This is a genomic window from Buttiauxella agrestis ATCC 33320, from assembly GCF_000735355.1.
GTDB lineage: Bacteria > Pseudomonadota > Gammaproteobacteria > Enterobacterales > Enterobacteriaceae > Buttiauxella > Buttiauxella agrestis.
This window is the reverse complement of record NZ_JMPI01000013.1, coordinates 1-57671: the sequence shown is the minus strand read 5'-3', so window position 1 is coordinate 57671 and position 57671 is coordinate 1. Positions and strand designations below refer to the sequence as shown.

Annotated in this window: 49 protein-coding genes, 1 tRNA gene and 1 riboswitch (1 of these 51 running past the window's edge); of the genes, 15 read left to right on the top strand and 35 right to left on the bottom strand. The window is 51.2% G+C overall.

Annotation, left to right across the window (positions count from 1 at the left end):
* A protein-coding gene (locus GBAG_RS02600; protein WP_167333323.1) for an autotransporter outer membrane beta-barrel domain-containing protein crosses the window boundary here: on the top strand, positions 1 to 1450 show its 3' portion. Its footprint begins 2357 nt before the window's first position; the window shows 1450 of its 3807 coding nt (coding positions 2358-3807); its start codon lies off the left edge, out of view; its stop codon occupies positions 1448 to 1450.
* A 40-nt stretch (positions 1451 to 1490) separates the two neighbouring features.
* Here the strand turns inward: GBAG_RS02600 and GBAG_RS02595 are convergent, their stop codons facing one another.
* The 11 genes from GBAG_RS02595 to nudF all read right to left on the bottom strand — a co-directional run bounded on the left by GBAG_RS02595 (position 1491) and on the right by nudF (position 11797).
* Positions 1491 to 2384, bottom strand: coding sequence for a dihydrodipicolinate synthase family protein (locus GBAG_RS02595; RefSeq protein ID WP_034493260.1), 894 nt, complete (start codon positions 2382 to 2384; stop codon positions 1491 to 1493).
* 146 nt (positions 2385 to 2530) lie between these two features.
* Positions 2531 to 3412 carry a MurR/RpiR family transcriptional regulator gene (locus GBAG_RS02590; protein WP_034493258.1) on the bottom strand — a complete coding sequence of 294 codons (882 nt, stop codon included), beginning with the start codon at positions 3410 to 3412 and terminating at the stop codon, positions 2531 to 2533.
* A 158-nt stretch (positions 3413 to 3570) separates the two neighbouring features.
* Positions 3571 to 4056 (bottom strand): N-acetylneuraminate anomerase, encoded by a 486-nt coding sequence (nanQ, locus tag GBAG_RS02585; RefSeq protein ID WP_034493256.1) that lies wholly within the window; start codon positions 4054 to 4056, stop codon positions 3571 to 3573.
* A gap of 11 nt (positions 4057 to 4067) precedes the next feature.
* Positions 4068 to 5549, bottom strand: a complete 1482-nt coding sequence (locus GBAG_RS02580) for a sodium:solute symporter family protein (RefSeq protein ID WP_034493253.1) — start codon at positions 5547 to 5549, stop codon at positions 4068 to 4070.
* A gap of 67 nt (positions 5550 to 5616) precedes the next feature.
* Complete coding sequence (gene nanK / locus GBAG_RS02575) at positions 5617 to 6492, bottom strand: N-acetylmannosamine kinase (protein ID WP_034493249.1); 876 nt, start codon at positions 6490 to 6492, stop codon at positions 5617 to 5619.
* A gap of 13 nt (positions 6493 to 6505) precedes the next feature.
* The gene (locus GBAG_RS02570; RefSeq protein ID WP_034493248.1) at positions 6506 to 7186 is read right to left on the bottom strand and encodes an N-acetylmannosamine-6-phosphate 2-epimerase; all 681 of its coding nucleotides are present in this window, start codon (positions 7184 to 7186) and stop codon (positions 6506 to 6508) included.
* A gap of 185 nt (positions 7187 to 7371) precedes the next feature.
* A complete protein-coding gene (gene parE, locus GBAG_RS02565; protein WP_034493246.1) occupies positions 7372 to 9267 on the bottom strand; it encodes a DNA topoisomerase IV subunit B in 1896 nt (631 codons plus the stop codon).
* Between the two features lie 44 nt (positions 9268 to 9311).
* The gene (yqiA, locus tag GBAG_RS02560; protein WP_034493243.1) at positions 9312 to 9887 is read right to left on the bottom strand and encodes an esterase YqiA; all 576 of its coding nucleotides are present in this window, start codon (positions 9885 to 9887) and stop codon (positions 9312 to 9314) included.
* A complete protein-coding gene (gene cpdA, locus GBAG_RS02555; RefSeq protein ID WP_034493240.1) occupies positions 9887 to 10714 on the bottom strand; it encodes a 3',5'-cyclic-AMP phosphodiesterase in 828 nt (275 codons plus the stop codon). Before cpdA ends, yqiA begins: the two co-directional genes overlap by 1 nt.
* Before the next feature lie 25 nt (positions 10715 to 10739).
* Positions 10740 to 11162 carry a DUF1249 family protein gene (locus tag GBAG_RS02550; protein ID WP_034493238.1) on the bottom strand — a complete coding sequence of 141 codons (423 nt, stop codon included), beginning with the start codon at positions 11160 to 11162 and terminating at the stop codon, positions 10740 to 10742.
* A gap of 2 nt (positions 11163 to 11164) precedes the next feature.
* The gene (nudF, locus tag GBAG_RS02545) at positions 11165 to 11797 is read right to left on the bottom strand and encodes an ADP-ribose diphosphatase (RefSeq protein WP_034493236.1); all 633 of its coding nucleotides are present in this window, start codon (positions 11795 to 11797) and stop codon (positions 11165 to 11167) included.
* Positions 11798 to 12003: 206 nt separating this feature from the next.
* Here nudF and tolC point away from each other — a divergent pair, with 206 nt between their 5' ends.
* The 3 genes from tolC to GBAG_RS02530 all read left to right on the top strand — a co-directional run bounded on the left by tolC (position 12004) and on the right by GBAG_RS02530 (position 15504).
* Entirely contained in the window at positions 12004 to 13503 is a 1500-nt protein-coding gene (gene tolC, locus GBAG_RS02540) for an outer membrane channel protein TolC (protein WP_072011132.1), read from the top strand.
* A gap of 159 nt (positions 13504 to 13662) precedes the next feature.
* Positions 13663 to 14337, top strand: a complete 675-nt coding sequence (locus tag GBAG_RS02535) for a DUF1190 family protein (RefSeq protein WP_034493233.1) — start codon at positions 13663 to 13665, stop codon at positions 14335 to 14337.
* 6 nt (positions 14338 to 14343) lie between these two features.
* Complete coding sequence (locus GBAG_RS02530) at positions 14344 to 15504, top strand: glutathionylspermidine synthase family protein (RefSeq protein WP_034493231.1); 1161 nt, start codon at positions 14344 to 14346, stop codon at positions 15502 to 15504.
* A 31-nt stretch (positions 15505 to 15535) separates the two neighbouring features.
* Here the strand turns inward: GBAG_RS02530 and ygiD are convergent, their stop codons facing one another.
* Complete coding sequence (ygiD, locus tag GBAG_RS02525; RefSeq protein WP_034493229.1) at positions 15536 to 16324, bottom strand: 4,5-DOPA-extradiol-dioxygenase; 789 nt, start codon at positions 16322 to 16324, stop codon at positions 15536 to 15538.
* 199 nt (positions 16325 to 16523) lie between these two features.
* Between ygiD and zupT the strand changes: the two genes are divergently transcribed.
* Positions 16524 to 17291 carry a zinc transporter ZupT gene (gene zupT, locus GBAG_RS02520; protein WP_034493227.1) on the top strand — a complete coding sequence of 256 codons (768 nt, stop codon included), beginning with the start codon at positions 16524 to 16526 and terminating at the stop codon, positions 17289 to 17291.
* A gap of 61 nt (positions 17292 to 17352) precedes the next feature.
* On the opposite strand, the gene ribB is transcribed toward zupT, so the two are convergent.
* Complete coding sequence (gene ribB / locus GBAG_RS02515) at positions 17353 to 18006, bottom strand: 3,4-dihydroxy-2-butanone-4-phosphate synthase (RefSeq protein ID WP_034493224.1); 654 nt, start codon at positions 18004 to 18006, stop codon at positions 17353 to 17355.
* A gap of 96 nt (positions 18007 to 18102) precedes the next feature.
* A riboswitch (FMN riboswitch) is annotated at positions 18103 to 18250 on the bottom strand.
* 134 nt (positions 18251 to 18384) lie between these two features.
* Between ribB and ubiK the strand changes: the two genes are divergently transcribed.
* Positions 18385 to 18669 (top strand): ubiquinone biosynthesis accessory factor UbiK, encoded by a 285-nt coding sequence (gene ubiK, locus GBAG_RS02510; protein WP_034493223.1) that lies wholly within the window; start codon positions 18385 to 18387, stop codon positions 18667 to 18669.
* A 55-nt stretch (positions 18670 to 18724) separates the two neighbouring features.
* Here the strand turns inward: ubiK and hldE are convergent, their stop codons facing one another.
* Genes hldE through GBAG_RS02495 form a run of 3 tightly spaced genes read right to left on the bottom strand, consistent with a single transcriptional unit; the run spans position 18725 to position 24389 of the window.
* Positions 18725 to 20155, bottom strand: coding sequence for a bifunctional D-glycero-beta-D-manno-heptose-7-phosphate kinase/D-glycero-beta-D-manno-heptose 1-phosphate adenylyltransferase HldE (gene hldE / locus GBAG_RS02505; RefSeq protein WP_034493221.1), 1431 nt, complete (start codon positions 20153 to 20155; stop codon positions 18725 to 18727).
* A 55-nt stretch (positions 20156 to 20210) separates the two neighbouring features.
* Positions 20211 to 23060: a bifunctional [glutamate--ammonia ligase]-adenylyl-L-tyrosine phosphorylase/[glutamate--ammonia-ligase] adenylyltransferase gene (gene glnE / locus GBAG_RS02500; protein WP_034493278.1), complete on the bottom strand. Its 2850-nt coding sequence runs from the start codon at positions 23058 to 23060 to the stop codon at positions 20211 to 20213.
* Positions 23061 to 23090: 30 nt separating this feature from the next.
* Positions 23091 to 24389: a CYTH domain-containing protein gene (locus GBAG_RS02495; RefSeq protein ID WP_034493220.1), complete on the bottom strand. Its 1299-nt coding sequence runs from the start codon at positions 24387 to 24389 to the stop codon at positions 23091 to 23093.
* A gap of 243 nt (positions 24390 to 24632) precedes the next feature.
* Between GBAG_RS02495 and GBAG_RS02490 the strand changes: the two genes are divergently transcribed.
* Both GBAG_RS02490 and GBAG_RS02485 read left to right on the top strand, forming a co-directional pair.
* Positions 24633 to 25253, top strand: a complete 621-nt coding sequence (locus tag GBAG_RS02490) for a TIGR04211 family SH3 domain-containing protein (protein WP_115630971.1) — start codon at positions 24633 to 24635, stop codon at positions 25251 to 25253.
* Positions 25254 to 25313: 60 nt separating this feature from the next.
* Complete coding sequence (locus GBAG_RS02485; protein WP_034493215.1) at positions 25314 to 26561, top strand: multifunctional CCA addition/repair protein; 1248 nt, start codon at positions 25314 to 25316, stop codon at positions 26559 to 26561.
* Here the strand turns inward: GBAG_RS02485 and GBAG_RS02480 are convergent.
* From GBAG_RS02480 to folB, 8 genes are all read right to left on the bottom strand, one after another.
* Positions 26554 to 27777, bottom strand: coding sequence for an MFS transporter (locus GBAG_RS02480; RefSeq protein ID WP_034493213.1), 1224 nt, complete (start codon positions 27775 to 27777; stop codon positions 26554 to 26556). The genes GBAG_RS02485 and GBAG_RS02480 overlap by 8 nt on opposite strands.
* A gap of 30 nt (positions 27778 to 27807) precedes the next feature.
* Positions 27808 to 30288: a phosphoenolpyruvate--protein phosphotransferase gene (gene ptsP / locus GBAG_RS02475; protein WP_034493211.1), complete on the bottom strand. Its 2481-nt coding sequence runs from the start codon at positions 30286 to 30288 to the stop codon at positions 27808 to 27810.
* A complete protein-coding gene (locus GBAG_RS02470) occupies positions 30282 to 32888 on the bottom strand; it encodes a glycoside hydrolase family 38 N-terminal domain-containing protein (protein WP_034493208.1) in 2607 nt (868 codons plus the stop codon). Before GBAG_RS02470 ends, ptsP begins: the two co-directional genes overlap by 7 nt.
* A gap of 125 nt (positions 32889 to 33013) precedes the next feature.
* Positions 33014 to 34141: a PTS fructose transporter subunit IIC gene (locus tag GBAG_RS02465; protein WP_034493204.1), complete on the bottom strand. Its 1128-nt coding sequence runs from the start codon at positions 34139 to 34141 to the stop codon at positions 33014 to 33016.
* Positions 34134 to 34448, bottom strand: a complete 315-nt coding sequence (locus tag GBAG_RS02460; protein WP_034493201.1) for a PTS fructose transporter subunit IIB — start codon at positions 34446 to 34448, stop codon at positions 34134 to 34136. Before GBAG_RS02460 ends, GBAG_RS02465 begins: the two co-directional genes overlap by 8 nt.
* Positions 34430 to 34930: a hypothetical protein gene (locus GBAG_RS02455; RefSeq protein WP_034493198.1), complete on the bottom strand. Its 501-nt coding sequence runs from the start codon at positions 34928 to 34930 to the stop codon at positions 34430 to 34432. The genes GBAG_RS02460 and GBAG_RS02455 overlap by 19 nt, the downstream gene beginning before the upstream one ends.
* A 147-nt stretch (positions 34931 to 35077) precedes the next feature.
* Positions 35078 to 35896: an undecaprenyl-diphosphate phosphatase gene (gene bacA, locus GBAG_RS02450; protein WP_034493195.1), complete on the bottom strand. Its 819-nt coding sequence runs from the start codon at positions 35894 to 35896 to the stop codon at positions 35078 to 35080.
* A 109-nt stretch (positions 35897 to 36005) separates the two neighbouring features.
* Positions 36006 to 36371 (bottom strand): bifunctional dihydroneopterin aldolase/7,8-dihydroneopterin epimerase, encoded by a 366-nt coding sequence (gene folB, locus GBAG_RS02445; protein ID WP_034493194.1) that lies wholly within the window; start codon positions 36369 to 36371, stop codon positions 36006 to 36008.
* A gap of 107 nt (positions 36372 to 36478) precedes the next feature.
* On the opposite strand from folB, the gene plsY reads away from it, so the two are divergent.
* On the top strand, positions 36479 to 37096 hold the full coding sequence (plsY, locus tag GBAG_RS02440; RefSeq protein WP_034493193.1) for a glycerol-3-phosphate 1-O-acyltransferase PlsY: 618 nt from the start codon (positions 36479 to 36481) through the stop codon (positions 37094 to 37096).
* 35 nt (positions 37097 to 37131) lie between these two features.
* On the opposite strand, the gene tsaD is transcribed toward plsY, so the two are convergent.
* On the bottom strand, positions 37132 to 38145 hold the full coding sequence (gene tsaD, locus GBAG_RS02435; protein WP_034493190.1) for a tRNA (adenosine(37)-N6)-threonylcarbamoyltransferase complex transferase subunit TsaD: 1014 nt from the start codon (positions 38143 to 38145) through the stop codon (positions 37132 to 37134).
* A 247-nt stretch (positions 38146 to 38392) separates the two neighbouring features.
* Between tsaD and rpsU the strand changes: the two genes are divergently transcribed.
* The 3 genes from rpsU (at position 38393) to rpoD (ending at position 42512) form a co-directional block, all read left to right on the top strand.
* Positions 38393 to 38608 (top strand): 30S ribosomal protein S21, encoded by a 216-nt coding sequence (gene rpsU, locus GBAG_RS02430; RefSeq protein ID WP_001144069.1) that lies wholly within the window; start codon positions 38393 to 38395, stop codon positions 38606 to 38608.
* A 166-nt stretch (positions 38609 to 38774) separates the two neighbouring features.
* Positions 38775 to 40520: a DNA primase gene (gene dnaG, locus GBAG_RS02425; RefSeq protein WP_034493188.1), complete on the top strand. Its 1746-nt coding sequence runs from the start codon at positions 38775 to 38777 to the stop codon at positions 40518 to 40520.
* A gap of 153 nt (positions 40521 to 40673) precedes the next feature.
* Entirely contained in the window at positions 40674 to 42512 is a 1839-nt protein-coding gene (gene rpoD, locus GBAG_RS02420; protein ID WP_034493187.1) for an RNA polymerase sigma factor RpoD, read from the top strand.
* 61 nt (positions 42513 to 42573) lie between these two features.
* Here rpoD and mug read toward each other — a convergent pair whose 3' ends face one another.
* Positions 42574 to 43080, bottom strand: a complete 507-nt coding sequence (mug, locus tag GBAG_RS02415; RefSeq protein ID WP_034493185.1) for a G/U mismatch-specific DNA glycosylase — start codon at positions 43078 to 43080, stop codon at positions 42574 to 42576.
* A gap of 126 nt (positions 43081 to 43206) precedes the next feature.
* Here mug and GBAG_RS02410 point away from each other — a divergent pair.
* Positions 43207 to 43282 (top strand) — tRNA-Ile (locus tag GBAG_RS02410).
* Between the two features lie 218 nt (positions 43283 to 43500).
* Here GBAG_RS02410 and GBAG_RS02405 read toward each other — a convergent pair.
* From GBAG_RS02405 to GBAG_RS02390, 4 genes are all read right to left on the bottom strand, one after another.
* A complete protein-coding gene (locus GBAG_RS02405; RefSeq protein WP_034493183.1) occupies positions 43501 to 43797 on the bottom strand; it encodes a hypothetical protein in 297 nt (98 codons plus the stop codon).
* Positions 43798 to 44160: 363 nt separating this feature from the next.
* Positions 44161 to 47409, bottom strand: coding sequence for a type I restriction endonuclease subunit R (locus GBAG_RS02400; RefSeq protein WP_034493181.1), 3249 nt, complete (start codon positions 47407 to 47409; stop codon positions 44161 to 44163).
* Positions 47406 to 48725, bottom strand: a complete 1320-nt coding sequence (locus tag GBAG_RS02395; RefSeq protein WP_034493179.1) for a restriction endonuclease subunit S — start codon at positions 48723 to 48725, stop codon at positions 47406 to 47408. The genes GBAG_RS02400 and GBAG_RS02395 overlap by 4 nt, the downstream gene beginning before the upstream one ends.
* A complete protein-coding gene (locus GBAG_RS02390; RefSeq protein WP_034493177.1) occupies positions 48725 to 51067 on the bottom strand; it encodes a type I restriction-modification system subunit M in 2343 nt (780 codons plus the stop codon). Before GBAG_RS02390 ends, GBAG_RS02395 begins: the two co-directional genes overlap by 1 nt.
* A 296-nt stretch (positions 51068 to 51363) precedes the next feature.
* Here GBAG_RS02390 and GBAG_RS02385 point away from each other — a divergent pair, with 296 nt between their 5' ends.
* Together GBAG_RS02385 and nepI are read left to right on the top strand one after the other, a co-directional pair.
* On the top strand, positions 51364 to 52077 hold the full coding sequence (locus tag GBAG_RS02385) for a DUF2461 domain-containing protein (RefSeq protein ID WP_034493174.1): 714 nt from the start codon (positions 51364 to 51366) through the stop codon (positions 52075 to 52077).
* A 104-nt stretch (positions 52078 to 52181) separates the two neighbouring features.
* Positions 52182 to 53366: a purine ribonucleoside efflux pump NepI gene (nepI, locus tag GBAG_RS02380; RefSeq protein ID WP_034493172.1), complete on the top strand. Its 1185-nt coding sequence runs from the start codon at positions 52182 to 52184 to the stop codon at positions 53364 to 53366.
* A 37-nt stretch (positions 53367 to 53403) separates the two neighbouring features.
* Here the strand turns inward: nepI and tauD are convergent, their stop codons facing one another.
* The 5 genes from tauD to GBAG_RS02355 all read right to left on the bottom strand — a co-directional run bounded on the left by tauD (position 53404) and on the right by GBAG_RS02355 (position 57505).
* On the bottom strand, positions 53404 to 54252 hold the full coding sequence (tauD, locus tag GBAG_RS02375) for a taurine dioxygenase (protein WP_034493169.1): 849 nt from the start codon (positions 54250 to 54252) through the stop codon (positions 53404 to 53406).
* Entirely contained in the window at positions 54249 to 55076 is an 828-nt protein-coding gene (gene tauC, locus GBAG_RS02370; RefSeq protein WP_034493167.1) for a taurine ABC transporter permease TauC, read from the bottom strand. Before tauC ends, tauD begins: the two co-directional genes overlap by 4 nt.
* Complete coding sequence (gene tauB / locus GBAG_RS02365) at positions 55073 to 55840, bottom strand: taurine ABC transporter ATP-binding subunit (protein WP_034493166.1); 768 nt, start codon at positions 55838 to 55840, stop codon at positions 55073 to 55075. Before tauB ends, tauC begins: the two co-directional genes overlap by 4 nt.
* Positions 55841 to 55850: 10 nt before the next feature.
* Entirely contained in the window at positions 55851 to 56825 is a 975-nt protein-coding gene (tauA, locus tag GBAG_RS02360) for a taurine ABC transporter substrate-binding protein (RefSeq protein ID WP_034493165.1), read from the bottom strand.
* Between the two features lie 206 nt (positions 56826 to 57031).
* The gene (locus GBAG_RS02355; RefSeq protein WP_034493164.1) at positions 57032 to 57505 is read right to left on the bottom strand and encodes a VOC family protein; all 474 of its coding nucleotides are present in this window, start codon (positions 57503 to 57505) and stop codon (positions 57032 to 57034) included.
* Positions 57506 to 57671: the final 166 nt, after the last annotated feature.

Here is a 57671-nt window from a genome sequence, read left to right as displayed (position 1 = left end):
CTATCACGGCGATAACGGGACGATTGCGCTAAATACCCATCTGCATGATGACAATTCCCCCTCCGACCAACTGGTGATTAATGGCGGTCATGCCGATGGCGCAACCAACCTTAAAATCACCAACACCGATGGCAGCGGCGCACTGACGCGCGGCAACGGGATTAAAGTGGTCGATGCGATTAGCGGGGCGACCACCGACCCGCAAGCATTCAGCCTGCTCAACAAAGTGAAGGCCGGGCCGTATGAATACTCGTTGTACCGTTCCAGCGTCGATGACAGCAATGAAGAAGCCTGGTATCTGCGTTCGAACAAACAGCCGGAAAGAGTCGTTGAAGACCTGGCTCCCCCTGCGCCACCACCCGCAAAACCCGATCCCGACCCAACGCCTGGTGAGAAGCCCGTTGAAAAGCCTCCGGTGGATAATGTAAAACCGTCCGCACCTGCCGAACCACCGGCTGCTATACCGAATTACCGGGCGGAGACTTCGCTGTATCAGGACATTCCTCAGCTCGCGCTGCTCTATGGCCGGATGCTGGTTGATAGCCTGCACGAACGCACCGGGGAGCAGTTCGCCAGCCCGGAAAAAATCACGCAGGCGACTGAATCGCCGCATATGAGCTGGGGAAGGTTTATCTACAAACAGGGCAAGTCTGATTTTGACGGGCCACAGTCACGCTTTTCGCTCAATGCCATTCAGCTTGGCATTGATTTGTATCGCGAAAGCAAAGATGACGGCAGTTCAAATTTTGCCGGGGTGCTGGGAAACATCGGCAAAATAAACAGTAAGGTCACACATACCGACGGCGAGAATGCCGGGCGCAATACCCTGAAATCATGGGGCGTTGGCGGCTACTGGACGCACTTTACACCTGCGGGAAGTTATCTCGATGTGGTCGCTCAGTACAACCGCTTCTATGTGGAGTCCAGCCCGACCGATCTTAGCCCGATGAAAACCAAAGGTTACGGGTTAAGCGCCTCTGCTGAGACGGGTTATCCGTGGCAGCCTGACGAAGACGTTCAGCGTTTTATTGAGCCGCAGGCGCAGCTGATTTACTCGACGGTGAAACTGGATAACACCCGCGACCGGGCGTCGGGAGTGAAGTTTGATCGGGCCGACTCACTCACCGGACGGGTCAGCGTGCGCCTTCACCAAACCTGGAATCACGAGGATTCGCAAAACAACAAGGCGGATAAAACCCGCACCACTGCCTGGATTCGCCCCGGCATTTTGCATGAATTTAAAGGCGAGTCTAAAACCGAGTTTTCTTCGCAGGACGGTTACATTCCCTTCACTACCAATAGTGGCGGCACATGGGGGCAGTTGAATGCAGGCGTGGACCATCAACTAAATCAGTCAGTGTCACTTACCGGATCGTTGAACGTTGAGAAGTCGTTTGAAGGTAGTAGCGTGAATTACGGCGGGATTGCGGGGATAAAAATTAAGTTCTGACCAAAACGGAAGGCTCTATGGATATAGAGCCTTCTATCCATTACATCAGGAAGTCAGCTTTGCGGAATGCCTGCAATGCGTCTTGTTTTTGTTGCTCAGTCATCGGGCGAAGCGGACGACGCGGATCGCCAACATCAATACCATGAAGTTTCATCGCCACTTTACCCGCAGCCACGCCACCGTACTGAACCAGCACACGAATGATGGCGATGACTTTATCCATGCACGCCGCCACGTCTTGTTGATCGCCGCGATTAAAGCTATCGATCAGGCGGTGATATAACGGCGCTGCGTAGTTGTAGGTGCTGCCCACCGCGCCCACGGCTCCACACGCCAGGCCCGCGGGTAAAAACTCATCGACACCAAATGGGATATCAAACTGACCGTTGTTCACGCGTACGCAGCGCTGATATTCGTACATGTCGCTGGAGTTGAATTTCATTCCGGTCAGGTTGGGAATGCGGTCTGCGGCCACGAGCAAGAATTGCTCCATATCGAGATTCACACCCGACATACCGGAATGATAATAGTAAAAGCCTTTAGACGGTGCGGCAGCGGCGTTGATGCGACAGTATTCCACCAGGTCGTCAATGTTGCCGGGTTTGAAGAAGCATGGGCCAATCACCGAAGTGGCAAAGATATCCAGAGTTTCAGCGTGGCGGCTCAGTTCGAGGGAATCGGCGATACTCAGTGCGCCAGTGTGCAGGGTGATACTCAGTTTGCCGTCGCTGGCACTCACCCAACGTTCGGCAATTTTTTTACGTTCCTCAACCGAGCAATGGATGCCTTCGCCGGTGGTCCCGCAGACATAAGCCCCTTTCACCCCCTGCTGAATCAGATGTGCGGCAATCTGGTCAATAACCGGATAATTGACACTTCCATCAGCGGTAAATGGGGTATGTGGCGCGGCGATTAAGCCCGTTAACTTTTCCATGCAAGCCTCTCTGGAGTTTTACTTCTAATGATTTTTGATAATGAAGTTTAACTCTATATTAAGGCGACAAATGGAGTGATGCAACCATCACCACGGCCGGGAAAGGCTAAATACGTTGAACTGTGATCAATGCCGCTAATACGGCATTATTTTGCGATATTCAGTGCGTCCATAGTGCGCAATTTGCTTTCGCGAGCCTGCTCCGGGGCGGCCTGAACCAACAAGGTATAGAGTAAATCGAGCACAAAGAGCTGCGCCGTTTTGGTGCCAATCGAGTCACCTTGCAGCATTCCCTGGCGGTTGCCGTTAATCAGACTAAAGTCTGCGACATCAATTAATGGAGAGCCAAGATTATGGGTCAGCGCGACCGTGGTGGCTCCCGCCTCTCTGGCGAGTTTGAGCGCGTGGACAGTTTCTGGAGAAGTCCCGGTGTGGCTTATCGCAATCGCGACATCACCGGCTTTTAATAATGTGGCCTGCATATACATGAAGTGGTTATTAGTGACGGCATCGACCCGTAATCCAATGCGCATCAGCTTATGTTTCATGTCTTCTGCGGTGATCCCCGAAGAACCGACGCCGAAGATATATACCGAGTTGCTGGTACGTAGCGCGTTAACGACCTGAATAACCTGGTTCATATCCAGCAGGTTAAGGGTTTCAGATAACACATTGTTTATCGTGCTTTGCAGTTTTAAACCGATGGTATGCGCATCATCAGACTCACTGATTTCGCCATCCAGCAACGGGCTGTTGTTGTCCGGTTCCGTCGTGGCAAGTTCAATGGCCAGGTCCATTTTAAAATCCTGGAACCCCTTATAACCCAGGGTGCGGCAAAAGCGGATGACGGTGGCCTCGCCCGCCTGCGTTTCACGCGAAAGCTCGGCGATAGAAAGCTGAGTGACCTGCTGCGGAGAAGTCAGAATGAACTGCGCGATACGCTGGGAAACGCGCGTCAGGCTATTTTGCATCGCCCCTAATGTGTCGAGGATTTTTCCAGGTTTAAGGCGTAGCGCTTGAGGCTCCATAAATTTCCTGCTCTGTAGGGCGAAAGGTGGCAAAAAGCCTGCAATATCGAATGGGTCAAAGCGTAGCAAGTCTGTGGCGGTAAAAAAAGCGCGATGTCAGCATAGGGGGTATGCCGCATCGCGCCGTCAAAGAAAAACAGGTTTGTTAACTCATTTTATTATGACGTAAAACTTTCGCTCCCTAAGCAACGGTAGCTCACCTTAATCACGACTTTGCTTATCGCTTGTGCCGTTTCGCTGATACAACCCGGCTTGTGTGGCTCGCCCGGCAGAAATATGGCGAACATTCCCGGCTGCAAGTGCAATGTCTGACGCGGCGAAACCGCATCACACAGCAGGTAATCATCGTCTTCATGGTAAATATCGGGCGAGATTGCTGCGCCGAGCGGGCCAAAATCAACCCGTTCCTGGCCGTTGAGTAACACCTGAATATCAAGATATTCGCGATGCTGCTCGTAACGCTTACTCTCCGGTTCGGCTGTCTCAAATGTCATGACATTCATAAAAATATCGTCGCCGTCTATCTCATGACGCCCGGCACTGAGCGTTTCCGGACGCAGTGCCAGCGCCTGTTTGATGATGGCCAGCAGTTGAGGAGCAATCCCGCTCTGCGCGCTGAGTTCTGTCACTTTCCCTAAAATCATGGTTTCACCTTTTACTCACGTGATTCATCAAGCGTCAGTGGCGGCGCTGAAGCAAATAATGGCGCGAAAATAACGCCGCTGATAACTACACTCAGCGAGCCAATCACACCGTAGAAGAAGAAGTTCAGGTCAGTGGCATAGCGCGCGGCTAACACCGCCACAATACTCACCACAATACCGAGTGCCGCACTACCGGCATTGGCACGCTTGCAGAAAATACCCAGCATAAACAGGCCTGTCATTGGGCCGCCCATCAGGCCAATCAGGCTGTTAAACGCATCCCAGATTTCTGATTCATCCGCCATCACCAGCCAGACAGTCGCAGCGCTGCTGAGTATTCCCGCAATCAGGATGACCAGCTTGGCCATGCGCATGCTGTTTTCCGGCGTTCTTTTCTGACGGCTCAGTCGCTGGTAAATATCAGAGTTAAAGCAACTGGAGATACTGTTCAGGCTGCTCGAAATGCTGGACTGCGCGGCGGCAAAAATCGCAGCGATAATCAGACCAGCAATACCCGGTGGCATTTCTGTCACGACGAACAGCGGTAAGATGCCGCCAATGTTAAAGCCCGCCGGTAACAACGTTGGATTTTGCTGGTAGTAAACAAACAGTGCCGAACCAATCGCGAAGAAGAATATAGGAACAACAGCGACCAGTTTGGCGTTGGTGAGCAGCGTCTTTTTGGTTTCTTCAATGGAGTCGGTAACGATATAACGCTGAACCACATCCTGACTGGCGGTAAATTGCTGAATATTGGCAAACAGGAAACCAATCATCAGCACAGGCACTGTGCTTTCAGTCCAGCTCCAGCGGAACTGTGAGGCGGGGAAGAATTTATCGGCATGCTGAGTGACCGTGAAGATTTCACCGACGCCGCCCTGCACTTTGAAGCAAATCACCACGAAAATGAGAACGGCACTGCCTGAGAGCAATAGCCCCTGAATCACATCCGTCCAGATAACGCCTTCGATACCGCCCATCCAGGTATAAATAATGCACATCACGCTAATCAAGAGCACCAGAACGACCGGATCAATGCCGATAAACGGGCGCAGGGCCAGCACGGTTAAGAAGGTAATAATGGCGATGCGGCCAATGTGAAACAGCATAAATGAGACGCTGGCAAACAAGCGGCTGCGCACATCAAAGCGGGCTTCCAGATATTCGTAAGCGGAAGTGACTTTTAACTTACGGAAGAAGGGAATGTAGAAGTAAAACACCAGAGGCAAAATCGCTATCGCCAGATATTGGCCGAGGATAAACGTCCAGTCCGACGTAAAAGCTTTGGCTGGGATCGACATAAACGTAATCGAACTTAGTGTAGTGGCAAACACGCTGACACCCGCAGCCCAGCCGGGGATGCGGCCACCGCCACGGAAATAATCATCTGCCGTTTTCTGGCGCTTTGAGAAGTAAACACCGACTAGCATCATAGCCAGTAAATAGCCGAAAAGAACAAGGTAGTTAAAGATGCCGAAAGAGTGAGTCATGATGGCACTTTCCTGCTTATGGTTATTGTAGGGATGAGGTATCTATCTGAATTTATTAATTTATAAATCTTCAGATGACGAGATGTTCTGACCAGAGTGCGGCCCCCATTAACCCTGCATCGTGTTGATAATGCGCGGAGTAAACGGGAACCTGAAATGCCTGCGGAAGTTGTGCGAGCTGATGTTCAACCTGCTGGCGATAACCCTTCGCCAGACCCACACTTCCGCCGAGCACGATACATTCGGTGTCGAGTAGCGCTTTAATATTGGCGATTAACTGGCAGATGGCCTGCGCCGAGCGCGCGACTCGCTGTTGTGCCTGTAAGTTGCCCGATAGAGCCTGAGCAAAAATTTCGCGGGCATTTTTACCCTCGAGTTCTTGAGTGGCTCCCGCCGCGATGGCACGCCCGGAAGCAATAGCTTCAACACAACCCACGCGCCCGCATCCACAACGTGGGCCATTCGGATCGGCCTGAATGTGGCCGATATGACCTGCAAAGGCATGTGGACCGATTAATAACTCGCCATTGATGACGATGCCGCCACCGACTCCTGTAGAAACGGTGATAAACGTGACGTGTTTGAATTGTGCCGACAAATGACAATATTCAGCCCACGCGGCGGCTTGGGCATCGTTGAGCACAACGCACGGCAGGCCGGTATATTTTTCTACAATGGCCTGCAATGGGAAATGGTTCAGCCCGCCAAGGTTATCTGGGTTCAGCGCAGTGAGAATGCCCTTATCAATGATACCGGTTGATGCCACCGCCACACGCTGCGCTTTCCCTTGATAAGCCTCAACTAATTGCGCTAATGCCTGCTCCAGCGCTTGTGGTTCCGCGTTCGCAGGCGTTGGGATTTCCATGTGCTGCGATATTTCCAGAGCTGAATTAATGATTGCCGCAGCCAGTTTGGTGCCGCCGATATCAATGGCAAGTGTGTTCATTGTTTTCTCCGGTTTAGCGCTTAACGGCATCACTGAACCAATGGCAAATATGTTCAATACGCGTGATGGCAGAACCGACGGTCACAGCCCATGCACCGTGGTCAATAGCCTGGGCGGCCAGTTCGGGGGAGTTGTAGCGTCCTTCTGCAATCACGCGGCAGCCTGCGTTGCTCAGTTCAGACACCATCACCAAATCGGGTTCGTGTGGCGTCACCGCGCTGGTGTAGCCAGACATGGTAGTACCAATGATTTCAACGCCTTGATGCTGGCAATTCAGCCCCTCTTCAACCGTTGAGCTATCTGCCATCGCGAGTAAACCGTGGTGGTGAATACGCGCAATGAGTTCGTCGATAGCCACCGGGCGCGGGCGGAAAGTGGCATCAAACGCAATAATATCCGCCCCCGCTTTCGCTAGAGCATCCACATCCTGCAAGAAAGGCGTGATACGTACAGCAGAGTCCTCCAGGTCGCGTTTGATAATGCCGATGATGGGAACAGCAATCAGCGGGCGCACCGCATTGAGATTTTCGATGCCTTCAATGCGAACGGCGACGGCACCTGCATTCACCGCAGCCTGCGCCATTGCAGCCACAATTTCAGGGCGGTCCATCGGACTGCCTGGAACTGGCTGGCAAGAGACAATAAGTCCGCCACATTCACGCACGCTGTTATCTAATTTTGCTAGTAGTGACATTCTGCTCCGCCTTTCACATCAAAATGAAGTTTAACTCCAAAAAAGAATAACGGATGGAGTATTACTATTTCAAGCGACAATCAGGAAAAATGTGAAGGGAGTCATAACGCGGGGGAGAAAGAACTTCAGGCAAAAAAAAGGATCAACGCTTTGCAGCCGTTGATCCTGATTTCCGAGAGCGATGATTAAACTTCAATATCCGCCATATCGCCTTTATCTTGCAGCCAATTGCGACGATCTTCGGAACGCTTTTTCGCCAACAGCATATCCATGATGGCCATGGTTTTGTCGTTGTCTTCATCATCAATGGTGAGCTGCACCAGGCGACGAGTGTTTGGATCGAGCGTGGTTTCACGTAATTGCAGCGGGTTCATTTCGCCCAGCCCTTTAAAGCGCTGCACGTTTGGCTTCCCTTTTTTACGTTTAAGTTGCTCGAGCACGCCCGCTTTTTCTTCTTCGTCCAGAGCGTAATAAACTTCTTTGCCCAGATCGATACGGTACAAAGGCGGCATCGCAACATAAACGTGTCCACCGCGAACCAGCGATCGGAAGTGGCGCACGAACAGGGCACACAACAGAGTGGCGATGTGCAAACCATCGGAGTCCGCATCCGCAAGGATACAGACTTTGCCGTAGCGCAATTGGCTCAGATCTTCGCTGTCAGGATCGATACCGATCGCCACAGAAATATCGTGTACTTCTTGCGAGGCCAGAACTTCGTCGGAAGAAACTTCCCACGTATTCAGGATCTTACCTTTGAGCGGCATGATCGCCTGATATTCACGGTCGCGGGCCTGTTTCGCGGAACCGCCTGCGGAATCCCCTTCCACGAGGAACAGTTCAGTACGGCTCAAATCTTGCGCCGAGCAATCGGCCAGTTTGCCAGGCAGTGCCGGGCCGCTGGTCAGTTTTTTACGCACCACTTTTTTGGCGGCACGCATGCGGCGCTGGGCGCTGGAAATCGCCAGTTCTGCGAGTTGTTCCGCAATCTGGATATTCTGGTTCAGCCACAGGCTGAAGGCATCTTTGACAACGCCAGAAACGAACGCAGCACACTGGCGCGATGACAGACGCTCTTTGGTTTGCCCGGCAAACTGCGGATCCTGCATTTTCACGGAGAGCACGTAGGCACAGCGTTCCCAGATATCTTCCGCTGAGAGTTTGACGCCACGCGGCAAAATATTGCGGTATTCGCAAAACTCGCGCATCGCATCAAGCAGGCCCTGGCGCAAACCATTGACGTGTGTGCCGCCCTGCATGGTGGGGATCAGGTTGACGTAGCTTTCCGTCAACAGCTCGCCACCTTCTGGCAGCCATAACAGCGCCCAGTCTACTTGCTCAACGTCACCAGCAAAGTTGCCGACAAATGGCTTTTCCGGAAGCGTAGGCAGGCCGTTTACCGCTTCGCACAGATAGTCTTGCAGACCATCCTGATAACACCAGCGTTGCTCGGTGTTGTTCACTTTGTCGGTAAAGGTGATTTCCACACCCGGGCAAAGCACCGCTTTGGCTTTGAGCAGATGGCTTAAACGGGAAACTGAGAAACGTGGGCTGTCGAAGAACGAAGCGTCTGGCCAGAAGTGAACACTAGTACCGGTGTTGCGTTTACCGCAAGTGCCGATGACCGCCAGTTCTTGTACTTTGTCGCCGTTTTCAAACGCGATGCTGTAAACCTGCGCGTCGCGGCGCACGGTGACTTCAACACGTTTGGACAAGGCGTTAACCACAGAGATGCCGACGCCGTGCAAGCCGCCAGAGAACTGATAGTTTTTGTTGGAGAATTTACCGCCCGCATGCAGGCGACAAAGAATAAGCTCGACCGCCGGAACGCCCTCTTCCGGGTGGATATCAACCGGCATACCGCGCCCGTCATCAATGACTTCTAATGACTGATCGGCATGGAGAATAACATCAACACGCTTCGCATGGCCTGCCAGCGCTTCATCCACGCTGTTATCAATGACTTCCTGGCCCAAATGGTTTGGACGGGTGGTGTCGGTGTACATCCCGGGACGGCGGCGAACAGGCTCAAGCCCGGTGAGTACCTCAATGGCATCGGCGTTATAACTGGATTGCGTCATGGTTTATTCGTTCAGATTGCGAAACAAGAATCCGACATCAGGCCTCAGTGCAGGCCAAGGAAGTCGACTATCTGTGTGAAATAATCTTCGAAGCCTACAAAGGCGTGATTGCCACCGGATTCTACCGTCTGGCGACAGGGGGTGTAGTATGCCACCGCCTGGCGATAATCAAGCACTTCGTCACCCGTTTGTTGCAATAACCAGATGAGATCTGGCGCTTCTAACGGGTCCACTTGCATGACTTTAAGATCGTAAATATGGCGTGACTCTAGCACATATTGCTGCCCGGTGTAGGGGTTCTCGTTGGTGCCGAGATAATCGACCAGCAATTCAAAAGGCCGTACTGCCGGGTTGACCACAACCGCTGGCAGCATGAAACATTGCGACAGCCAGGTGGCGTAATAGCCCCCCAAAGAGGAACCGACAACGCCCAGCGGCTCACCGCCGTGTTCCAGCACTAACGACTCCAGCAGTTCTGCTGCATCGGCAGGATACGGCGGGAGTTCCGGTATCACCATGTTGATATGCGGGTGATGGTGCGCAAGCCACGCTTTAAAGCTGGTGGCTTTGGCTGAACGCGGCGAACTGTTGAAGCCGTGGAGATAAAGTAGCGTAGACATCAATACCCTTCTGAAGCGGTATCAGGGTTAAATACCGCTCCTTTCAGGCGGCAAACCTCAGTAGTCACCTCACCGTTTGGATGAAGTTCAAGCCAGCGCCAACCTGGCTCAATGGTGTCGAGGGTGAAGTTCGCGCAATGCGGCTTAAACTGGACGCATGTAGACGGCGTTGCCAGCATCCGGCGGCCATTCCAGTCGAGATCTAACTCCTGGTGAATGTGACCACACACCAACGTTTTCACTTTCGGGAATTTCTGCAGCACGTTATCCAACTCTGCGGCGTTACGCAGGCTGTGTTGATCCAGCCAGCTACAGCCTGCCGGAACCGGGTGGTGATGCAAAAGTAAGAGGGTATGCCGCTCAGGCGATCCGGCGAGCTTACGCTCCAGCCAGTCGAGCTGATAATCGCTCAGTTCACCATGCGGAACCCCAAAGACCTGGCTGTCGAGCATCAGAATCTGCCAGTTATCCCCGAGGAAAACCTGTTTCGCAGGTGAAATTCCCGCTTCCAGCAACGAGCTGAACATCGCGGGTTGGAAATCATGATTGCCCGGCAACCAAACACAGGGCGCAGGAATCTCCGCAATGCCTTCAACAAAATGTTGGTAGGCTTCCGCGCTGTGATCCTGGGCTAAATCCCCAGTGGCAACAATAAGATCATAATGACGCTGCTCGGCGAGGATGGCGTCAATTACCGCCTGATAGCTCATCCAGGTATTGATACCAAGCAGCGTTTCGTCCTTTCCAGAGAACAGGTGGGTATCTGTAATTTGCAAGATCCTGATCTGGCCCCCACCGGCCACAGGAAGATTTAACAGGCTTTCCAAATGGTGTCCTTAGGTTTCACCCTCACTAACAAACCGGAACCGCCATCGCTCCATGCGCTAAACAATACCGCAGCCAATCGGCCAGAAACTGGTTAATTTGATGCTTTTCGTCGCGTTGATGCAACTTTTTATTAGGATAATCATAACGTGCTTTGAAACGAAAGATCTGCTGACTTGAACACACTTCCGCGACCATAGCGTCATGATAAAGCCTGACGGACATTGACGGCAGGCTCCAGTAGCTTATCGCCGGGACGGTTTGTTCAATTTGCACAAGCGTTGTGTAACGAGTCGACTCAAGAATGGTGAGCCGATACTGGGCGCTACTGACCTGATAAGTGACCTTTTCTCCCACCTCGTCAAGACGAGGAAGCAGGCGTCGAAGTTGCGCAAAATTGGTTTCGCACAGGCGCATCATTTCAGGGAAGTCAGGTGTGTAGCGCTTCATGTTTATTTCTTCCACTCTTCTCTTAATTTCTTATGATGCAATTGCAGCCAAAGCAGTGCGATGACTGAAGCCGCGTTGTCGATTTTCCCTTCTTCTACTAACTGATAAGCCTGTTCCCGGCTCACGACATGAACCCGAATATCTTCGTTTTCATCTGCCAGACCATGTATGCCCGTAGCGGTTGTCGAATCGACTTCCCCAACGAGAATAGATAAACGTTCGCTGGTGCCGCCCGGGCTTGCCAGGTAGTTAATAACCGGTTTTGTACGACCAACAGACAGCCCGGCTTCTTCTACGGCCTCACGGCGCGCAACGTCTTCGACGCTTTCACCTTCTTCAATCATTCCGGCCACCAGCTCCAGTAACCATGGGCTTTCGCTGGTGTCATACGCTGCAATCCGAATCTGTTGTATCAATACAACTTCGTCTCGCACAGGGTCATAGGGTAGCAGCACTGCGGCATGACCGCGTTCTAAAATTTCACGTCGGACTTCACCACTCATTTCGCCATTAAACAAGCGATGGCGGAATCGATAAAGATCCAACGAAAAAAAACCGCTATAAAGCGTTTCCCGTGCAATAATTTCAACATCGTTTTTCCCTAACGTGACAAGTTGAGGGTTTTGCTCAGTCATAGTAATTTCCTGATTTTTTATGGTCACGAGTGCGTAATTTCAAGCCAGTTTGACTGCCGTTTCATTTGCTATGTGGTAGATTGATGAAAATTAAGGGCAGATGGCACATTACGCCAAGCAGCCCAGCTGGCAGACTCTGCTAGAATCGGCGATCATTTTCGGCTCTTGTCAGCGCTAACAAACAATATTCTGCTTCACAACAAGGAATGCAAATGAAGAAACTGCTCCCAATTCTTATCGGTCTGAGCCTAACGGGTTTCAGTGCCATGAGCCAGGCAGAAAACCTGATGCAGGTTTATCAGCAGGCACGTGTAAGCAACCCGGACCTACGTAAATCCGCTGCTGACCGTGATGCCGCATTCGAAAAAATTAACGAAGCACGCAGCCCATTACTGCCGCAGCTCGGCCTTGGTGCCGATTATGAATACACCAATGGTTTCAATGATTCGAATGGCATCGACTCCAGCCAAACCAGTGGCTCTTTGCAGTTGACGCAAACCATTTTTGATATGTCGAAATGGCGTGCGCTGACCCTACAAGAAAAATCTGCCGGTATTCAAGACGTCACTTATCAGACCGATCAACAAACGCTGATTCTGAATACTGCGACGGCCTATTTTAATGTGCTGAGCGCCATTGATGCACTGTCCTTCACTGAAGCGCAGAAGCAGGCTATTTACCGCCAGTTAGACCAAACGACTCAACGCTTTAACGTTGGCCTGGTTGCTATTACCGACGTGCAGAACGCCCGTGCGCAATACGATAGCGTATTAGCAGACGAAGTGACTGCGCGTAACAACCTGGATAACTCAGTAGAAACGCTGCGCCAGGTGACGGGTAACTACTATCCGTCTCTGGCTTCGCTCAATGTTGATGGCTTCAAAACCAATAAGCCTGATGCGGTGAATAATCTGCTGAAAGAAGCAGAAAAGCGTAACCTGGCCTTGCTGCAAGCTCGTCTGTCTCAAGACTTAGCTCGCGAGCAAATCCGCTACGCAGAAACCGGCCATATGCCAACCGTGGGTTTAACCGCTTCTACAGGCGTATCTGATACCACTTATAGTGGTTCTAAAACCACCACTAGCAGCCAGGCATATAACGACAGCAACATTGGCCAGAATAAAATCGGCCTGAACTTCTCGCTGCCACTGTATAGCGGCGGTTCGGTGACTTCCCAGGTGAAACAAGCGCAATACAACTTTGTTGGTGCGAGTGAGCAACTGGAAAGCGCACACCGTAGCGTGGTGCAAACGGTTCGTTCTTCGTTTAACAACGTGAACGCGTCTATCAGTACTATCAACGCTTACAAACAAGCGGTTGTCTCTGCACAAAGTTCTTTAGATGCCTCTGAAGCAGGCTATTCCGTGGGTACACGTACCATCGTTGATGTGTTGGATGCGACCACTACGCTGTATAACGCAAAACAGCAGCTCTCCAGCGCTCGTTATAACTACCTGATCAACCAGCTGAACATTAAGGCCGCATTGGGTACGCTTAACGAACAGGACCTTGTTGCGTTGAACGGAACGCTGGGTAAACCAGTGCCAACAACAGCTGAAAGTGTTGCTCCAGAAACACCAGACCAGAATGCGCGCGCTGATGGTTATACTGCTGACACAGCAGCGACCACTGAGACTGCGACGCCTGCAAAAGCGACTCCAGCTTCAGCAACAAGCAAAAAATCAGCTAACCCATTCGCTAACTGATCATAGTTCTCGGGGGCATGACAACATGCCCCCATCACAACTTACGCACTCGAACGTAAGGCAAAGTAAAGATCTCCCTCCAAACGGCCGTCATCGCTTTAATTTCAACCATTCATCCCCTATTCTAAGCACCATAACCACTGGGCTCAGGACAGAATAATGAAACGGACAAAAATCATAAATCACGCATCGTTCCGCAAAAGCTGGAACGCACGCCATTTGACGCCGGTCGCACTGGCAGTTACCGCAGTGTTTATGCTTGCCGGTTGCGAACAAAATGACGAAACAGTCTCCATGTATCAAAATGCGGATGACTGCTCACAAGCCAATCCAGGCAAAAGTGCCGAATGTACAACCGCGTTTAATAACGCAGTGAAAGAAGCAGAACGTACTGCTCCTAAATATGCATCGCGCGAAGAATGTATCGCTGAGTTTGGCGAAGGCCAATGTCAGCAGGCTCCAGCTCAAGCGAGCATGGCGGGTGAGCAAGCTCAGGCACAGCCGCAGCAAAGCGGCAGTTTCTGGATGCCGTTAATGGCAGGTTACATGATGGGTCGCCTGATGGGCGGCGGTGCAGGCTTTGCACAGCAACCTCTGTTCACCTCCAAAAACCCGGCAAGTCCGGCTTACGGCAAATATGCTGATGCCAGCGGCAAGAGCTATGGTGCAGCAACGCCAGGCCGCACCGCGACCGTCCCTAAAACAGCGATGGCACCAAAACCTGCGACCACCAGCACAGTGACTCGTGGCGGTTTTGGTGACTCCGTAGCGAAACAATCGACGATGCAACGCAGCAGCAGCGCAACAGGTTCTTCTCGCTCCATGGGTGGCTAAGAAATTATGGAAAGAATTGCGATTACTGAGCGCCCGGACTGGCGCGAGAAAGCCACAGAATACGGTTTCAACTTCCACACCATGTATGGCGAGCCGTACTGGTGTGAAGACGCTTATTACCAGCTGACGCTTCCACAGGTTGAACGCCTGGAAGAAGTAACTGCTGAACTGCATCAAATGTGTCTGAAGGTTGTCGAAAAAGTCGTGAGTAGTGATGAGCTGCTGGCTAAATTCCGCATCCCTAAACACACCTGGGAGTTTGTGCGCCAGTCATGGCGTACCCAGCAGCCATCACTTTACTCGCGTCTTGATATCGCGTGGGATGGCGTGGGCGAACCTAAACTTCTGGAAAATAACGCCGATACGCCAACCTCTTTGTATGAAGCGGCATTCTTCCAGTGGATCTGGCTTGAAGATCAGGTTCAGGCTGGGAATCTCCCGGCGGGAAGCGATCAGTTCAACAGCCTGCAAGAAAAGCTGATCGAGCGTTTTGCTGAGTTAAAACAACAGCACGGCTTTAATCTGGTGCATTTTGCCTGCTGCCAGGACACCGTAGAAGATCGCGGCACCGTCCAGTATTTGCAAGACTGCGCAGCCGAAGCAGAAGTGGCGAGCGAATTCGTCTACATGGAAGACATCGGTTTAGGCGAGAAAGGCCAGTTCACGGATTTGCAGGATCAGGTTATCAGTAACCTGTTCAAGCTCTATCCGTGGGAATTCATGCTGCGTGAGATGTTCTCCACCAAACTCGAAGATGCTGGTGTTCGCTGGCTGGAACCTGCCTGGAAGAGCATTATCTCCAACAAAGCATTACTGCCAATGCTGTGGGAAATGTTCCCGGACCATCCCAACTTGCTGCCTGCTTATTTCGCCGAAGATAACTATCCGCAGATGGATAAGTATGTCGTGAAGCCTATCTTCTCTCGCGAAGGTGCAAATGTGAAGATCATCGAAAACGGCGAAGAAATTGCCCGTGTCGATGGCCCATACGGCGAAGAAGGCATGATCGTCCAGCAGTTCTATCAGTTGCCTAAATTCGGCGATAGTTATGTGCTGATCGGAAGCTGGCTCATCAACGATCAACCGGCGGGGATCGGCATTCGTGAAGATCGAGAATTAATCACTCAGGATCTATCACGTTTCTATCCGCATGTGTTTGTAGAGTAATAAGTTAAAGGCGCGAAATTCGCGCCTTTAACTACCCTATCTGAACTGAAAGCATACTTAACGATCCCATCTCAATACCGTCTGTCGGCAGCGTAATCGGCTCTTTGCCATCCCACGCCCCCAGGACATACAACAACGGCAAGTAGTGATCGGCTGTTGGGTTTGATAACGAGCCGCCTTCATGCTGGAGATAGTTCACCAACGGGTGTTCAGCGACTGGCCCAAGCCATGTGAGATTATCTTTCACGTACTGGTTAAACGACTCAGCCCAGGGATACGGCGTATTTTCACCGTGCCAGCGTGCAGTGCGCAGGTTATGAACCACGTTGCCACTGGCAATCAGCATAATGCCCTGATCGCGCAGCGTCGCCAGCTTGCGGCCTATTTCAAAATGCCATGCGGCTGGTTTCGTGCTGTCGATACTGAGCTGCACCATGGGAATATCAGCATTCGGGTACATTTTTATCAGCACGCCCCAGGAGCCATGGTCAAATCCCCAGGCTTCTTTATCCTGCATGACCGGAACAGGAGCCAGTAAGTCGACTAACTGCTGGGCAAGCTCAGGCGAACCGGGTGCCGGATAATGAGTATCGTAGAGAGCCTGCGGGAAACCACCGAAATCATGGATGGTTTTTGGCGTTTCCATTGCCGTAACACCCGTGCCTTTAGTGAACCAGTGCGCAGATACCACCACAATTGCTTTCGGGCGCGGTAAGGTCTCTCCCAAATGGCGCCATGCCTGGGTATATTGGTTATCTTCCAGCACGTTCATTGGGCTACCATGTCCGAGGAACAGCGCAGGCATTCGTTGAGTTGTCATGGTGGTGTCCTTTAATCAGGTCATTCAGTTTATGAAAACTACAGTACGCGTTTTTGCGTTATGAAGAACTCAGATAAGCATGATGAAGATCTTCAGGAAATTTGAATGTAAGCGATGTGTAAAGCTTCTCAACTGGCTCTCGATTTTTATCACGTCGCCCATTAATATGAATGAGAATCATTATCAAAAGGAGTGATAAATGTCAGTACCCTTGATCCTGACCCTATTAGCCGGGGGAGCCACTTTCATAGGCGCTTTTCTTGGCGTGCTTGGCCAGAAGCCATCAAACCGTGTGCTGGCATTTTCCCTCGGTTTTGCAGCCGGCATAATGCTGCTTATCTCGCTGATGGAGATGCTGCCTGCCGCGCTTCACACCGAAGGAATGTCGCCTGTGTTGGGCTACGGTATGTTCATGGTGGGCCTGTTGGGCTATTTCGCCCTTGACCGTGCCCTGCCCCATGCACATCCGCAAGATTTAATGGACAGCAAACCGCAGCCTCGCAATTTGCGTCGCACGGCGCTGTTGCTGACACTCGGCATTAGTTTGCATAACTTCCCGGAAGGCGTTGCAACTTTCGTGACGGCCAGCAGCAATCTGGAATTAGGAATGGGGATAGCACTTGCCGTAGCGTTGCATAACATTCCTGAAGGTTTAGCCGTTGCAGGCCCGGTTTACGCGGCTACCGGCTCGAAACGAAAAGCTATTTTTTGGGCGGGGATTTCAGGACTTGCCGAAATCCTGGGTGGTGTGCTGGCCTGGTTGATTTTAGGCCCGATGGTTTCGCCGGTTCTTATGGCTGCCATTATGGCCGCCGTGGCAGGTATTATGGTTGCGCTGTCGGTGGATGAACTGATGCCGCTTGCCAAAGAAATAGACCCGCACAACAACCCGAGTTATGGCGTGCTTTGCGGTATGGCAGTGATGGGGTTTAGCCTGACGTTATTGCAAACCAATGGGATTGGTTGAAAAAAAGCCCGGTGTAGAAACCGGGCTTTTTGCTTTTTAGCTTAACTTTCTTAGATAAATGTTAGCTGGCTTTGCGTTCATGAGCCTGACGGTATTCCACCAGGTCTTCAATCGTCACCACAGCCATGTTGTGCTCACGGGCAAAGGTGATGCACTCAGGTGCACGCGCCATAGTGCCGTCGTCGTTGGTCAGTTCGCACAGCACACCGGCAGGTTTGAAGCCAGCAAGCGTCACTAAATCGATAGTCGCTTCAGTGTGGCCACCGCGAGTTAACACGCCACCAGGCTGAGCACGCAGCGGGAATACGTGTCCCGGGCGGTTCAGGTCGCTTGGTTTTGCGCCATCAGCAATGGCGGCACGAACAGTGGTAATACGGTCTGCGGCAGAAACACCGGTAGTCACACCGGTTGCAGCTTCGATAGTCACAGTAAACCCGGTGCCATAGGCACTGGTGTTGTTCTCAACCATCATTGGCAATTCGAGTTGTTTACGGCGTTCTTCAGTCAGGCACAGGCAAACAATACCGCTACCGTGGCGAATGGTCAGAGCCATTTGCTCAACGGTCATGGTTTCCGCAGGGAAAATCATGTCACCTTCGTTCTCGCGATCTTCATCGTCAAGAACCATAACCCCGCGGCCTTCACGTAGTGCTTCAAGAGCGTGTTCTACGCGCTGTGTAGGGGTGCCAAATGCAGAAAGGAGCGTCTGATTCATGGTAAAAAAACCTCATTAAAATTATGGTTACCAGAATCAGGGCAGTCTTAGGAGCTATAAAAATAACGTGAGCAGGCTTAAAAGCTTGAGCTTAGTCGTTACTCTCTCCCATCCGGACTATAACCGTCGGCTCCGGAATTACACCGGATCTGCTGACCTCCAGATTGCTCTGGAGCGCTCGCGGGCTTTCAGCGTTCGCTGATTTACCGCCGGTGGGGAGTTACACCCCGCCCTGAGAATAAGCAGACTTACTATAACGCCGATGATTTTCTCTGGCAACGCCAAACCTTAGAACATTTCGGGTTTCTAAGGAGGCTCGCAGGCATTACAATTAATGCTAATACCGTAAGACAATCCCGTAAGATTATGGAAGCCGCTATGATTGACCCGAAAAAAATTGAACAGATAGCTCGCCAGGTCCACGAGTCAATGCCGAAAGGGATTCGTGAATTCGGGGATGATGTCGAGAAGAAAGTTCGCCAGGTTTTACAGTCACAGTTAACGCGTCTGGACCTGGTTAGCCGTGAAGAATTTGATGTGCAGACGCAAGTGCTACTGCGCACTCGCGAAAAACTGGCATTACTGGAACAGCGTTTGAGCGAACTGGAAAGCCGTAGCGTTCAGGCTCCGGATGTCGCACCGCCAACAGAACCGCAGATGTAAAAAACGCCCCGGCTGGGGCGTTTTACTTTGCGTGGTAGAGACTCAATTTCGTGGCTTACGCCTCGTGGCTCTGAATCTTTTTAATGATGTTGGTGGTTGAACAACCATCTTCAAAGTTCAGCACCATCACCTCACCACCGTTAGCCCAGACTTCTTTACTCCCGGCGATATCATCCGGTTTGTAATCGCCACCTTTGACCAGCAAATCAGGCAACACTTCGCCGATTAAACGCTGCGGTGTGTCTTCTTCAAACAATACGACCCAATCCACGGCTTCCAACGCACCTAGCACGATCATACGTTGATCCTGCGGATTCACTGGGCGAGTTTCGCCTTTCAGGCGTCGGGTAGAAGCATCGCTGTTGACCGCAACAATCAGTCGGTCGCCAAGCTTGCGAGCATTTGCCAGATAAGAAACGTGACCCGCGTGAAGAATGTCAAACACGCCGTTGGTCATTACGACTTTCTCACCGCGTTTACGTGCATTTGCCACAGCGACTTTCAGCTCTGCTTCGGTCATTACACCAAAACCTGAATCGGCACGCCCACGCACAGCATTTTCCAGCTCAATTGGCGAAACCGTAGAAGTCCCCAGTTTGCCAACGACTACACCTGCTGCCGCATTTGCAAAGAAACACGCTTCTTCGAGCGAATTACCCGCGGCAAGCGTTGCCGCCAACACGCCGATCACGGTATCACCCGCACCGGTCACATCGTAAACTTCCTGGGCCTGAGTCGGCAGATGGAACGGCTTGATACCCGGCTGCAATAACGTCATACCGTGTTCAGAACGCGTGATCAGCAGAGCAGAAAGATCGTACTCAGCAATCAGCTTCATACCACGCTCCACCAGCTCTTCGTCGCTCTTACACTTGCCGACGACCGCTTCAAATTCAGAGAGATTTGGTGTCAGCAGCGTTGCGCCGCGATAACGATTGAAATCAGTTCCTTTCGGGTCAATCAGCACAGGAACGTTTGCCGCACGCGCAAGGCAAATCATTTGCTGCACGCTTGCTAATGCGCCTTTTGCGTAGTCAGAAAGCACCAGCGCACCAATGTGCGGCAGCGCCTGGCTGATACGTTCATGCAGTGGCTCTGGATCAACCCCCTCAAAACCCTCTTCGAAGTCGAGGCGAATCAGTTGCTGATTACGGGAAAGTACACGTAGTTTGGTGATTGTCGGATGAGTCGGCACAGAGACGAAATCGCACTTAACGTTGACACCCGCCAGCGTTTGGCTGAGCGCACGTGCTGCATCGTCGATGCCCGTCAGACCCACCAGGCGCGAATTGGCCCCTAATGAAGCAATGTTCATCGCCACGTTGGCTGCACCACCTGGACGTTCTTCAATGGTATCGACTTTCACGACCGGTACCGGCGCTTCCGGGGAAATGCGGCTTGTAGGGCCATACCAGTAGCGATCCAGCATCACATCACCAACTACCATGACGCCTGCACGGCTGTATTCGGGCAGCGTTACTTTCATTCCTGACTCTCCAGAGAGGGATAAAATTTTGTCGCGGATAATATCACAATTAATCTTATGCGCGTGTTTGCGGCTCACTGAGCCACGTGTGCCAGCTTCTCAGAACCTGTTCGCGTTCCTGAGTGAAAGTCTCCATGGCCACGTTTCCTGGTAGCTCCTGCAACGCAAGGTGGTGAAGCTCATCGCGTAGCGTGACATAAGCATGCGTCAGCGCTTTCGCTTCGTCATCACTCATGATGTCGTTTTGCGCCATTAATTCCAGAATGCGCACATTATCAGACCAGCGTGTCAGTTTTGGGGCCAGTGCCGCATAACGTAACACCAGATATTGGGTGATAAATTCGATATCAGTAATCCCGCCTTCATCGGCTTTAATATCAAAGCGTTCACGGGTTTTCCCGCCCAGATGCGCACGCATTTTTTCGCGCATTTCCCGCACTTCGGTCTGGAGTTTTTCGCCTTCGCGTGGAACACATAAAATCTTGCGGCGAATGGCATCAAATTCCTGTTTCAGTTGCGGATCGCCATACACGATACGCGCCCGCACCAGGGCCTGATGCTCCCAGGTCCAGGCTTCATTTTGTTGGTAATCAGCGAAGGCTTCAGCGGTAGTCACCAGCATGCCCGCCGCACCAGACGGGCGCAAACGCGCGTCGACTTCATACAAAATGCCCGATGAGGTTCGTGTGCTGAACAGGTGCATGATGCGTTGCGCGAGGCGCAAATAGAACTGGCGGCCGTCAATTTCGCGTTCGCCATCTGTCATTACATCTGACGGGCAATCGTGCAGGAATACTAAATCCAGATCGGAACTGTAACCCAGCTCCCAGCCGCCAAGTTTGCCGTAGCCGACAACAGCGAATCCGCGCCCTTCACGGTTCTGTAGATGTTTTGGCTGGCCGTAACGCCCAACCATCTGCACCCACGCTTGTTGCACAACGGCATCAATCATGGCTTCAGCAAGCCAGGTCAAATGGTCGCTGACTTTCATCACTGGCAAGGTGCCGGTGATATCGGCGGCAGCGACGCGCAGCAACTGCGCCTGCTTGAACTGGCGCAAGGCTTCGAGCTGCTGTTCTTCATCGTCATCAGGCACGCGCAGCAAATACTGCCGCAGCTCGTCGCGATAGGCGTCGGTGGCGGTAGGTTGGTACAGCGTGTTCGGGTCGAGCAGTTCGTCGAGCAGCAACGGGTAACGCGCTAACTGACTGGCAATCATCGGCGAGGCGGCGCACAGCGTAATCAGGTGTTTCAGCGCCCCAGGGTATTCCGTCAGCAGCTCAAGATAAGTGGTTCGCGTTACAATGCCGAGCAGCAGCGGCGTTAGGCGTGATAACGGCAATGGAGCATCGCTGCGCGAACAGGCTTCGCAGAGCAGACGCGGCATCAGTTGATCCAGAACCTGGCGGCCACGCGGGCCAATGGTGCGCTTATCGGTATCCTGGCGGAAATCACTCACCAGGCGTAACACTTCGGCACGCGCATCTGGCGTTAAATGCTCAAGTACGGGCGTACTGGCATCTGCATCCAGCGCGTCCTGCCACAGCTCGCGCCACGCTTCAGCGAGTTTATCCTCGCCCGGTTCCGGCTCATCGTCGCCAATCAAGTCGTTAAATACCTGACGCACCGCACTCATGTGGCGTTGCAGTGTTTCTTGCAATTCATCCCAGGTCCGCGCATTCATGCCCCACGCCAGCCGCGCACGGTTCAGCTCATCGCCCGGCAATGTTTGAGTCTGTTCGTCATTGATGCTTTGCAGCAAGTTTTCGAGGCGACGCAGATACAAATACGCCTCTTTCATTTTGGCCGCATCGCCTTCCGGCAACAGGTGCAAGTGTTGGATCGCTTCCAGCGTGGGTAGCAAAGAACGAGATTGCAACGACGGCTCTCGCCCACCGCGAATCAACTGGAATACCTGGACGATAAACTCGGTTTCACGAATGCCGCCCGCGCCAAGTTTGATGTTGTCGGTCAGCCCTCTGCGACGGACTTCGCGGGCAATCATCCCTTTCATATTACGCAGCGACTGAATGACGCTGAAATCGATGTAGCGACGGAAAATAAAAGGCCGCAGCATGTTGCGCAGCTCCTGGCTCCAGACGTCGTCTTTATCGCCCATAATACGGGCTTTGACCATCGCGTAGCGTTCCCAGTCGCGGCCTTGCTCCTGGTAATAATCTTCCAGTGCGGCGTAGCTCACCACCAACGGGCCACTGTCACCAAACGGGCGCAGGCGCATGTCAACGCGATAGACAAAGCCGTCTTGCGTGGGTTGGTCGAGAACTTTAATCAGCCGTTGGCCGAGGCGGGTAAAGAACTGCGCGTTATCGAGTTCACGTCGCCCGCCTTGTGTGGAGCCGTTTTCAGGCCAGGAAAAAATCAGGTCAATATCAGAGGAGAAGTTCAGCTCGCCGCCGCCCAGCTTGCCCATCCCGAGGATCATGAGCGGTTGCGCCACCCCGGCCTGGTTACAAGGCGTGCCAAACTCGCGGCAGCATGCGGCATAAAGCCAGTCACGAGCAGCAATAATCAGCGTTTCCGCTAACACACTCAGTTGCTTCAGCGAGCTTTCTGTCGGGAGTTGTAGCAGAGCCTGTGCCCAGGCAATTCTCACCATCATGCGGCGACGGAACAGGCGCAGTGCGGCCATTAGCGCGGGTTCGCTATCGACCCCCTGTAACTCTTGTTGCAACCAGGCCGCATAGTTCTGCCATTCGTCGGCCAGCGGAGGTGATTGCTCAATCTCCACTATCCATGCGGGGTGAGCCGCCATGCTGTCACAAACAAAGTCACTAAACGCCAGCACAGCCTGAGCTTCAGGGCTGAGTGTCTGGCGGTCAATCTCGTGTGGCAGACGCGCCAGCGCCGCCTGCAAATGCTGCTGTAATAGTGGCGCTTGCGACATCATGGTCGTATCCCTAAGAAACGATGGTGACTATTTACCGCTGTGCAGCCAGAACGGAGCCTGCGAAATAGCTTCATTGCGGTAGTGTTCGATTTCAACTTGTTGGCGAGTGGCAATGGCGTGACGCAGCCCTTGCCAGTTATCAAGCCACGGTTGAGTTTTCGCGTCGTCATAGACGCCCGCCAGCAAGCGGATAGAGCCGGTTTCACGTGCCAGGCGCGGCAACTGATCGGCGTAGCTATCGCCCAACGGACGCTGGAAAGTTTCTTTCAGTTCTGCGGCGTGGCGCGAAAGATGAGTATCCGCAAAACGCTTAAACGAACCAGCCAGTTTAACATTGGCTTTTTCGTCAGTAAATTTCTGCCATTGGCGTCCAACCAGCCATTCGGTCAGAGCCAGTTTGGCCTGGCTACTTTCGGCGCTGAATGCCAGTTCAGGCGCTTTGAGATCGGTCGCCAGCATCGTTTCGTAAGTGGCCGCCAGCTCACGCAATTGTGTGCTCGCCTTGCGCGGTATAACGCCGCCAAACAATGCCAGAGCATGGCGCACAAGGCCAACTGCTTCCAGAACCTGAGCTTTCGCTTTGCCGTTGCCGCGCAACCACAACTCTTCGTGATATTGCCAGTGAGAAAGAACCAGTTCGAGAGAGCCTTCCAGCCCTTGTTCTACCGTCGCTTTTGGTGCAACACGCAGGACGGTTAACGGTTTGATTTCACGCTCGGCATTACCGTGTACCAGGTGATACCCGCGCGCAGCTTTGCTCAGGCTACCCTGGCGCAGACCCGGCTGTGCAACCAGTTGTTTAGCAAAATCCAGAACATCCGCGGTTTCACCTTCCAGCAGCTCAAGCTCCAGCTCACATAAAGGCTCAACCTGTTCACCCGCTTTCACTTCACCTAAATCCAGTGCCAGTTCTATACGGCTTTTACCGTGCGTAACGACCCATTTTTCACGGGCAAAATCAGTGCTGAATAAAGGATTAAGCTGTGACTGTATTTCGTCCGGGGAAATACCTTCCGGCCAGACCTCTGCCGGGAACTGCGCGAGTGCCAGTTCCGGTGATGTCAGCTCAACGTTGTATTCCGGGCGTTGATGCAGCCCGCCAATGACACGGCCAGCAATTTTCATCGTCATTTCATAGCGGCCATTATCTCCGCGAATGCGCAGCCCCATATCGTGACGACGCAGCAGATTGTCCGCCGTTTCATAATAGATGTTGAGCAACTGGCGAGGTTCGCTGTGCTGGCTTTCGAGTGCGTTTAAGGTGTTACGAAGAGAATCCAGGGCAACGGGATTCACAATAAATTTGAGTTCGATTTCTTGGGTCATCGTCTTTTTACTTTTAGTTGGGTCACATCGGGCGAAAGCCCGGAGAACTTAATCGTATGATGGTTGTCAGTAGATAATATTTTTCGCCAAATTACCATGAGTGGCGCGTATTTTGACGGGCCATTTGCCGCGAGTAGTTGGTCAAATTCACACCAGGATGATTCCCATTCAGGTTTACGGATTGCGCCGTCAGACTGATGCCACTACTATCGTTCCACTATTTATGACAATAACGACGAAATCATGCACAAATTCCGCCTAATTTGCCTTACTTTGCTCTCTCTTAGCGTTTCTGTTGTGGCTCATGCCGATGAAAAACGTTACGTATCTGATGAATTAAATACCTGGGTGCGTAGTGGTCCTGGGGATAATTATCGCTTGCTTGGCACCGTCAATGCGGGTGAAGAAGTGACTCTGCTTTCCAGTAATGAAGAAACCAAATACGGCCAGGTTCGCGATGCGAATGGTCGCACTTCCTGGATCCCACTGGCGCAACTTAGCACCACACCAAGCCTGCGCACTCGTGTGCCTGACCTTGAAAACCAGGTCAAAACGCTGACTGACAAACTCACGAATATTGATACCACCTGGAATCAGCGTACTGCGGATATGCAGCAAAAAGTGGCGCAAAGCGACAGCGTGATTGCCGGTCTGAAAGAAGAAAATCAACAGCTTAAGAATCAGTTGATCGTGGCGAAGAAAAAAGTGGATGCCGCCAACGTACAGCTCGATGACAAACAACGCGCCATTATTATGCAATGGTTCATGTACGGCGGCGGTGTCGCTGGTTTCGGTTTACTGCTCGGCCTGCTGTTGCCACACATGATCCCAAGCCGTAAGAAGAAAGACCGCTGGATGAACTAATCTTCAACCCTGTATCCTACACTTAGATATTATCGTAATTGGATGCAGGGGCATTAAAGCGTGAAGATTTATCTGGTCGGTGGTGCAGTGCGTGATGGGTTGTTGAACATACCGGTCAAAGATAAAGATTGGGTCGTGGTAGGAGCAACACCGCAAGAGATGCTGGATGCAGGCTACCAGCAGGTTGGGAAAGATTTCCCGGTGTTTCTGCACCCTCAATCGCGTGAAGAATATGCGTTAGCGCGTACCGAGCGTAAATCAGGCCAGGGATACACAGGTTTTACCTGTTATGCCGCGCCTGATGTCACGCTTGAGCAAGACTTGCTGCGCCGCGATTTGACCATCAACGCGATTGCCCAGGATGAACACGGCGAGTATATCGACCCGTACAACGGGCGAGCAGATATCGAAAAACGCCAGCTGCGTCATGTTTCCCCTGCTTTCAATGAAGATCCGTTGCGCGTGTTACGCGTCGCGCGATTTGCTGCACGTTACGCCCATCTTAATTTCCAGATTGCCCCGGAAACCCAGGCACTGATGTCCTCAATGGCCGCCAATGGCGAACTTGAGCACCTCACACCAGAACGAGTCTGGAAAGAGACGGAAAATGCGCTCACCAGCCGTAACCCTCAGGTTTATTTCGATGTGCTGCGCAAATGTGGCGCACTGAAAGTGTTGTTCCCGGAAATCGACGCGCTGTTTGGCGTACCTGCGCCAGAAAAATGGCATCCGGAAATTGACACGGGCATTCATGTATTGATGACGCTGTCGATTGCCGCGCAGCTTAGCCCGGAAGTTGACGTGCGTTTTGCCACGTTATGCCATGACCTCGGTAAAGGTTTAACGCCCAAAGAGTTCTGGCCGCGCCATCACGGGCATGGTCCAGCGGGTGTGAAACTTGTCGAGCAATTGTGCCAGCGTATGCGCGTGCCCAATGAAATCCGCGACCTTGCCAAACTGGTTGCCGAGTATCACGACCTCATCCATACAATTTCCATTTTGCAGCCGAAAACTATCGTCAAATTGTTCGATGCTATCGACGCATGGCGTAAACCCCATCGCGTTGAGCAAGTCGCATTAACCAGCGAGGCTGACGCGCGTGGGCGCACCGGTTTTGAAGCCAGCGATTACCCTCAGGGCAGATTACTGCGAGCAGCGTGGGTTGCAGCGAAAAGTGTGGCCAATAAAGAAGTGCTCGATGATGGGTTCAGCGGCCCGGCGATTCGCACTGAGCTGAATCGCCGCCGTATAGCCGCTGTTGAAGCATGGAAAAAAGAAGCAGGGCTGACAACCCCTGCGGCTAGCTGATTGCCGATGGTTGGCGCATTTTCAGGCCAACCCCCATCAACACTAAATACCCAGCGCAAGGCAGTAAAAAACTTAACCGCAAGCCGATGACGTCTACCATCCAGCCTTGCAGGAACGGCAGTATTGCACCGCCAATTCCCGCCATAATTAGAAAAGCAGAAGCAAGGCTGGTTTTATCGCCCAGATTGCGCACGCTCTGGGCGAAAATCACCGGGTACATCAGCGAATTCATTAAACCCACCAGCAGTAAACACACGCCTCCCAACAGGTTTGCGAACCCTATAGCAGCGATCACCAGGATGCCTGCCATGACGGTCGCAATACGGAATGCGCAGATAGCATTCACGCGATGCGCAACCAGGCCGTACAACATTCTCCCGGCCAGCGAACCGCCCCAGTAAATTGCAATCAGCGAAGTCGCCTGTTGCAAATCGAGGCTCCCGAGCGACTTATCGCTGAGATAACTCAGGGCGGTCGTCCCAATCGCTACCTCCACGCCAACATAGGTGCCAATCGCCAGCAACCCCATCACAAAGTGAGACTCGCCGAATAACGCACTGGTGCGCTGGCTCAATCGCTGCATCTGTAACTGACGAAAATCAGGCAGATGGCGGGTATACAACAAGACAATTAATCCGCATGTCAGAGCGGCAAGCCCCAGGAAAAGCCAGCGTACTGGCTCCTGATGCGCACCCAGACTTACCGGGAAGATGACCAACAGGCTTGCCACCAGCAGCGGTGCAACCGTGGTACCCGTGGAGTTAATCGCCGAGGCCAGACTCAACCGTCCCGCCGCCGTTTCTGGCGGCCCTAACCGCGTGACGTAGGGATTCGCCACCACCTGCATTGCTGCGACCCCCATGGCCAGGATGAATATCGCCGCCAGTATCAGCGAAAACGTCACCATCCACATCGCCAGCGCCATCAGCAAACAACCCAGAGCGGCAAACCCCACGGCCAGTATCAGCGTCATTTTGTAACCCAGCCGCGCCATAAGCGCCGAACAAGGCAAACACGCCACGAAGGGAGCCAGATAGAACGCCACGTTGACCAGCATCGCATCACGGTAGGTCAGTGAAAAGTAGTGATAGAAAAACGGAATCAATACACTGTTGATGCTGGTCAGGCAGCCCCAAAGGAAAAAGGCGCATGCCAGAACGGCCAACGGTTGGCGGTGGCTTTGTGATGCATCCGGGAAGGGAGTGGTTAGGGTCATTTCAACATCGTCCGTTAAAAATACAGTCCGTTAAAGTGCCAGTTCAGCCGATAAAAGTTCGGTGATCGCAGAGGCGTCTGACAGCATTTGCAACTGTTCACGGAAGTCGCTGTGCATCAGTTTCCGGGCCAGGCGCGAGAAAATCTTCATGTGATTATCCTGCTCCTGATCATTCACCGTCAGCATGATAACCAGTTGCACATCAACACCTTCGCCCCAACTCAGCGGCGATTTTACGCGCAAAAGAGAAATACTACTGTGCAAAACATGTGGCGATTTACAGTGCGGAATTGCCACGGAAAAACCGAGAGCCGTGGAGAATACGGCCTCACGTTCCCAGATGGCCCGTTCAGCCAACGCGCCCGAAACGACCCGCTGCAGCACTTCCAGGTTATCGGTCAGCAATTTGATGGCTTCTTCTTTACTGCTTACTGTTTTATCCAGCAACAGCAACTCCTTCGCCAATACGGGTTTGTGCGACTGCGCTCGCATGAAATGCTCGACGCATTCTGTGACCTCCTCGCTGGTGTCACAGCCTATCGCCGTTTCAAGCAACTGCCGACATTGCTGCACATCCAGCACTTTGAGCGCTTCTTTACATGGCGTGATGGCGCTGGCTGCCATGCTCAATTGCGTCAATCCCATGCCGACTAACAGCGGTAACATTTGTTTATCTGCTGCCATTTCACCACACAGACTTATCGCCAATCCTGCCGCCTGCGCACGGCGCGTGATATCTCGCATCAACGCTAAAAATGTGGGATTACGATAGTCATACAGATGCCGTACGTAAGGGTTCCCGCGATCGCAAGCGAGAAAATACTGCGCCAGGTCATTGCTGCCGATAGAAACAAAATCGAGATAGTTAGCGGCTTTTTCCAGAAGATAGAGCGTAGAAGGCACTTCAACCATGATGCCGAGGTGCCATTCACCAATCGGAATATCTTCCTGCTGCAAGGTTTGCGCAACATGAGCAAACTGACTGTGCAGCCATTGGATTTCTGCAAGTGTCGCTACCATCGGCACCATAATATTCACTGGCCCGACGGCGCTCGCTCGAAGTAATGCGCGTGCCTGAGTGGTGAAAATCTCGTGGAATTGCGGGTACATGCGCACGGCGCGATAGCCCAAAAAGGGGTTTTCCTCTTTCGGTAAATCGAGGAATTCACAGGGTTTATCGCCGCCAATATCCAGCGTACGAATGGTGATTTTTTTACCCTCGGCACTTTTCAATACTTCGCTATACGCTTGATATTGTTCTTCTTCATCGGGTGGTAGGCTGCGTTCACAGAACAACATTTCCGTGCGGAACAGTCCCACGCCATCGGCACCATGGGCGAAGACGCTTTGCGCTTCAACGGCCAGCGCAATATTCGCCAGCACGCTAAAGGTTGACCCATCTGAAGTCGCGACTTGCTGTTCACGCAGCGGTGCGCTCCGCCGTGCAATCGCCTGCTGTTTTTGCGTTTCCAGCCGATACCAGTTTTCCATCGCCGCATCCGGGTTTGCCACCAGCACACCGTAGCGACTGTCGAGGAGCAGCATGCTGGCAGTGCGCGTCAGTCCTTCACGCTGCGTCACTCCACACAGCAAGGGAATACCGAAGGAACGCGCCAGAATTACGGTGTGTGAAGTTTCCCCGCCGTCGCCCATCACGATGCCTTTAAGATGCGGGTTACGCAGCCGCAGGAATTGACCGGGCGTCAGCGTACCGTTGCAGATAACAATGCTGTCTTGTGTCAGCGTCATTTGCGCTTCCAGGGGTCTGCCCAGCAGATTAGCGGCAATTCCCTGACAGAGATCGCGAATGTCGATAACCCTCTCGCGCAGATACTGGCTGCTGCTGTTGAGCAACGGCTGGCTCAAAGCCTGTGCCGTGAGCGCAATCGCCTGTAATGCGTTACGTGCGCTGGCGTGCGAGAGCAGGCATGATTTGAATGCCGGATCGCTGAGCAATTTAAGCTGAGCCGCCAAAACCTGTGCGGCACCGGGATCCGCGCTATTCAGGTTTTTTTGCGTTAACGCCCAGGCCTCAAGCAATTGTTGCTGCTGGCGGGGAATGTCGGTTTCAGGCTCATGGCGCGAGAGTTCATAGAGATCCACGGAATCGATATGCAACGGGACACCACGTCCAATCCCTTTGCTGACGCCATTGCCACGGAGGTAAACCGGTTGGGCGTGCTCAATAAATACCGGTAGGGGCTGGTTATGCGTTTCCGGTGTGAGTGCCAGCAGTTCGTCGCAATCAGCAAACTCATTGCGCATAAACGCTTCCAGGCACTCAAACGCGGCCTGCTGATCGTCGCCCTCAATCAGAAACTGGCACGAGTCGCCCTGCGTGATATCCGCACCAATCATCCCCAGCACGCTTTTCGCATCGACCTGAGTCTTTTTGCTCCGGTTAATCAGCGTAATAGCTGCGTTGAATCGTTGCGTACGTTGTTCAATTTCACTGGCCGGACGCGCATGAATACCGTTGGGTAACGTACAAATAAAGTCGAGGGTTAGCATGTTTTCACCCCTTCAAAATCGATGATAAAAGTGACTGGCGCACAGCCTGATACTATGTCCTGCGGGGTTTTCAGCGGGATTTCTGCAAGCGTTGCGGATGTGACGTCGCCATTTGTGCTGATAACTCCGCACGCTTGAGTTTGTGTCGATGGGCTCCAGCCGCGCACCACCAGCGCATCGCTTTGTTGCGCCTTTTTCAGAGTGCTGAAATGCAGCTCGGTATCCCAGCTTAAGACGCTGTAATGCGGCGGGAAAACGTGGCCGTGTGGATTAGTACGAAAACGTGACCAGCCGGTAGCAAGCCAGGCGTGAAGATTGCCGCGGGCGCGTTCAACGTCACGCCAAAAAACGCTATCTGCGCCGTTATTCATAGCCAGTATGCTGAGTTTGAAATGGTGCATGCCCTGGATTTGCGAATCAGGCGAAGGCAAAACCATGCCGGACGCACGACCTGGACGATAAGGCATATTCGCCTGTCCGAGCCAGCCAACGCTGCGCAGCAACGTCACCGCGATAACATCCTGGCGGTCCTCAGGAATTTGGTATTCACGCAACCCTTTGGTCACCGTAGATAATCCGCGTTGCGCGTCGTGCATCATCACCTGACTTTGCATCGGATAAAGCGCAACCGGTGCTTCGGTCCACTGTTCATCCTGCCAGACCGCCATTTCTGGCGGCAGGTTTGGACGCTCAATCAGCCCAAATGGCTGATCGGCAAAGTGCACGTGCTGGGCAACGCCTGTCGGGAGCAATACTTGCACCCGGTGATCGCAAACGGTGTTATTGACGCTGATCTGCACATCCAACCAGGCATTGCTGTGTGCCAGCGTGACGATCATCGTGATATCGAGTTCAGCATTGGCGCAGCGTTCTTGACGAGCGGCTAAATTCTGCGGCACCGCCATCTGCCAGTTGAGCGTCAGGCTACTTTGCAACGGCCCCTGTACACCATGGAGCGACGTCAGGAATTCATCGCTATTGATAAGCCAGTCTTCAAACGGTGGTGAATAGTTGTAGTTATCGCCCGCGTCGCCACCATCAACCAGTTGCAAAATGTGAGGGTAAATTTGCTGACTGCGTTTGTCGGTAAGCGTCAGGATCCCTTTCTTATTCGCTTCCAGCCGCAGCCATTCATTTTCCAGTTTTACCACCGGTTGAGTCTGCTGGAGGAAGCCTGCGCGAACGCCCTCTTGTAGATAAAAAGTCTGATAGCCGCACGCCGGAATATCGGTCACTTCGAGCAGTAACAGGCATTTGCGATACCAGGTGGTTTCAGTGCTGTTCGATAACTCCTGAACAATGATCGACATATCCTGACGGCTTTCTTCGACGATTTGCCAACGGCACTCTTTGCCTTCGCTATCGACCACGCGGAAATCTTGCTCGGGTGTGAAAATGGTCAATTCAACCAGGCCATGACTCCTTTGCGGACGCGCGTTAAAGATGATGATTTTCTTGCCATCCTGCTGCGCCGTAATCCCTTCAGCCAGCATTTTCATATTCAGGTCAATAAGTTGGTTAGCCATTTCCAGGCCGGACTCAAGGCGGTTTTTGACCATCGCATTCACCCGGTCTGAGTTGCAGCCTCCGATACTGTCGTGAGCATGGGATTTCATCGCTTCGCGCCAGATACTCTCGACCGCACTTTGTGGGTACGGCAGGCCAAGCCGCCAGTTAACGGCCAGCAATGGCTCGAGATGCTGGCTGAGTGTCTGTTCGAGTTGCGCATTCAGCTGTTTGATATCCACGCGGGTTGAGAAAATACCGCGGTGAATACGCATATATTTCGGGCTGATAAGCTCGCCCTGGTACAGTGGAAGAGGGACGTTAGTCTTTTCCAGCGCCTGGAAAAACTGGCTGAAACTGCTGCGTACAAAACGATATTCATCCTGCTGCTGATTGAGTTGGTCAAGCATCGCTGGCACGCGGTATTCAAACGGCGACTGGTCATTGCCATTGGGCAGCAAAACGTGGTCGGTCAGTGAAAAACGAGTCTGTTTCGCCAGAATAGGTTCCAGCGCTTTCTGCCCGGCGCAAGGCTCTTCCGGCAGCCATTTCGCGCAGCCGTAACCCCATGGAAGCACTGCGGTAGTGACTTTGCTGCCATCGGCGGCCTGCCAGCTAAACTCACTGTGCGGCACATTAAATTCGCTCCAGCCGCGCCAGATGACCGCATAGTCGATAGCAAACTGTTGCAAAAACATCGGTAACTGCGCACTTTGACCAAAAGAATCAGGCACATAACCAATTGGCATCTTGCCCCCAAAGCGCTGGCAATCGGCCTGCCCCAGCAGTAAATTGCGGGTAATTGATTCAGCCCCCACCACCAGAAAATCGCTCTGCGTATACCACGGGCCTGTCACGATTCGACCCTGTTCGATTAATTTCCGCAACCGGGTTTCCTGATGAGGCGCGACACTTAAATAGTCTTCAATAACGACGGTTTGCCCATCCAGAACAAATGGCCCTAACGTTATATCTTCTTCAAGGCGCTGTAATAAATCGTCCATGAAATAATAAAGTACGGCTTTTGAATCATTCTCAGTAAAATACCACTCACGGTCCCAGTGAGTATGTTGCACCAGATGAACAGTTTTCATATATCGACCTTAACGAGATACTAGAAATAATATTTTCCGCAGCATCACATCTTTATTTTAAATGTAGAAACCCCTGAGACTCAGCGGCCCCATTTATATTCACTCACACACCATTCAATAAGCCGCTAGCGGCTAACTTTAAATTTCGGTGCGGGAGCTACGGCTTTTTCTTCTTTGGTATTAGTAATATTGGACTGACGAAACACCAGCAAAGAACCTAGCGCCACTATCGCGGAACCCACGGCTATCGACAGGATATAAATCGGCCAGCCATCGACCGCCAGCCAACCATAAAAACCAGAGATTGGTGCGTGGTTTACCGCCCCTAAACCGACCGCCATTGCCGCGCCCGTCGCGGTGCCGACCACATTGATAACAATGATTTTCGGATTCGCCAGCGCAAAAGGAATCGCCCCTTCTGAGACGCCAATCAAGCCCATCAGCGTTGAGGCTTTACCCGCTTCCTGCAATGATTCCGGGAAGCGATGTTTCCAGATGAGTGAAGCCACGCCAAGGCCAATGGGCGGAATGATGATCGCCACCTGAGCCGCCGTGTTCGGGTCGTAAATACCGGATGCCAGCAGTGCCATGGCGGTCGTTACCGCCGCTTTGTTGACCGGGCCGCCGAGGTCGAAACCAACCATGCCACCGACCACCGCCGCGAGAATAATTTTGTTAGTGCCGGACATCGCCAGTAGCCACGCCTCCATGCCACGATTCAGCGCCGCCAGCGGCGTGCCAATCACAAAAGCCATGATGATGCAGGTCAGCAACGTGCCGCCCACGGGCAGAATAAAAATCGGCCCTGCCGAGGCCAGCGAGCGTGGGAGCTTCACTTTTGCCGTCAACAATCGCACCACATAACCTGCCACAAAACCGGCCGCCAGCGCGCCAAGGAAGCCGGTTCCCAGGTTGCTTGCCAGCAGGCCACCCACCATACCCGGAGCAATGCCGGGTTTATTAGCAATCGCAAAGCTGATGTAACCCGCGACAATCGGCAACATCAAGGACAGCGCTAAACCGCCAAAGCCGTCGAACTTATGCAGCATCTGTACGACAAGGCTCGCAGCCTGTTCATGGCTGGCATCCCATATGTTATCAATGCCATACATCGAAGCCCCGATGCGGGCGATGCCCATAATTACCGCACCAGCAATGACGAACGGCAGCATGTACGATACGCCCGTCATGATGGCGTTTTTCACTTCGGTGCCCGTGGAGGATTTCGTTCCGCCACCCTGAAATTTAGCCATGATTTATCTCCTGCTCGATGGCTTCAAAGACGGCCTCGCCGAATTTGATCGGGTCTGCCACGCTGCATTCCAGTTTTAACATGCCATCAAAGCGCTCTTTGTTGTTGATGGCGACATCTGCGGCGATGATCACGCCATCTGCACGCGCCAGATCTTCTGCGGTAATTTCGTTTTCTGCTCCCATACTGCCCTGGGTTTCGACTTTGATTTCATGTCCGCGGCTTTTGCCGGTGATTTCCAACGCTTCAGCGGCCATGAAGGTATGGGCGACGCCCGTTGGGCATGCAGCTACACAAACGATATACATAATGGTTTCTCTCTCGGGTCGGATTTGGACAACAAAAAAAGCACAATGGCGGTGAGGCGCATTGTGCTTTTTAAGCAATAAAGCAATGGGTTATGAGAATCTGAATTGGCATCTGACTCGCCACTCAAACGATGGCAAACCAGCAATTGATGCACACTGCGGGTGGTAAAGCTAAACGCTAATTCATGGCGAAGTTGTGCAACCAGACGAGCCTGAATAGTGGTATTTACGGTGTTGGAAGCATTCGGGATCGGCAGACGTTGAGCGGAGGCAAAAAGACTCTCACCGGCACAATCCCACAAACGGGACCAACCACCGGAAAACTCATCTTCGGTATTTTCCTGAGAAGATTCGTCAGCAACACTCAATGACTGAACCGAGTTGAAACAGCAAAGTCCGCTCAGCAACGACTTCACGCTGCTGAATTTCCCCAGCAGACAGAAGAAGCAATAACTGATAAATCGGCGGACTATGGCTGACATATTTCCTCCAGAATAGAGCATGTGATAATAGTCAGTAAATAGGGAGCGTAATGTGATTGCTCGCACAATTTTTTACATTACAACCCCCATGCAGAGGAAATAAAAAAGCCACTCTAAGCGAGTGGCTTTTATTATTAATGGTTAACGTTAAAAGAACACGAAATAAACCACCGCGGCGACAACGAAACGGTAAATCGCAAACGGAATAAAAGAAATACGTTTGATAAGTTGCAAGAAAGTTTTAATTGCAATCAGCGCCACAATAAAGGCAGTAATAAAACCAACGGCAAACATAGGCAAATCGGCCATGCTCAAAAAGCCGATGCTCTTATAAACATCCAGAACCGTCGCACCCATCATCATCGGCACGGCCAGCAGGAACGAGAACTCTGACGCGGCGTAACGGCTAATGCCCATTAACATACCGCCGGAAATTGTCGCACCTGAGCGTGAAAAACCCGGCCACAGCGCTAAGCATTGGAAGCAACCAATCATAAATGCCTGGCGATAAGTAATGTCGTCAACGCCAACCGCACGCGGCTCTTTCGGTTTCAAAAGTTCAGCCGCAATCAGCAACACACCGCCAACGACTAACGCGTACATCACATTTACAGGATTAAAGAGCGACTTGATGGTGTCGTGGAAAATCAGCCCCAGAACCACCGCAGGCACCATACCCAGCAGAATATGGATTAGCGTTAAACGGCCTTTACCTTCACCTTCATGCTGCGGACGACCAAAATGAATTCCGATAAGCCCAAACAGGCGACGCCAGAACATCACGACAACCGCCAGGATAGAACCTAACTGGATAACCACTTCAAAAGTTTTTGCCTTGTCACCCTCAAAACCCAACAGATGACCGACGATGATCATATGACCGGTGGATGAGACAGGTAAAAACTCCGTAAGCCCTTCAACAACACCAAGAATCGCAGCAATAGCTAGCGAGTGCAGATCGCTCATTAATAAATCCTCTAACCCCTAAAACAAACATAAAAAATGCGGCAGCTGCCGCAAAAAGATGACAGTTATGACCAGCCTACGCACATTTGGTTTAACAAATATGAATGGACTAATCGGCTTTCAGATTACTGCCACGCTCAATCACAACCCCTACGTTTGCCGCCTGTGCAACAGCGCCTGGCTTGCTGACTTTTAAACGCACCCACGGTGAGTTAAAGCGGGTTAGCAGCAATTGCGCCACTTCTTCGGCGACACGCTCCACAAGAGCAAAACGGCCACCTGATACATGATTGATAACCGCTTCGCTGACATCAGCGTAGCTCAGGCAATCATTTACATCATCGCTGCTGGCCGCCTGGCGGTTGTCCCACGCCATTTCGATATCGAAGACTAGCTTCTGAGAAATGGTTTGTTCCCAGTCATAAACACCAATGGTGGTGATTACAGTCAGTTGCTCTATAAATACAATGTCCATCACGCCCTGCCCGGTTTTTAGTCACGCCAGATACCACTTCCGGCGAAATATGCGTATTATCCACAGATGCAGAGAATACAACGACACTTTCAAAATGGAACAGCGTTATGAGTGCAATCGCGCCCGTCATGATCCTGCTTGCGTATCTTTGCGGCTCCATTTCTAGCGCCATTCTGGTCTGCCGAGTTGCCGGTTTGCCCGATCCCCGGCTTAACGGTTCCGGCAATCCAGGTGCGACCAATGTCTTGCGACTAGGCGGTAAAGGTGCAGCCGTAGCGGTACTGATTTTTGATGTTCTCAAAGGAATGTTACCCGTCTGGGCAGCTTACGAACTTGGCGTGACCCCGTTCTGGCTAGGTCTGATTGCTATCGCCGCGTGTATTGGTCATATCTGGCCGGTATTCTTCAACTTTCATGGCGGTAAAGGTGTGGCGACAGCTTTTGGTGCTATCGCTCCCATCGGCTGGGATTTAACCGGCGTGATGGCGGGAACCTGGCTGTTGAGCGTGTTACTGAGCGGCTATTCATCCCTTGGCGCTATTATCAGTGCGCTGATTGCCCCGTTTTATGTCTGGTGGTTCAGACCAGAATTCACTTTCCCGGTAGCGATGCTTTCCTGCCTGATCCTGATGCGTCACCATGACAACATTCAGCGTTTATGGCGCGGCCAGGAAACTAAAATCTGGAAGAAGCTGCGCAAAAATAAAGATAAAAAAAAGGAGTGATTTCTCACTCCTTCTCGACTGACTCTACAAAGTTATTACGCTGCAGGTAACTCTGCCAGCGGCCAGCGTGGACGCACCGTCACACTCAGCTCTCCTGCCGTTCCTGCTTTAAGTCGAATCATGCCCGCATAGGCAATCATCGCGCCATTGTCGGTGCAGAACTCAGGACGCGCGTAGAACACTTCACCCCGGCGCTTTGTCATCATTTCTTCCATGCGCACACGCAGAGTGCGGTTAGCACTTACGCCACCCGCCATCACCAGACGTTTAAAACCGGTTTGATCCAGAGCGCGTTTGCACTTGATCATCAGCGTATCAACGACCGCGTCTTCAAATGCGCGAGCGATATCGGCACGGGTTTGCGGGTCGGCATCATTGCCACGAATAGTGTTCGCCGCAAAAGTTTTCAGGCCAGAGAAGCTGAAATCAAGACCAGGACGATCTGTCATTGGACGAGGAAAAACAAAACGACCTGCTGCACCCTGAGCCGCCATTTTTGACAGCATTGGCCCACCAGGATAATCCAACCCCAACAGTTTGGCTGTCTTATCAAAGGCTTCACCGGCAGCGTCATCAATTGATTCGCCCAGCAGTTCGTACTGACCGATACCAGTGACGCTAATCAACTGTGTGTGCCCGCCGGAGACCAGCAGTGCCACAAACGGGAACTCAGGTGGATTGTCTTCCAGCATCGGCGCTAATAAATGCCCTTCCATATGATGAACCGGCACGGCAGGAACATCCCAGGCAAACGCCAGCGAGCGGCCAATTGTTGCGCCCACTAATAACGCTCCGACCAAACCTGGCCCTGCGGTATAGGCGACACCGTCAATATCTTTAGCGGTTATTCCGGCTTCTTTAAGAGCCGCCTGAATCAATGGCACGGTTTTACGCACATGGTCACGGGAGGCAAGCTCCGGCACCACGCCGCCGTAGTCAGCGTGTAATTTCACCTGACTATACAATTGATTAGCTAATAACCCATTTTCATCGTCATAAATGGCGATGCCGGTTTCATCACAGGATGTCTCTATACCCAATACGCGCATGGCTTTCTCTACCTCACAGTCTTGCGGCGAAGTTTATGCTTACGGGCTGTCAATGTAAAACTTTGCTCACCTATTGGCCGCAGGTGGTGTATAATCCGCACCCCTGGAAGATTCCGGCCTTAAAAGCCAGGTTTCTGGTTGTCCGGTGCTTTACAAAGCAGCAGTAGTTGCAGTAAAATTCCGCACCATTTTGAAATAGCTGACGCCTAAGTCAGCGGCAAACCGAATTTATCAAAGGTGAGAGTTAATGCCGGTAATTAAAGTACGTGAAAACGAGCCATTCGACGTAGCACTGCGTCGCTTCAAGCGTTCTTGTGAGAAAGCAGGTGTTCTGGCGGAAGTTCGTCGTCGTGAGTTCTATGAAAAACCGACTACCGAACGTAAACGCGCTAAAGCTTCTGCTGTGAAACGTCACGCTAAGAAACTGGCTCGCGAAAACGCACGCCGCACTCGTCTGTACTAATATCCTGGAGGTTCGCACCTCCGGAACAGACCAGTAGTAGTTGTAAAGGCCGTGCTTCCGAAAGGAATGCGCGGCTTATTTTCGTTCATGAACTGACATACTTCCTGCTCTTTCAATTTGCAGCTTCATCGCAAAACAGAAAGAAAGCGAGTACCAAACGGGGCCTATGGCTGGACGAATTCCACGTGTATTCATCAATGACTTGCTGGCTCGCACCGACATCATCGATCTCATCGATGCGCGTGTTAAGCTCAAAAAGCAGGGCAAGAACTATCATGCGTGCTGTCCGTTCCATAACGAAAAAACCCCCTCTTTCACCGTAAACGGTGAGAAACAGTTTTACCATTGCTTCGGCTGTGGGGCACACGGCAACGCCATCGATTTTTTAATGAACTATGACAAGCTTGAGTTTGTCGAAAGCGTTGAAGAATTGTCAGCAATGCACAATCTCGAAGTGCCTTACGAAGCGGGTAACGGACCGAGCCAGATTGAGCGTCATCAACGGCAAAGTCTTTATCAATTGATGGATGGCCTGAACGCCTTTTATCAGCAATCCCTGGCTCAACAATCAGCTGAACCTGCTCGCCAGTACCTGGCACAGCGCGGTTTAAGTTCTGAGGTTATTCAACACTTCGCCATCGGCTATGCCCCTCCCGGTTGGGATAACGTATTAAAGCGTTTTGGTGGCAATAGCGAAAACCGTCAGGCTTTGACGGATGCGGGGATGTTGATTACTAACGATCAGGGGCGCAGTTACGACCGCTTCCGCGAAAGGGTGATGTTCCCCATCCGCGACAAGCGTGGCCGGGTGATTGGTTTTGGTGGCCGTGTGCTGGGCGATGCCCTGCCGAAATACCTGAACTCCCCGGAAACCGATATTTTCCATAAAGGCCGCCAGCTCTATGGCCTGTATGAAGCTCAACAGAGTCAGCCAGAACCGGCTCGTTTGCTGGTTGTGGAAGGCTATATGGATGTGGTGGCGCTGGCGCAATACGGCATTTCTTATGCCGTTGCCTCACTAGGCACCTCAACGACTGCCGACCATATCCAGTTGCTGTTCCGTGTTACCGATACCGTTGTCTGTTGTTATGACGGGGATCGCGCAGGTCGAGACGCCGCATGGCGCGCGCTGGAAACTGCGCTACCTTATATGACGGACGGGCGTCAGTTACGCTTTATGTTCCTGCCGGACGGTGAAGACCCCGATACGCTGGTGCGTAAAGAAGGGAAAGAAGCATTTGAAGCGCGTATGGAACATGCCCAGCCGCTTTCTACGTTTCTTTTTAACAGCCTGATGCCACAGGTTGACTTAAGTTCTCCCGATGGCCGTGCTCGTCTGAGCACCCTTGCATTACCCCTGATAACTCAGGTACCTGGCGAAACACTGCGCATTTATCTGCGTCAGGAACTGGGTAACAAACTGGGTATTCTGGACGATAGCCAGCTTGAAAAGCTGATGCCAAAGCTTGCTGAAAACAGTACGCCGCGCCCGGCTCCACAGCTAAAACGCACAACCATGCGTATACTGATAGGATTGCTGGTCCAAAATCCAGAACTGGCACCCAATGTGCCACCGCTTAGCGGTCTGGAAGAAGCGAAATTGCCAGGATTGAAACTCTTTATCGACCTGGTGAATACCTGTCTGGCGCAACCGGGTTTAACCACCGGGCAGCTTTTAGAGCTATATCGCGGCACAAATGAAGCCGCCACCCTTGAAAAACTCTCTTCATGGGACGATATAGCAGATAAGGACATCGCAGAAAAAACGTTCAATGATGCACTTGAACATATGTTTGATTCGGTGCTGGAGTTGAGATTTGAAGAATTGATGGCACGTTCCAGAACGTCAGGGCTAACGCCTGCGGAACGTGAGGAAGTCCGTGTGATAACACAATCACGCGCGAAAAAGTAAATACCATCGGCTTAACTGCCGAACATTCGTCGGGTAAACCCGAACGCCGCAAGGATGGGCAGCGGCAATAAAATAAGTCAGCCCTCGTTACGTTATTGTTGGCGGTTTCGCCGACCGACACCAACCCTAATACTGAAGTGTGGATACCGTCTTATGGAGCAAAACCCGCAGTCACAGCTTAAACTTCTTGTTACCAAGGGCAAGGAGCAAGGCTATCTGACCTATGCCGAGGTCAATGACCATCTGCCGGAAGATATCGTCGACTCCGATCAGATCGAAGACATCATCCAAATGATCAATGACATGGGCATTCAGGTGATGGAAGAAGCACCTGACGCCGATGACCTGTTGCTTGCTGAAAACTCAAACAACACAGACGAAGATGCGGAAGAAGCTGCCGCACAGGTTCTGTCCAGCGTAGAATCCGAAATCGGGCGTACCACTGACCCGGTTCGCATGTATATGCGTGAAATGGGTACCGTTGAGCTGTTAACCCGTGAGGGTGAAATCGATATCGCTAAGCGTATCGAAGACGGTATCAACCAGGTGCAGTGCTCCGTTGCCGAATATCCGGAAGCGATCACTTATCTGCTTGAGCAGTACGACCGAGTTGAAGCAGAAGAAGCACGTCTGTCTGACTTGATCACCGGATTCGTTGATCCGAATGCAGAAGAAGATCTGGCCCCTACCGCCACTCACATTGGTTCTGAGTTAACCACAGAAGAAAATAGTGATAGTGACGAAGAGGAAGATGACGACGACGACGCGGACGATGACAACAGCATCGACCCTGAACTCGCTCGTGAGAAATTCGGCGAACTGCGCACGCAGTACGAACGCACTCGCGATACCATCAAAGCGAAAGGTCGCGCTCATGCTGATGCTGCCGCTGAGATTCAGCAACTGTCTGAAGTTTTCAAACAGTTCCGCCTGGTACCGAAGCAATTCGATTACCTGGTAAACAGCATGCGCGTCATGATGGACCGTGTTCGTACGCAAGAACGCCTCATCATGAGATTGTGTGTTGAACAGTGCAAAATGCCGAAGAAAAACTTCATCACACTGTTCACCGGCAACGAAACCAGCGAAACTTGGTTCAACGCTGCAATCGCAATGAACAAGCCGTGGTCTGAAAAACTGCATGACGTTGCTGACGACGTGCATCGCAGCTTGCAGAAACTACAGCAAATTGAAGAAGAAACCGGCCTGACCATCGAACAGGTTAAAGATATCAACCGTCGTATGTCCATCGGTGAAGCGAAAGCTCGTCGTGCGAAGAAAGAGATGGTTGAAGCAAACTTACGTCTGGTTATTTCTATCGCCAAGAAATACACCAACCGTGGTCTGCAATTCCTCGACCTGATTCAGGAAGGTAACATCGGCCTGATGAAAGCGGTTGATAAGTTTGAATACCGCCGTGGTTATAAGTTCTCAACTTATGCAACATGGTGGATTCGTCAGGCTATCACTCGCTCTATCGCCGACCAGGCGCGTACCATCCGTATTCCGGTGCATATGATTGAGACTATCAACAAACTCAACCGTATTTCGCGCCAGATGCTGCAAGAGATGGGCCGCGAGCCAACGCCGGAAGAGCTGGCTGAACGCATGCTGATGCCGGAAGACAAAATCCGCAAAGTGCTGAAAATTGCTAAAGAGCCAATCTCCATGGAAACGCCAATCGGCGACGATGAAGATTCGCATCTGGGTGATTTCATCGAGGATACTACCCTCGAGCTGCCGCTGGATTCTGCAACTTCTGAGAGCCTGCGTAATGCAACGCACGACGTTCTGGCTGGCCTGACTGCGCGTGAAGCGAAAGTCCTGCGCATGCGTTTCGGTATCGACATGAATACCGACCATACGCTGGAAGAAGTGGGTAAACAGTTCGACGTAACCCGCGAACGTATCCGTCAGATTGAAGCGAAGGCATTGCGCAAACTGCGCCACCCGAGCCGCTCTGAAGTTCTGCGTAGCTTCCTGGACGACTAATCACATCGCCCTTCTAAAAGCCCTCCTCGTGAGGGCTTTTTTATATCTGCAACTCTGCAGACTACCTACCTCTGGCCTTAAGCGAAAGATCCAACGCTCGATAAGACTCAACCAGATTATCAAGAGTGGCTCGGTTCAAACCGCTGGGATTAGGCAAAATCCACACTTCAGTATCCCCAATGCTAATATCCTGTCTTCCCCATTTCGCCCCACGCTGGCTAAAGGCTTGCTCAAACGCCTGCTTACCCAACACGGCAAGAGCCATCGGCTGATAATCCTGCATTTTAGTCACCAGCTCACGCGCACCAGAGCGAAGCTCTTGCAGCTTAACTTCGCTTGCCTGAACCGTCGGTCGTTCGACTAACATCGTGATACCACAGCGCGTATCAAGCAAATGCTGCTCTTCTTCAGGTTTGAGTTGTCGATCGGTAAAGCCAGCTAGATGTATCACCTTCCAGAAGCGGTTCCCGGGATGCGCAAAGTGGAATCCCGTATGCGCTGATGACCTACCTGGATTAATGCCGCAAAACACAACCCGCAATCCGGGTTGCAGGATATCGCTAATCATTACATTTCCTATAGTGATAGATTAAGAAGCAAACATAAGGGATTGATTCATCATTGTTTATAAAAACAGCAGATGTCACGCAATGACTGGATTGAAGCCCAAAGTTACATTATAATCCTGCGCCACGGCCCCTTAGCTCAGTGGTTAGAGCAGGCGACTCATAATCGCTTGGTCGCTGGTTCAAGTCCAGCAGGGGCCACCAAATAAAACAAGGATTTACGCTAAAAACGTGAGTCCTTTGTTATTTCTGGGGATACTCCGGGGATACTTCAAAAAAGTAAACACAATGGTTAAATAAAAACCATTTTTCATATTCTTACAGTGACATTTTTAAAAGCTGAACTACCAGTACTGGTGGCCTGAGTCTTTTACAGGTTGGAATTTTTGGCCTCAACTGCTGGCAGACTCGAAAAGATATAATTATTTTGTTTTCTTCCAAGTGCGCGGGCTGGTGACACCGGATAACCCCGCAAGCACAGAGCCGTAGACTAGAACGCCGCTGGTTTTCCCTTTGGGCTTTTTGGTCTTGTTGGCTTTTTTGCTAATCATCCCCACAGCGTCTTTAATTTCTTCTCGCCGCCGCCTGATAATGGCTAGAGCCTCCTCAAAGGATATGCCGTCTCGCGCCGCTAGCTCCCTGGCTTTCATCCTAAGCCTTGCCTCTCTGTAGGCTTGCATTTTCCCCGCCATATCTGCCGAGTCAGGTTTCCTTCCCATAACTATTCCCCTCTTTGCTGGTGGAATTTTGCAGAAAAGTTTAGCGCTTAAAGCTGTAAACGGTAGTTTTCCCCGCCTTGATGCAGCTGATTTATCCAAATCAGGCGGGATTACGCCCCAACTACGGTTACACACTACAAGGAATACATGCACCGAAATTAGCCGTTAAAACTGTGGTGATAGAAAAAAACCAGATACTAAATTGGTCCTAAAAACTGTTCCTGATACCGCTACACTTTTCCCAGCCCATTTATTCATACGGGGAATGGGCTGATGGTTTCGGGTCTGCCACTGCAGATGGGGGTACATTTTACCGGTGTTCCATTCCCGACAATGCATCCCCACTCCTGGCCAGCTAAAAAACTATGCCCCTTTCAACATATCAAACACTACCCGCGCAAACCCTTTTGCCAGTTCTGGGTTAGACAGGTACTGCATCATCATCTCTTGCTGGGCGTCGTTGCTGTCCATCACAGCGTCATCAATCGCTTTAGGGAGATCCCCCAGCATGGCTTGCTCACGGGTGTTATTGGCAATCTGCGTCATGACAGCCTGGTTTTCCGATAACTTGTCGCGCACGGTCAAGGCATAGTTGATCATGTCTTTGTCGCTGAGGTTATCAGTAATAAACAGGTCGTTCAGGCGTAACAAAATATTCGACAGAAACTCTTCTTTCTTATCCTTCGGCTTGGCTGTACCAATGTCATTGCCCGGCTCGATTTTGTACTCTTCGGCATCTTCCTGAAGCTTGAGATGCTGCTCGTGGAGTTTTGATAAGCGGTAATGGCTCATCTCCACATTGCTTAAATCAATCTCGTCTTCTTCAATGCGCTGCTCATGCAGTAACGGACGCAAATGGCGGGCTAACAGGCTGAGTTTTTCCAGTTCTTTGTCATCGTACTCAACGATTTGCGACATAAACTCATAGAAGCGTACAAAACTGCCGAGATCTTTCTTGAAGATATCCAGCTTGTCTTTCTCTTGTTTGCAGTCTTTGAAGCTGTTTTCCGCGTTGGTGATAAGCACGGTATCGTTAGTCTTTTTCGTGCGTTCAAAGATTTCTTTTGCCAGCTTATAAGCCTCAACAGCGGAGGTATAACGCTTCTTCCAGCGCTCAACGGCAGGTTTGCAGATATTGCTTATCGCGGCGTTAGATTTGTTTTTAGTGAAGAAGGCGTCACAGAATTGCTCGACTTCATTCCACTGGAAAATACCGCTGGTGCGCAGCTTCTGGAACAGCTCAAAGACCAGTTGTGGATCGCTGACATCGGTCAGTTCTGCTGTTTGGTAGTATGGCTGGAATGCGCCCAGAACTTCCTCGGGTTCGTTCCAGAAATCAAGTACGAAGGTGCCCGACTGCGCTTTACCCGGATAGGTGCGGTTCAAACGAGATAACGTCTGTACGCACTCCACGCCACCCAGTTTTTTATCCACATACATGGCACACAACTTCGGTTGGTCAAAACCGGTCTGGAACTTATTCGCCACCAGCATTACCTGATAATCATCGCTATCGAAGGCTTTGCGCATATCCCGGCCTTTCAGTCCTGGATTCATATTGGTTTCGGTAAACTTCTTATTCAGCAGCGCTAGGCCGTTAGGATCACTTTCGAAGAATTCTACTTCGCCAGAAAACGCGACCATAGCTTTAATCTTCGGGTAGTTGTTCTCCGCAATGTATTTATCAAATGCCAGTTTGTAGCGCACCGCGGCTTTGCGAGAACTGGTGACGACCATTGCCTTGGCCTGCCCACCCAGTAAATGCATCACATGTTTGCGGTAGTGCTCAACAATCACTTTTACTTTTTGCGACACGTTGTGTTCGTGCAGCACGACCCACTGGTTCAGTTTGATTTTGGCTTTTTTGCTGTCCACTTCCCGGTCAGGGTCATCCAGTTTTTGCAGCAACTTATACGCCACTTTGTAGTTGGTGTAGTTCTTCAGCACATCAAGAATAAAGCCTTCTTCGATGGCCTGGCGCATGGAGTAAACGTGGAAAGCTTCCGGTTTATTGGTTTTTGATGCGGGTTCGAGAGGATTAGGACGGCGGCCAAACAGCTCCAGAGTTTTAGCTTTTGGCGTGGCGGTAAACGCATAGTAGTTAAGATTGCTGCTGTTTTTACGTGCGGCGATGGTCGCATCCAGAATATCTTCCGACGACAACACTACATCGTCATCCACTTCCTCAGACATCAGCACTTCTTTAAGCTGGCGTGCCGTCGCTCCGCTTTGCGATGAGTGCGCTTCATCGGCGATGACCGCATATTTACGCTGTTTGAGGCTAAGACTATTTTCGATGGATTTAAGTAAATTTGGGAAGGTCTGAATCGTCACGATGATTATTGGCTGCGAGTTTTCCAGCGCGCTGGCGAGCTTTTCTGATTTTGAGCCATCGCCTTCTTTATTGTTAATGCGCCCGACAACACCATCCGCATGTTCAAACTGGTAAATGGTGTCCTGGAGTTGGTCATCCAGCACGGTGCGGTCAGTGACCACAATGACCGAATGGAATTGCTTCTCGCCTTTCCCATCATAGAGACGGGAAAGCTGGTGGGCAGTCCATGCGATAGAGTTAGATTTACCGGAACCGGCGCTGTGTTGAATCAAGTATTTATGGCCAGTGCCTTCTACCGCAGCGGCGCTAATCAGTTTATTCACCACATCCCACTGATGGTAACGCGGGAAGATCAGGCTTTCTTTTTTAACTTTCAGCCCATTCCAGTCCTCTTTCTCTTCGATTTGCAGGTGCACAAAACTGGCAAGGATTTTCAGCAGGTTGTCTGGCAGCAGAACTTCATTCCACAAATAGCTGGTGGCGTATTCGTTTGCATTCTCGGGCGTTGCGTTACCCGCGCCGCCTTCTTTGGTGCCTTTGTTAAACGGCAGGAAAAAGGTGTCATCCCCCGTCAGTTTGGTGGCCATAAACACTTCATACTGGCTGACGGCAAAATGCACCAGTGCGCCACGTTTGAAGGTGAGCAGCGGCTCAGGCTTGTTGGTTAGCGGGTCTTTCGGCAAACGCGTTTTCTTATATTGTTTGATCGCGTTATGTACCGCTTGCTTGAATTCTGATTTCAGCTCAAGCGTGGCAATCGGCAGGCCGTTGATAAACAGCACCAGATCGATACGCCATTTCTTGGCTACTGAACCCGCTTCATCCAATGCCGCTTTGGTGGCATACGGGCTGTAAACCAGTTCCGGCACCACACGGCAGATATTCTGTTTATAGCGCGCCAGAGTTTCCGGGTTGAGATTATGCTCGGGTTTAAACTGGCATAGCGAAAAACGGGCATTGTGGCTTTTGATACCGTGACGCAATACGCCCAGCGTGCCGTAAGTGCGCGATAGCTGGTCTGTGGCGTTGTTATCGGCTTTTTTAAGTTGGGCCACCAGCAAGTCAAGGAAATGGCGCTCGGTATCGCTGGGGTAAATCTTAGAAAATTTTTCCCACTCCAGCGGCTGAGTATTTTGCACAAAGGCGATGACATCCTGCGAGTACAAGGCACGTTCGCGGTCGTAGCCATCAGCTTTGCCACGAGTCCAGCCTTTATCTTCCATCTGAGCTATCATTTCATCCTGGAAAATGAGCTCTTTGGTGGTGTCCATACTCATGCGGTAGCCTCCTGTGATTCCTCAACTTCGCTGGTGTCTGGTGCAACCCAATCGCGTACATCGATTTTGCCGGTGACAGCTGCGGAGATAAGGGCGGTGCGGCGTTCCTGGAGAAATCTTACTTGTTGATATTGCTTCTCAAGCAAATTGTCTAGTTTAAAAGTAATACTATCTAGATATGCTGCAATAGCTTCTGACTCTTCATATGACCAAGTTGGTACAGGCAGTTGACCAATAAAATCCCAATTTGCCCTTGGCATTTTAGAACCGTATGTAGAGGAATCTACTTGTTTAATAAATTCGTTCGTCAAAAGGTAATAATTTAAAAACTTAGGATGCAATACCCTAGTATGCAAGACTAAAAACTCAGAAGAACATACACCCGAGAATGTGGCTAACCAAGACTTCGCCAAATAAGGGCGTAGTTTCCCAAAAAGAACATCACCACAACCAAATGAAATTGAAGCACCTTCAGGAATTAATTCATCTTTAGTCAAGAACTGCCCAGTGCCGCTTGAGATATTTTCCATGCCAACATACTGACTATTATTATCAATTAATTTTACCGTCTTCAAAAACACGAGATATTTTAATTTAGTTAGACTGCAACATCCCGATATTAATCCCAACCACTCAACACCAGAGTCTTTCATCGGCACATCAGGGTTTAGCCCTTTAGTCACAGCATGGCTAATCACTGCCTGACGTTTTTCTTTTAGCAGTTCAATCAGTTGCTGCTGCTTCTCGATCAGGTTATCGATTTTTGCGGTGTCGTGATCGAGGAAACTATATATTTTTGCCTGTTCAGACTTAGTAGGCAGCAGCAATTCAATTTTTCTGAACTCATCAGGGTCTAAATCCCATTGATTTACCCGTATGCCCTTAGAACGACTTAAATATTGGGTAACATAAATTGGATTACGCAACAAATAATGAACATATCGTGGATGAGCCAATTCAAAAAGAATTTTGTTTGGTTGGTAAACAAAATAAGCAGGGCTAACAATCCCTTCACATTCCGAAATCGCAATGGAGCCTTGCCAGGCCTTCATTTTATTCATTACCAAATCATTATGTCGCACTAATTGATAAGGTGATAAATCCTCTGACGGTTTGTTATTATTATCACCTCTGCTAGATTTAGGTATCACACCATAGTCTCGATAAACAGATAATAATTCTTTCTCTGTATAACCGGTACGCTTAGTCCTAGAAAACAATCTAGATATAGCTATAGTTTTCCAGTGATTAGGCACGTCCCCCAACCACTCAACCCCAGAATCCTTATATTCCGGATACGCCTTATATTTAGTCATCAGGAGTGTACCTCCTGCAGCAGCTTCATAATCTCAGAGCTTACGGCATCCAGATCGGCATCAATGTCTTCCAGCGGGCGAGGTGGCTGATAAATATAGAAATGACGGTTAAATGGAATTTCATAACCAACTATCCCCACTTCGCTGTCTTTGGCATCGCGCTTATCGGCGTTGATCCAGGCATCGGGAACATGCGGTAAGACTTCGGCTTTAAAGTAGTTCTCAATCAGAACGCTGGTGGCAATAGCAGGGTTTAGTGGCACATTTTCGTTATCACGCAGATCGCCATCCTGCTCGAACTCCACCACTTTTCCCAGGTATTCATACGATCCATATAGTGGTTGGGCGGTTTCTTTCAGCACCTTTTTCACTACCGGTTCGGCGGCTGGGTTTTTCGTGGTGATGGAGTCGATAAACTGTTTGTTCTCTTTGGTATCCAGCTTAACGCCAGCGGTTTTAATCGCACCTTTGAGTGTTAACTGGAACTCATTAAAGTCATCACTCACTTGCGCTTGACCACCAGCCTTAGCGCCCAACGCCGTCTGGATTTGCTGCGCCTTATTCATCAATGCACGCTGAGCCAGCCACAGTTTGCTATCCAGCAGGTCTTTAATCTGCTTCTCTTTCAGCTCGGCAAATTCAGCTTTGATAATCGCACGGGCTTCAACTTCGATATCAATAAAGTCGCCGTAGTTTTCGTCTTGCCACTGTGCGGAGAACTCTTCGTATAAACGTTCCATCGGTGCATTCAGTGGTTTGGTGGCAAAGCGCAGAGTGGCAATCGCTTCATCGGTCACCTGTGCGGACAAACGCAGCGGGCGCTCAATGGTCAGGCGACGGTAACCAAAATCAGTACTGTTAAAGATTTTGCTGGCGAAGGTTTTCGGTGCTTCGGTTTTGGCAGTTGCAGACTGGCGGCCACGGTTAGATTTTTGCTCCGGCGCTTTCTCCAGCCCCAACTCTTCAAGAGAAGTCGCATCCACCACCTCAAACTCACCAAAGGTACGGGTGATAAGCTTAATATCATCCTCGCCCATCAGATTACGCTTGGAGCCTAAAGACTTACGCATTTTGCCGCACAGATTGGTGCCATCAATCAGCTGAACTTTGCCCTTACGCTCCGGGGCTTTCTTATTCGATAAAATCCATACGTAAGTCGCGATGCCGGTGTTGTAGAACATATCCGTCGGCAGCGCGACAATGCCTTCCAGCAAATCGGCTTCCAGAATATAACGGCGGATTTCGCTCTCACCGCTACCCGCCCCACCGGTAAACAGTGGTGAACCGTTGAGGATAATCCCGATACGCCCACCATTGCTGCTATCACGCATTTTGCTGATTAAGTGCATCAGGAACAGCAGCGAGCCATCAGACACACGCGGCAGGCCAGGACCAAAGCGCCCGTTAAAGCCTTTTTGCTGGTGCTCGTCGTTAATCTCGCCTTCGATTTTTTTCCAGTCCACGCCAAACGGCGGGTTAGAAAGCATGTAGTCGAACTGGTCCTGCGGGAGCTGATCGTTGGAAAGCGTGTTGCCCAGCTTGATGCGGCTAACGTCCTGGCCTTTGATCAGCATATCGGCTTTACAGATGGCGTAAGATTCCGGGTTCAGCTCCTGGCCAAATGCACGCATCACCGCTTTTGGGTTCAGTTCGTGCACGTATTCCATGCCAGAAGAGAGGAAGCCACCGGTACCGGCGGTCGGGTCGTAAATGGTGCGGATGATGCCGTCTTTCGACAACGCTTCATCATCTTCCATAAACACCAGCGAAGTGGTTAAGCGCACGATATCGCGTGGGGTAAAGTGCTCCCCGGCCGTCTCGTTTGAACTCTCAGCAAAACGGCGGATTAACTCTTCAAACACCAGGCCCATTTCATGATTAGAAATGGCTTTCGGGCTCAGGTCGGTAGTCGCGAATTTTTTAACGATTTTAAACAGCAGGTTTGCATCATCCAGCAGGCCTATAAATTCGCTGAATTTGAAGTACTCAAAGATTTCACGCGCATCCTTTGAGAAACATTGAATATAGTTTTCCAGGTTTTCTTTAATGTCATTCTGCCCCATTTTATCGAGATCCATCGGTGAGGTATTAAAGAATGATAAGCCTTTGGTTGCACGTAATAGAAACTTCTCTCGCCCTTCTTCCGGTAATGGGCTGGCCTTCAGCTTCTGTGCTTCCTCAACCACCGCATCTTTGCTGAGTGCCAAAACACACTCAAGTCGGCGTAGCAAAGTAAAAGGAAGAATTACGCGCCCATACTGGGACTGCTTAAAATCACCACGAAGCAAATCAGCGACTGACCAAATAAAGGCAGCCGTTTGAGAAAAATTAATATTAGACATTAATGAAGCCGGGAATGTGAAGAATAGATGCGCTTACATATAAGTCATTTTATATCTCACTACATTGATTTATATCGTTTTGAAAAAGATTTCTCGAAGGTATTTTTGAAGTAATGAAATAAAATGAAATAATTTTTTCATTATTAATATAAATACATAATGAATTAGCCAATAAACAATAAATTAAAATTATTTAATAAATTAAAAACCTACTAACTGATTCAAATCATCAGTATTTAGAATACTAAGACTCTGCTAACATCCGTACTATTGCTACTAATAAAGGTTCATCGGTAATGGCGACTAAAACACTTAAAACTCCAAATTTGGCAGGTACTACTTTTAGCCCGGAAAGCCTGCAATTCCTGAACAAGCTCGCGCAAAACAATTCGCGTGATTGGTTTAAAGACCATCAGGATGAATACGAGCATGTTGTCAGAACCCCTGCCCTGCGGTTTATCGAGCAGATGCAGCCCGGTATTCTTGCCATTTCATCGAAGCTCACTGCCGTGCCGAAAAAAGTCGGTGGCAGTCTTATGCGCCCTCAGCGGGACAGCCGTTTCAGCAAAGATAAAACACCCTACAAAACTAATGTTGGCATCCAGTTTCGTCATTTCCAGGGGAAGGATGTCCATGCCCCAGGATTTTATCTGCATATTGCTGAGGAAGGTTGCTTTATTGCCGCGGGTATCTGGCATCCGGAGTCAAAAGCTTTAAATGCAATTAGAGCCTGTATTGATGAAAATCCTAACGCGTATCAAAAGGCGTTAAAAACACTGCAAGACCATGGTTTTATCATGGATGGGGATAGTTTAATTCGCCCGCCAAAGGGTTATGAAAAAACGCATCCCCTATTAACTGAATTGAAACGTAAAGACTTTATCGCCGTCAAAAATATCGATTTTGAAGAGCTATGCAAACCAGGTGCTATCAATTTTTGCACTGAGCAATTTCAGTTTTGTGCACCGCTGATGGCATATCTGTGTTTTGCCCTTGAGCTGGATTTTTAGATGACTGCGAAAAAGTTGCCAAAACGTTAAATGCGTCACACTTACGGTGCTACACTACGCGGCTAAATTGAAAATCGTGCCGGGTGGAAAAATGAGTGAGCATAATGAGTGAGCATATAGATGGGATAAACGAACCGAGGGCCGTCACGCGGCCTAATTGGTCAGCGGTATTTGCCGTAGCATTTTGCGTGGCATGTTTGATTACCGTGGAGTTTTTGCCTGTCAGTCTGCTAACACCAATGGCACAAGAACTGGGAATATCCGAAGGTGTTGCCGGGCAATCCGTTACGGTCACCGCTTTTGTCGCGATGTTTGCCAGTCTCTTTGTCACAAGCGTTATTCGTTCAACCGACCGCCGCTTTGTGGTGTTTCTGTTTGCCATCCTGCTGACCCTCTCCTGCCTGTTGGTTTCGTTTGCTGAAAACTTCACGATGCTGTTGATTGGCCGCGCCTGTCTGGGGGTTGCGCTAGGTGGTTTTTGGGCGATGTCTGCCTCCTTAACTATGCGTCTGGTTCCAGCGCGCACGGTGCCAAAGGCGCTGTCGGTTATCTTTGGCGCGGTGTCCATCGCGCTGGTGATCGCCGCCCCGTTAGGTAGTTTCCTGGGGGGGATTATCGGCTGGCGTAATGTATTTAACGGCGCTGCGTTGATGGGTGTGGCCTGCATTATTTGGGTATGGAAAGCGCTACCGTCGCTGCCTGGCGAAACGACGCAAAAGAAGCAAAATATGTTTGGCCTGCTTAAACGCCCTGGCGTGCTGGCAGGTATGGCCGCTATTTTTACTGCTTTTGCAGGCCAGTTTGCCTTCTTCACTTATATTCGCCCTGTTTATACGACGCTGGCCGGATTCGACGTCGACGGTCTAACGCTGGTGCTGTTAAGTTTTGGTATCGCTAGTTTTGTCGGCACTTCACTTTCAGCAGTATTTCTCAGACGCTCGCTGAAAGCGGCTCTGGCTATCGCACCGCTGATTCTGGCATTGAGCGCAATCACGCTGGTATTGTGGGGTTCGGATAAAATTGTTGCTTCTGCTATCGCCATTATCTGGGGCTTCGCCTTTGCTCTGATTCCAGTTGGATGGTCAACCTGGATCACCCGCTCACTTTCGGATCAGGCAGAAAAAGCAGGGTCGATTCAGGTCGCTGTCATTCAACTGGCAAATACCTGTGGTGCCGCGATTGGCGGCCTGGCGTTGGATAATCTCGGCCTGCTTTCACCATTAGTCCTGTCAGGCAGTTTAATGTTGTTAACAGCATTGTTAGTCGCCACGAAAGTGCGCGTGAAGTAAGGATTTTGGGTGGCGCATTGCCACCCTGAAAATCGCATTATCCGCGCCAGAAAGGCTTGTCCCCTAAAATCGTCGCACGATGCATGATGCGTCGAGCCGGAAGATAATCGGCGTTCGCATAATGCTGCGTGACTCGGTTATCCCAGATGGCAATGTCATTTTCCTGCCAACGCCAGCGCACCTGGAACTCGGGTTTTGTAATATGCGCGAAAAGGAATGAGAGCAGCGCATCACTCTCTTTTTGAGAGAGGTCGACAATCCGCGTTGTGAATCCTTCATTCACAAACAGCGCCTGCTTGCCACTTACCGGATGTGTTCGAATCACCGGATGCAGTAGCGGAGGATTTTTGACTACGGCTTCGCGCCAGCGCTGATGCTCTTCTTCGCTATCGAGATGTTTATACTCCGGGAATGATTTGCGGAAATCATGTTCTGCCTTCAGCCCTGAGAGCAAGCGCTTGAACGGTTCTGAAAGTGCCTCGAATGCGGCAATGCCACTGGTCCACAATGTATCACCACCAAATTCTGGCAACTGTTTTGCTGCCAGTATCGCACCGGCTGGCGGCGTTTCGATAAACGTCACATCGGTGTGCCAGTTATCGTTATCAGGCGGGTTATCGTTGTGCGTATCCAGCACGATAATCTCTTCCACGCCTTGCGCATGCGGATAAACCGGGTGGATATGCAGATCGCCAAACCGCTGCGCCAGTGTACGCTGTTGAGCTGGCGTAATCGGCTGGTCGCGCAGGAACAACACCTGATGGCGGATTAACGCGTGATAAATCTGCTCAAACTGGTTATCGGTCAAACCGCGGCTCAGCGTGACACCAGTCACCTGCGCGCCAATGTATGGCCCCAACGGCAAAATATTCACTTTTTCACTCATTGCCCTTCTCCATGCCATGGGGTTAAGCGGCGCTGCAAGGCGCGTAAACCCAGTTCTAAACAAAATGCGATAACTGCAATCACGCCGATACCTGCAATCACTACGTCAGTTGCCAGAAATTCACCGGCGGACTGAACCATAAAACCTAATCCACGTGTGGCGGCGATAAGTTCAGCCGCGACCAGGGTTGACCAGCCAACGCCAAGCCCGATACGGAAACCGGTCAGAATTTCTGGCAGCGCGCCGGGTAAAATCACATGCCAGACCACCTGCAGGCGTGATGCGCCTAGTGCTTCGGCTGCCCGAACGCGTACCTGTTTCGCACTGCGCACGCCAGCCATCGTTGACATCGCAACCGGCGCGAATATCGCCAGGTAAATCAGCAAGATTTTCGATGTCTCCCCGATGCCAAACCAAATCACCATCAGCGGCAGATAAGCCAGTGGCGGCACCGGGCGATATAACTCAATTAACGGGTCGAGAATGCCGCGCACCGTTGGGCTAAGCCCCATCGCAATGCCGACCGGAATGCCTATCAGCACCGCCGCCAGCAACGCGGTAAGAATGCGCAACAGGCTTGCGGCAAGATGCTGCCAGAGCGTGGCATCCATAAAACCTTGCGGCCCGGCGATGCTAATCAGTTTTGTCAGCACCTGGCCTGGAGGTGGTAAAAACAGCGGGCTAATCCACTGCTCAGCCGCAACCCACCACCACAACAAAATGATGGCGGTGAGCGTCGCAAGGCTTAGCGTAAGCTGGCGCGAGAACGGCCAACGCAATGCCAGCCGAGTGCGGCGGGCTTTATCCTGAATAACGATGCTCATAAAAAGCCCTCGCGTTGTTCAAACACCCGGCTCAGCACGTACTCACGCTTCGCGATAAATTCAGGGTCGGATTTGATGCTGCGGCATGGCTCGCCTTCCGTGAATCGACGGCCAAAATCAAGCGGCAAACGTTCCAGCACGCGCCCAGGCCCAGGAGAAAGCAGCACCAGTTCGGTCGCCAGGAAAACCGCTTCTTCAATATCATGTGTAATCAGCAGCACCTGACGGCGGCTTTCATGCCAGAGTTTTAGTAACAGTGTCTGCATCTGCTCGCGGGTGAATGCATCCAAAGCTCCAAAGGGTTCATCGAGCAATAAAAGTTGCGGACGAGTGGCGAGTGCGCGAGCAATTCCCACGCGCTGGCGCTGCCCGCCAGAGAGTTGCCAGATGGCACGTTTCGCCTTATCTTCCAGACCCACTTTGCGCAACATATCGAGGGCAATTTCCTCACGCTGCGGCCTCGACTGCCCGGCAAGTTGCAGGCCAAACGCGACGTTATCCAGTACCGTGCGCCACGGTAGCAATCCTTCATGCTGGAACACCACACCGCGCTCAGCGCCTGGCCCCGTAACCTGTTTACCCGCAAGCGTAATATTGCCTGAGTGGTAAGGAACAAAACCCGCAATCAGGTTTAGCAGCGTAGTTTTCCCACAACCGGACGGGCCCAGGACCACCATCAACTCGCCCTCGTCCACCGTCAGATTGATATCATTAAGAACGGTTTTTCCGTCGTAATCTGCGCTTAAATGCGAAACCTGTAACATGGCTAACTCCTTACTGCGCCAGCGTTTTCACGAAACGGTCGGTGACGAATTGGCTATAATCCGTTTCCACCGCCGGGACTTTACCCTGCGCTTTCAGGAACTGCGCGGTGTCGACAATCGCTTTATTTACCGGGCCACTGAGCTGCTCAGTTTGCTGGCTGGCGGTGAGGTAGGTATTACCCTTCACCAGTACCGGAACGTCGCTTTCTGGCACGCCACTCAGACGAGAGAGTTTGCTCAGGTTGTCCGGCTGCTTCAGCCATTCATCAGGGTTATCGATATAGCTTTTCTGGGCAGCGAGAGCGCTTTTAGCAAAGGCTTCCACCACTTCCGGATGCTGCTGCGCGAAATCTTTACGCACTACCCAAACATCCAACGTTGGCGCGCCCCATTTGCCCACTTGCGCGGAGTCGGTCAACACAGTGCCATCTTTCTCCAGCTCGTTGACCGCCGGTGCCCAGACATATGCTCCGTCGATATCACCGCGCTGCCAGGCGGCAATTATTGCCGGTGGCTGAAGGTTCAGAATTTCAACCTGGCCGGGTTTTATTCCCCAGTGTTTGAGTGCTGCCAGCAGGCTGTAATGCGTGGTGGAAATGAACGGCACGGCAATACGCTTGCCAATCAAATCTTTCGGGTTGGTGATGCCTTTCTTTACAACCAGCGCTTCGGAGTTACCTAACTGCGAGGCGAGCAGGAACACTTCGATAGGCACTTTTTGGCTTGCTGCCACCGCAAGCGGGCTGGAGCCGATATTGCCAATCTGTACATCGCCCGATGCCAACGCACGCACAACACTTGCGCCGCTGTCGAACTTACGCCATTCCACTTTTGCGCCGCTATCTTTGGCAAAAGCGTTATCAGCCTGCGCGACTTTGGCGGGTTCAGCGGATGTTTGATACGCCACGGTGACATCCACCGCGAAGACCGGCGTTGCGATAAGGGCTAGTGCTGCCAGCCAGAGAGAATGTCGTTTCGCTACCATGATGAGTGCTCCAGTATTTTTGATAGGAGCAGTATTTCTAATGGCGAGAATTAGATAAAAGAATTAAAAATTATCGCTAATGCGTTTATGTTTTTAGATGAATTTTGGGGAAGGATAGTTGGGGGATGGGAATCGAAATGGGGTGGTATTCAGGAGAAAGATACGGGCCAAAAGGCCCGTAGTGATCATGTATTAACTCAGACTTATCAGCTATGTATCGCCGTTTTGATTGCAGCAACGTCTATTTTCTTCATCGTCATCATCGCTTCAAACGCGCGCCTGGCAGTGTCTCCGCCTGTAGCCAAAGCTTCGGTCAGCACGCGCGGGGTGATTTGCCAGCTAATACCCCATTTATCTTTGCACCAGCCGCATTCGCTTTCCTGACCACCGTTGTCGACAATTGCGTTCCAGTAGCGATCCGTTTCTGCCTGATCTTCTGTCGAAATCTGGAAGGAAAAAGCTTCGCTATGTTTGAAATGTGGTCCGCCGTTGAGGCCGATGCATGACACACCCGCAACGACAAACTCGACAACGATTGTGTCTCCAGCTTTTCCATCCGGATAGTCGCCGGGGGCGGGGATAACTGCACCTACGCTGCTGTCTGGAAAGGTTGCAGCATAGAAATGAGCGGCGGCTTCCGCGTCATGGTCGTACCAAAGACAGATAGTATTCTTAGCCATAAGTTAGCCTGCTTGTCATGTTCTCAGTTCCGATAACCGTACCCGCAGTGCCTTATTAGCATTGCGCCTTTTATGTTTTACCACCCATAAGTATGTACCGGATGTGATTCATGTGGCTGAAAGAGGTGTGTTCTGTGCTCTGTATCGCTTAACGGATTTGCATAAA

Bases quoted from the DNA above. Each gene is read 5' to 3' on its own strand.
- nanQ (WP_034493256.1), bottom strand. From the start codon at position 4,056: ATGATTTTAGGGAAAGTGACAGAACTCAGCGCGCAGAGCGGGATTGCT.
- ptsP (WP_034493211.1), bottom strand. From the start codon at position 30,288: ATGCTAACCCTCGACTTTATTTGTACGTTACCCAACGGTATTCATGCG.
- rpsU (WP_001144069.1), top strand. From the start codon at position 38,393: ATGCCGGTAATTAAAGTACGTGAAAACGAGCCATTCGACGTAGCACTG.
- tolC (WP_072011132.1), top strand. From the start codon at position 12,004: ATGCAAATGAAGAAACTGCTCCCAATTCTTATCGGTCTGAGCCTAACG.
- rpoD (WP_034493187.1), top strand. From the start codon at position 40,674: ATGGAGCAAAACCCGCAGTCACAGCTTAAACTTCTTGTTACCAAGGGC.
- GBAG_RS02390 (WP_034493177.1), bottom strand. From the start codon at position 51,067: ATGTCTAATATTAATTTTTCTCAAACGGCTGCCTTTATTTGGTCAGTC.
- GBAG_RS02385 (WP_034493174.1), top strand. From the start codon at position 51,364: ATGGCGACTAAAACACTTAAAACTCCAAATTTGGCAGGTACTACTTTT.
- zupT (WP_034493227.1), top strand. From the start codon at position 16,524: ATGTCAGTACCCTTGATCCTGACCCTATTAGCCGGGGGAGCCACTTTC.
- GBAG_RS02465 (WP_034493204.1), bottom strand. From the start codon at position 34,141: ATGGCTAAATTTCAGGGTGGCGGAACGAAATCCTCCACGGGCACCGAA.
- GBAG_RS02550 (WP_034493238.1), bottom strand. From the start codon at position 11,162: ATGAAGCGCTACACACCTGACTTCCCTGAAATGATGCGCCTGTGCGAA.
- GBAG_RS02405 (WP_034493183.1), bottom strand. From the start codon at position 43,797: ATGGGAAGGAAACCTGACTCGGCAGATATGGCGGGGAAAATGCAAGCC.
- folB (WP_034493194.1), bottom strand. From the start codon at position 36,371: ATGGACATTGTATTTATAGAGCAACTGACTGTAATCACCACCATTGGT.
- GBAG_RS02455 (WP_034493198.1), bottom strand. From the start codon at position 34,930: ATGTCAGCCATAGTCCGCCGATTTATCAGTTATTGCTTCTTCTGTCTG.
- tauD (WP_034493169.1), bottom strand. From the start codon at position 54,252: ATGAGTGAAAAAGTGAATATTTTGCCGTTGGGGCCATACATTGGCGCG.
- GBAG_RS02490 (WP_115630971.1), top strand. From the start codon at position 24,633: ATGCACAAATTCCGCCTAATTTGCCTTACTTTGCTCTCTCTTAGCGTT.
- GBAG_RS02355 (WP_034493164.1), bottom strand. From the start codon at position 57,505: ATGGCTAAGAATACTATCTGTCTTTGGTACGACCATGACGCGGAAGCC.
- GBAG_RS02395 (WP_034493179.1), bottom strand. From the start codon at position 48,725: ATGACTAAATATAAGGCGTATCCGGAATATAAGGATTCTGGGGTTGAG.
- mug (WP_034493185.1), bottom strand. From the start codon at position 43,080: ATGATTAGCGATATCCTGCAACCCGGATTGCGGGTTGTGTTTTGCGGC.
- yqiA (WP_034493243.1), bottom strand. From the start codon at position 9,887: ATGTCTACGCTACTTTATCTCCACGGCTTCAACAGTTCGCCGCGTTCA.
- ribB (WP_034493224.1), bottom strand. From the start codon at position 18,006: ATGAATCAGACGCTCCTTTCTGCATTTGGCACCCCTACACAGCGCGTA.
- tsaD (WP_034493190.1), bottom strand. From the start codon at position 38,145: ATGCGCGTATTGGGTATAGAGACATCCTGTGATGAAACCGGCATCGCC.
- GBAG_RS02460 (WP_034493201.1), bottom strand. From the start codon at position 34,448: ATGTATATCGTTTGTGTAGCTGCATGCCCAACGGGCGTCGCCCATACC.
- bacA (WP_034493195.1), bottom strand. From the start codon at position 35,896: ATGAGCGATCTGCACTCGCTAGCTATTGCTGCGATTCTTGGTGTTGTT.
- plsY (WP_034493193.1), top strand. From the start codon at position 36,479: ATGAGTGCAATCGCGCCCGTCATGATCCTGCTTGCGTATCTTTGCGGC.
- GBAG_RS02570 (WP_034493248.1), bottom strand. From the start codon at position 7,186: ATGTCACTACTAGCAAAATTAGATAACAGCGTGCGTGAATGTGGCGGA.
- dnaG (WP_034493188.1), top strand. From the start codon at position 38,775: ATGGCTGGACGAATTCCACGTGTATTCATCAATGACTTGCTGGCTCGC.
- parE (WP_034493246.1), bottom strand. From the start codon at position 9,267: ATGACGCAATCCAGTTATAACGCCGATGCCATTGAGGTACTCACCGGG.
- tauB (WP_034493166.1), bottom strand. From the start codon at position 55,840: ATGTTACAGGTTTCGCATTTAAGCGCAGATTACGACGGAAAAACCGTT.
- GBAG_RS02480 (WP_034493213.1), bottom strand. From the start codon at position 27,777: ATGACCCTAACCACTCCCTTCCCGGATGCATCACAAAGCCACCGCCAA.
- nepI (WP_034493172.1), top strand. From the start codon at position 52,182: ATGAGTGAGCATATAGATGGGATAAACGAACCGAGGGCCGTCACGCGG.
- GBAG_RS02530 (WP_034493231.1), top strand. From the start codon at position 14,344: ATGGAAAGAATTGCGATTACTGAGCGCCCGGACTGGCGCGAGAAAGCC.
- tauC (WP_034493167.1), bottom strand. From the start codon at position 55,076: ATGAGCATCGTTATTCAGGATAAAGCCCGCCGCACTCGGCTGGCATTG.
- GBAG_RS02495 (WP_034493220.1), bottom strand. From the start codon at position 24,389: ATGACCCAAGAAATCGAACTCAAATTTATTGTGAATCCCGTTGCCCTG.
- tauA (WP_034493165.1), bottom strand. From the start codon at position 56,825: ATGGTAGCGAAACGACATTCTCTCTGGCTGGCAGCACTAGCCCTTATC.
- glnE (WP_034493278.1), bottom strand. From the start codon at position 23,060: ATGTCGCAAGCGCCACTATTACAGCAGCATTTGCAGGCGGCGCTGGCG.
- ygiD (WP_034493229.1), bottom strand. From the start codon at position 16,324: ATGACAACTCAACGAATGCCTGCGCTGTTCCTCGGACATGGTAGCCCA.
- nudF (WP_034493236.1), bottom strand. From the start codon at position 11,797: ATGACTGAGCAAAACCCTCAACTTGTCACGTTAGGGAAAAACGATGTT.
- nanK (WP_034493249.1), bottom strand. From the start codon at position 6,492: ATGAACACACTTGCCATTGATATCGGCGGCACCAAACTGGCTGCGGCA.
- GBAG_RS02470 (WP_034493208.1), bottom strand. From the start codon at position 32,888: ATGAAAACTGTTCATCTGGTGCAACATACTCACTGGGACCGTGAGTGG.
- hldE (WP_034493221.1), bottom strand. From the start codon at position 20,155: ATGAAAGTAACGCTGCCCGAATACAGCCGTGCAGGCGTCATGGTAGTT.
- GBAG_RS02595 (WP_034493260.1), bottom strand. From the start codon at position 2,384: ATGGAAAAGTTAACGGGCTTAATCGCCGCGCCACATACCCCATTTACC.
- GBAG_RS02590 (WP_034493258.1), bottom strand. From the start codon at position 3,412: ATGGAGCCTCAAGCGCTACGCCTTAAACCTGGAAAAATCCTCGACACA.
- GBAG_RS02400 (WP_034493181.1), bottom strand. From the start codon at position 47,409: ATGAGTATGGACACCACCAAAGAGCTCATTTTCCAGGATGAAATGATA.
- ubiK (WP_034493223.1), top strand. From the start codon at position 18,385: ATGATTGACCCGAAAAAAATTGAACAGATAGCTCGCCAGGTCCACGAG.
- GBAG_RS02535 (WP_034493233.1), top strand. From the start codon at position 13,663: ATGAAACGGACAAAAATCATAAATCACGCATCGTTCCGCAAAAGCTGG.